The organism is Agrobacterium sp. SOY23 (assembly GCF_027212525.1).
Classification (GTDB): Bacteria; Pseudomonadota; Alphaproteobacteria; order Rhizobiales; family Rhizobiaceae; genus Agrobacterium; species Agrobacterium tumefaciens_I.
Genome location: NZ_JAPWDT010000003.1, coordinates 57,539 through 114,002, shown reverse-complemented (window position 1 = coordinate 114,002; position 56,464 = coordinate 57,539). Strand labels below are relative to the sequence as shown.

General features: G+C 60.5%; 54 protein-coding genes and 1 tRNA gene (2 of these 55 cut by a window edge). 29 read left to right on the top strand and 26 right to left on the bottom strand.

Going from position 1 to position 56,464, the window contains the following annotated elements; all coding sequences use genetic code 11:
* On the bottom strand, positions 1–766 hold the 5' portion of the coding sequence (locus tag O3S81_RS09430) for an acyl-CoA dehydrogenase family protein (protein WP_269342631.1). The gene continues 362 nt to the left of window position 1, outside the view; 766 of the gene's 1,128 nt are visible here — the first part of the coding sequence; the start codon lies at positions 764–766; its stop codon lies off the left edge, out of view.
* Between the two features lie 12 nt (positions 767–778).
* Positions 779–1,894, bottom strand: coding sequence for an acetyl-CoA C-acyltransferase (locus O3S81_RS09425; protein ID WP_269343495.1), 1,116 nt, complete (start codon positions 1,892–1,894; stop codon positions 779–781).
* A gap of 232 nt (positions 1,895–2,126) precedes the next feature.
* Between O3S81_RS09425 and O3S81_RS09420 the strand changes: the two genes are divergently transcribed.
* The 8 genes from O3S81_RS09420 to panB all read left to right on the top strand — a co-directional run bounded on the left by O3S81_RS09420 (position 2,127) and on the right by panB (position 11,003).
* A complete protein-coding gene (locus O3S81_RS09420; protein WP_035221263.1) occupies positions 2,127–2,600 on the top strand; it encodes an Lrp/AsnC family transcriptional regulator in 474 nt (157 codons plus the stop codon).
* Between the two features lie 80 nt (positions 2,601–2,680).
* Entirely contained in the window at positions 2,681–3,853 is a 1,173-nt protein-coding gene (locus tag O3S81_RS09415; protein ID WP_269342629.1) for an isovaleryl-CoA dehydrogenase, read from the top strand.
* An 8-nt stretch (positions 3,854–3,861) separates the two neighbouring features.
* Positions 3,862–5,463 carry a carboxyl transferase domain-containing protein gene (locus O3S81_RS09410; protein ID WP_269342627.1) on the top strand — a complete coding sequence of 534 codons (1,602 nt, stop codon included), beginning with the start codon at positions 3,862–3,864 and terminating at the stop codon, positions 5,461–5,463.
* Between the two features lie 7 nt (positions 5,464–5,470).
* Positions 5,471–7,468, top strand: a complete 1,998-nt coding sequence (locus tag O3S81_RS09405; RefSeq protein WP_269342626.1) for an acetyl/propionyl/methylcrotonyl-CoA carboxylase subunit alpha — start codon at positions 5,471–5,473, stop codon at positions 7,466–7,468.
* A gap of 1 nt (position 7,469) precedes the next feature.
* A complete protein-coding gene (locus tag O3S81_RS09400) occupies positions 7,470–8,396 on the top strand; it encodes a hydroxymethylglutaryl-CoA lyase (RefSeq protein WP_269342624.1) in 927 nt (308 codons plus the stop codon).
* Positions 8,386–9,156, top strand: a complete 771-nt coding sequence (locus tag O3S81_RS09395) for an enoyl-CoA hydratase-related protein (protein WP_269342623.1) — start codon at positions 8,386–8,388, stop codon at positions 9,154–9,156. Before O3S81_RS09400 ends, O3S81_RS09395 begins: the two co-directional genes overlap by 11 nt.
* Before the next feature lie 132 nt (positions 9,157–9,288).
* Positions 9,289–10,167 (top strand): pantoate--beta-alanine ligase, encoded by an 879-nt coding sequence (panC, locus tag O3S81_RS09390; RefSeq protein WP_269342622.1) that lies wholly within the window; start codon positions 9,289–9,291, stop codon positions 10,165–10,167.
* On the top strand, positions 10,164–11,003 hold the full coding sequence (gene panB, locus O3S81_RS09385; RefSeq protein ID WP_269342621.1) for a 3-methyl-2-oxobutanoate hydroxymethyltransferase: 840 nt from the start codon (positions 10,164–10,166) through the stop codon (positions 11,001–11,003). The genes panC and panB overlap by 4 nt, the downstream gene beginning before the upstream one ends.
* Positions 11,004–11,196: 193 nt before the next feature.
* Here panB and rhaI read toward each other — a convergent pair whose 3' ends face one another.
* Both rhaI and O3S81_RS09375 read right to left on the bottom strand, forming a co-directional pair.
* A complete protein-coding gene (gene rhaI, locus O3S81_RS09380; protein ID WP_269342619.1) occupies positions 11,197–12,489 on the bottom strand; it encodes an L-rhamnose catabolism isomerase in 1,293 nt (430 codons plus the stop codon).
* Positions 12,490–12,539: 50 nt separating this feature from the next.
* Positions 12,540–14,636, bottom strand: a complete 2,097-nt coding sequence (locus O3S81_RS09375) for a bifunctional rhamnulose-1-phosphate aldolase/short-chain dehydrogenase (RefSeq protein WP_269342618.1) — start codon at positions 14,634–14,636, stop codon at positions 12,540–12,542.
* 200 nt (positions 14,637–14,836) lie between these two features.
* Between O3S81_RS09375 and O3S81_RS09370 the strand changes: the two genes are divergently transcribed.
* The 7 genes from O3S81_RS09370 to O3S81_RS09340 all read left to right on the top strand — a co-directional run bounded on the left by O3S81_RS09370 (position 14,837) and on the right by O3S81_RS09340 (position 22,201).
* Positions 14,837–15,667, top strand: a complete 831-nt coding sequence (locus O3S81_RS09370) for a DeoR/GlpR family DNA-binding transcription regulator (RefSeq protein WP_269342617.1) — start codon at positions 14,837–14,839, stop codon at positions 15,665–15,667.
* A gap of 48 nt (positions 15,668–15,715) precedes the next feature.
* Positions 15,716–16,726: a rhamnose ABC transporter substrate-binding protein gene (rhaS, locus tag O3S81_RS09365; protein ID WP_269342616.1), complete on the top strand. Its 1,011-nt coding sequence runs from the start codon at positions 15,716–15,718 to the stop codon at positions 16,724–16,726.
* A 210-nt stretch (positions 16,727–16,936) separates the two neighbouring features.
* Positions 16,937–18,472: a sugar ABC transporter ATP-binding protein gene (locus O3S81_RS09360; RefSeq protein ID WP_269342614.1), complete on the top strand. Its 1,536-nt coding sequence runs from the start codon at positions 16,937–16,939 to the stop codon at positions 18,470–18,472.
* A gap of 14 nt (positions 18,473–18,486) precedes the next feature.
* Positions 18,487–19,488 carry an ABC transporter permease gene (locus tag O3S81_RS09355; protein WP_269342612.1) on the top strand — a complete coding sequence of 334 codons (1,002 nt, stop codon included), beginning with the start codon at positions 18,487–18,489 and terminating at the stop codon, positions 19,486–19,488.
* Positions 19,485–20,495: an ABC transporter permease gene (locus tag O3S81_RS09350; protein ID WP_269342610.1), complete on the top strand. Its 1,011-nt coding sequence runs from the start codon at positions 19,485–19,487 to the stop codon at positions 20,493–20,495. Before O3S81_RS09355 ends, O3S81_RS09350 begins: the two co-directional genes overlap by 4 nt.
* A 3-nt stretch (positions 20,496–20,498) precedes the next feature.
* Positions 20,499–20,822: an L-rhamnose mutarotase gene (gene rhaM, locus O3S81_RS09345; protein WP_269342608.1), complete on the top strand. Its 324-nt coding sequence runs from the start codon at positions 20,499–20,501 to the stop codon at positions 20,820–20,822.
* Complete coding sequence (locus O3S81_RS09340) at positions 20,819–22,201, top strand: FGGY-family carbohydrate kinase (protein WP_269342606.1); 1,383 nt, start codon at positions 20,819–20,821, stop codon at positions 22,199–22,201. The genes rhaM and O3S81_RS09340 overlap by 4 nt, the downstream gene beginning before the upstream one ends.
* Positions 22,202–22,254: 53 nt before the next feature.
* Here O3S81_RS09340 and O3S81_RS09335 read toward each other — a convergent pair whose 3' ends face one another.
* The 4 genes from O3S81_RS09335 to O3S81_RS09320 form a co-directional block, all read right to left on the bottom strand.
* Complete coding sequence (locus O3S81_RS09335) at positions 22,255–23,091, bottom strand: alpha/beta fold hydrolase (protein ID WP_269342604.1); 837 nt, start codon at positions 23,089–23,091, stop codon at positions 22,255–22,257.
* Between the two features lie 323 nt (positions 23,092–23,414).
* Positions 23,415–24,110, bottom strand: coding sequence for an FkbM family methyltransferase (locus O3S81_RS09330; RefSeq protein ID WP_269342602.1), 696 nt, complete (start codon positions 24,108–24,110; stop codon positions 23,415–23,417).
* Between the two features lie 161 nt (positions 24,111–24,271).
* Positions 24,272–26,194: a putative bifunctional diguanylate cyclase/phosphodiesterase gene (locus O3S81_RS09325; protein WP_269342600.1), complete on the bottom strand. Its 1,923-nt coding sequence runs from the start codon at positions 26,192–26,194 to the stop codon at positions 24,272–24,274.
* A gap of 21 nt (positions 26,195–26,215) precedes the next feature.
* On the bottom strand, positions 26,216–26,722 hold the full coding sequence (locus O3S81_RS09320; RefSeq protein WP_269342599.1) for a molybdopterin-dependent oxidoreductase: 507 nt from the start codon (positions 26,720–26,722) through the stop codon (positions 26,216–26,218).
* 609 nt (positions 26,723–27,331) lie between these two features.
* Here O3S81_RS09320 and O3S81_RS09315 point away from each other — a divergent pair.
* Both O3S81_RS09315 and O3S81_RS09310 read left to right on the top strand, forming a co-directional pair.
* The gene (locus O3S81_RS09315) at positions 27,332–28,768 is read left to right on the top strand and encodes an NAD-dependent succinate-semialdehyde dehydrogenase (RefSeq protein ID WP_269343493.1); all 1,437 of its coding nucleotides are present in this window, start codon (positions 27,332–27,334) and stop codon (positions 28,766–28,768) included.
* Between the two features lie 252 nt (positions 28,769–29,020).
* Complete coding sequence (locus O3S81_RS09310; RefSeq protein ID WP_269342598.1) at positions 29,021–30,118, top strand: DNA alkylation repair protein; 1,098 nt, start codon at positions 29,021–29,023, stop codon at positions 30,116–30,118.
* A 24-nt stretch (positions 30,119–30,142) separates the two neighbouring features.
* On the opposite strand, the gene O3S81_RS09305 is transcribed toward O3S81_RS09310, so the two are convergent.
* The 5 genes from O3S81_RS09305 to O3S81_RS09285 form a co-directional block, all read right to left on the bottom strand.
* Positions 30,143–31,168, bottom strand: a complete 1,026-nt coding sequence (locus O3S81_RS09305) for a sulfate/molybdate ABC transporter ATP-binding protein (protein ID WP_269342597.1) — start codon at positions 31,166–31,168, stop codon at positions 30,143–30,145.
* 5 nt (positions 31,169–31,173) lie between these two features.
* On the bottom strand, positions 31,174–32,061 hold the full coding sequence (gene cysW, locus O3S81_RS09300; protein ID WP_269342596.1) for a sulfate ABC transporter permease subunit CysW: 888 nt from the start codon (positions 32,059–32,061) through the stop codon (positions 31,174–31,176).
* Positions 32,062–32,064: 3 nt separating this feature from the next.
* Positions 32,065–32,904 carry a sulfate ABC transporter permease subunit CysT gene (gene cysT, locus O3S81_RS09295; RefSeq protein ID WP_269342594.1) on the bottom strand — a complete coding sequence of 280 codons (840 nt, stop codon included), beginning with the start codon at positions 32,902–32,904 and terminating at the stop codon, positions 32,065–32,067.
* A gap of 57 nt (positions 32,905–32,961) precedes the next feature.
* Positions 32,962–33,948, bottom strand: coding sequence for a thiosulfate ABC transporter substrate-binding protein CysP (cysP, locus tag O3S81_RS09290; RefSeq protein ID WP_269342592.1), 987 nt, complete (start codon positions 33,946–33,948; stop codon positions 32,962–32,964).
* Positions 33,949–34,117: 169 nt separating this feature from the next.
* Positions 34,118–35,209, bottom strand: coding sequence for an enoyl-CoA hydratase/isomerase family protein (locus tag O3S81_RS09285; protein ID WP_442864896.1), 1,092 nt, complete (start codon positions 35,207–35,209; stop codon positions 34,118–34,120).
* Positions 35,210–35,470: 261 nt separating this feature from the next.
* Between O3S81_RS09285 and O3S81_RS09280 the strand changes: the two genes are divergently transcribed.
* Entirely contained in the window at positions 35,471–35,728 is a 258-nt protein-coding gene (locus O3S81_RS09280; protein ID WP_269342588.1) for a DUF2934 domain-containing protein, read from the top strand.
* 70 nt (positions 35,729–35,798) lie between these two features.
* On the opposite strand, the gene O3S81_RS09275 is transcribed toward O3S81_RS09280, so the two are convergent.
* Positions 35,799–36,605 (bottom strand): SH3 domain-containing protein, encoded by an 807-nt coding sequence (locus O3S81_RS09275; protein WP_269342587.1) that lies wholly within the window; start codon positions 36,603–36,605, stop codon positions 35,799–35,801.
* A gap of 257 nt (positions 36,606–36,862) precedes the next feature.
* Between O3S81_RS09275 and ubiG the strand changes: the two genes are divergently transcribed.
* The 3 genes from ubiG to O3S81_RS09260 all read left to right on the top strand — a co-directional run bounded on the left by ubiG (position 36,863) and on the right by O3S81_RS09260 (position 38,835).
* Positions 36,863–37,609, top strand: a complete 747-nt coding sequence (gene ubiG, locus O3S81_RS09270; RefSeq protein WP_269342585.1) for a bifunctional 2-polyprenyl-6-hydroxyphenol methylase/3-demethylubiquinol 3-O-methyltransferase UbiG — start codon at positions 36,863–36,865, stop codon at positions 37,607–37,609.
* Between the two features lie 112 nt (positions 37,610–37,721).
* Positions 37,722–38,357, top strand: coding sequence for a TetR/AcrR family transcriptional regulator (locus O3S81_RS09265; RefSeq protein ID WP_269342583.1), 636 nt, complete (start codon positions 37,722–37,724; stop codon positions 38,355–38,357).
* A gap of 16 nt (positions 38,358–38,373) precedes the next feature.
* Positions 38,374–38,835, top strand: a complete 462-nt coding sequence (locus O3S81_RS09260; protein ID WP_269342581.1) for a hypothetical protein — start codon at positions 38,374–38,376, stop codon at positions 38,833–38,835.
* A gap of 3 nt (positions 38,836–38,838) precedes the next feature.
* Here O3S81_RS09260 and O3S81_RS09255 read toward each other — a convergent pair whose 3' ends face one another.
* The 4 genes from O3S81_RS09255 to O3S81_RS09240 are packed head-to-tail and all read right to left on the bottom strand — an operon-like array spanning position 38,839 to position 41,254.
* Entirely contained in the window at positions 38,839–39,267 is a 429-nt protein-coding gene (locus O3S81_RS09255; protein WP_269342579.1) for a DUF1178 family protein, read from the bottom strand.
* Positions 39,264–40,124 carry a carbon-nitrogen hydrolase family protein gene (locus O3S81_RS09250; RefSeq protein WP_269342578.1) on the bottom strand — a complete coding sequence of 287 codons (861 nt, stop codon included), beginning with the start codon at positions 40,122–40,124 and terminating at the stop codon, positions 39,264–39,266. Before O3S81_RS09250 ends, O3S81_RS09255 begins: the two co-directional genes overlap by 4 nt.
* 24 nt (positions 40,125–40,148) lie before the next feature.
* Positions 40,149–40,403, bottom strand: coding sequence for a glutaredoxin 3 (gene grxC / locus O3S81_RS09245; RefSeq protein ID WP_269342576.1), 255 nt, complete (start codon positions 40,401–40,403; stop codon positions 40,149–40,151).
* Between the two features lie 59 nt (positions 40,404–40,462).
* Complete coding sequence (locus O3S81_RS09240) at positions 40,463–41,254, bottom strand: ComF family protein (RefSeq protein WP_269342574.1); 792 nt, start codon at positions 41,252–41,254, stop codon at positions 40,463–40,465.
* Between the two features lie 143 nt (positions 41,255–41,397).
* On the opposite strand from O3S81_RS09240, the gene O3S81_RS09235 reads away from it, so the two are divergent.
* On the top strand, positions 41,398–42,279 hold the full coding sequence (locus O3S81_RS09235; RefSeq protein WP_269342572.1) for a methyltransferase domain-containing protein: 882 nt from the start codon (positions 41,398–41,400) through the stop codon (positions 42,277–42,279).
* An 18-nt stretch (positions 42,280–42,297) separates the two neighbouring features.
* On the opposite strand, the gene O3S81_RS09230 is transcribed toward O3S81_RS09235, so the two are convergent.
* The 6 genes from O3S81_RS09230 to O3S81_RS09205 form a co-directional block, all read right to left on the bottom strand.
* Positions 42,298–42,468, bottom strand: coding sequence for a Flp family type IVb pilin (locus O3S81_RS09230; protein WP_269342570.1), 171 nt, complete (start codon positions 42,466–42,468; stop codon positions 42,298–42,300).
* A 115-nt stretch (positions 42,469–42,583) separates the two neighbouring features.
* Positions 42,584–42,898, bottom strand: coding sequence for a hypothetical protein (locus O3S81_RS09225; protein ID WP_269342568.1), 315 nt, complete (start codon positions 42,896–42,898; stop codon positions 42,584–42,586).
* Between the two features lie 172 nt (positions 42,899–43,070).
* Positions 43,071–43,484, bottom strand: coding sequence for an 8-oxo-dGTP diphosphatase MutT (gene mutT / locus O3S81_RS09220; protein ID WP_269342567.1), 414 nt, complete (start codon positions 43,482–43,484; stop codon positions 43,071–43,073).
* Positions 43,481–44,257 carry a GNAT family N-acetyltransferase gene (locus O3S81_RS09215; RefSeq protein WP_269342565.1) on the bottom strand — a complete coding sequence of 259 codons (777 nt, stop codon included), beginning with the start codon at positions 44,255–44,257 and terminating at the stop codon, positions 43,481–43,483. Before O3S81_RS09215 ends, mutT begins: the two co-directional genes overlap by 4 nt.
* Positions 44,258–44,275: 18 nt before the next feature.
* Positions 44,276–45,517 (bottom strand): bifunctional glutamate N-acetyltransferase/amino-acid acetyltransferase ArgJ, encoded by a 1,242-nt coding sequence (argJ, locus tag O3S81_RS09210; protein WP_269342563.1) that lies wholly within the window; start codon positions 45,515–45,517, stop codon positions 44,276–44,278.
* A gap of 88 nt (positions 45,518–45,605) precedes the next feature.
* Positions 45,606–46,469: a peptidylprolyl isomerase gene (locus O3S81_RS09205; protein ID WP_269342561.1), complete on the bottom strand. Its 864-nt coding sequence runs from the start codon at positions 46,467–46,469 to the stop codon at positions 45,606–45,608.
* Positions 46,470–46,711: 242 nt separating this feature from the next.
* On the opposite strand from O3S81_RS09205, the gene secA reads away from it, so the two are divergent.
* The 5 genes from secA (at position 46,712) to O3S81_RS09180 (ending at position 54,493) form a co-directional block, all read left to right on the top strand.
* Positions 46,712–49,429: a preprotein translocase subunit SecA gene (gene secA / locus O3S81_RS09200; protein WP_269342559.1), complete on the top strand. Its 2,718-nt coding sequence runs from the start codon at positions 46,712–46,714 to the stop codon at positions 49,427–49,429.
* A 134-nt stretch (positions 49,430–49,563) separates the two neighbouring features.
* On the top strand, positions 49,564–50,457 hold the full coding sequence (locus O3S81_RS09195; protein ID WP_269342557.1) for a DMT family transporter: 894 nt from the start codon (positions 49,564–49,566) through the stop codon (positions 50,455–50,457).
* Between the two features lie 81 nt (positions 50,458–50,538).
* On the top strand, positions 50,539–51,741 hold the full coding sequence (gene mdoC, locus O3S81_RS09190; protein ID WP_269342555.1) for a glucans biosynthesis protein MdoC: 1,203 nt from the start codon (positions 50,539–50,541) through the stop codon (positions 51,739–51,741).
* 57 nt (positions 51,742–51,798) lie between these two features.
* A complete protein-coding gene (uppV, locus tag O3S81_RS09185; RefSeq protein WP_269342554.1) occupies positions 51,799–53,214 on the top strand; it encodes a Wzx-type polysaccharide biosynthesis protein UppV in 1,416 nt (471 codons plus the stop codon).
* A 7-nt stretch (positions 53,215–53,221) separates the two neighbouring features.
* Complete coding sequence (locus O3S81_RS09180; RefSeq protein ID WP_269342552.1) at positions 53,222–54,493, top strand: GNAT family N-acetyltransferase; 1,272 nt, start codon at positions 53,222–53,224, stop codon at positions 54,491–54,493.
* A gap of 52 nt (positions 54,494–54,545) precedes the next feature.
* Here the strand turns inward: O3S81_RS09180 and uppQ are convergent, their stop codons facing one another.
* Positions 54,546–55,178: a polysaccharide biosynthesis GNAT family N-acetyltransferase UppQ gene (gene uppQ, locus O3S81_RS09175; protein WP_269342550.1), complete on the bottom strand. Its 633-nt coding sequence runs from the start codon at positions 55,176–55,178 to the stop codon at positions 54,546–54,548.
* Positions 55,179–55,473: 295 nt separating this feature from the next.
* Between uppQ and O3S81_RS09170 the strand changes: the two genes are divergently transcribed.
* Both O3S81_RS09170 and O3S81_RS09165 read left to right on the top strand, forming a co-directional pair.
* Positions 55,474–55,558 (top strand) — tRNA-Leu (locus tag O3S81_RS09170).
* Between the two features lie 264 nt (positions 55,559–55,822).
* Complete coding sequence (locus O3S81_RS09165) at positions 55,823–56,338, top strand: disulfide bond formation protein B (protein ID WP_269342548.1); 516 nt, start codon at positions 55,823–55,825, stop codon at positions 56,336–56,338.
* Between the two features lie 30 nt (positions 56,339–56,368).
* Here the strand turns inward: O3S81_RS09165 and O3S81_RS09160 are convergent, their stop codons facing one another.
* A protein-coding gene (locus tag O3S81_RS09160; RefSeq protein ID WP_003585610.1) for an HNH endonuclease crosses the window boundary here: on the bottom strand, positions 56,369–56,464 show its end. The gene runs 462 nt beyond the window's last position; only the last 96 of its 558 coding nucleotides appear in the window; its start codon lies off the right edge, out of view; the stop codon is at positions 56,369–56,371.

Sequence of the window (56,464 nt, the reverse complement as noted above, 5' to 3'; positions counted from 1 at the left end):
AAGCGGCCTGTGCCATGCCGACGGCCTGCGCGGCGATGCCGATGCGGCCACCTTCCAGATTGGCAAGCGCGATACGATAACCCTGCCCCTCTTCGCCAAGCCGCAGTTCGGCTGGAACGGCCATGTCGGTAAAGGCGATCTGGCAGGTATCGGACGAATGCAGACCAAGTTTTTCCTCGACCCTTATGACCTCGTAACCGGGCGTATCCGTCGGCACGATGAAAGCGCTAATGCCCTTCTTGCCCGCCGCTGCATCGGTAACGGCGAAAACGATGACGACATCACCGTTCTTGCCTGAAGTGATGAACTGCTTCGCGCCGTCGAGAATATAGCGGTCGCCATCCCGCCGCGCCCGGGTCTTGAGATTGGAAGCATCGGAACCGGCCTGCGGTTCTGTCAGCGCAAAACCGCCGATCCATTCGCCGGAGGCCAGTTTCGGCAGGAAGCGTTGCTTCTGGTCTTCGGTGCCGAATTTCAGGATCGGCACGCAGCCGACCGAATTATGCACGCTCATGATGGTGGAACAGGCGCCGTCACCGGCGGCGATTTCCTCCAGCGCCAGGGCATAAGCAACGGCACCGGTTTCCGACCCGCCATAGTCCTCGGAAACCAGCATGCCGAGGAAACCGAGTTCGCCCATTTCCTTCAATTCGTCTTTCGGGAACCGGCTTTCCCGGTCACGCGCAGCAGCGCCGGGGGCGAGCCTTTCCCGGGCGAAATCACGGGCCATGTCCCTGATCTGCTGCTGGGCTTCGTTCAGGATCATCGCCGCCTCCCCTTAATGCCGCTCGATGCCGAGCGCGGTTGCTTCGCCGCCGCCGATGCAGACGGCGGCCACGCCGCGTTTCAGCCCATGACGTTGCAGGGCGGCCAGCAATGTGACGACGATCCTTGCGCCGGAAGCGCCGATCGGATGGCCAAGCGCGCAGGCGCCGCCATGCACATTCACCTTCTCATGCGGCAGATCGAGATCGCGCATCGCCGCCATGGCCACCACGGCAAAGGCCTCGTTGATTTCGAACAGATCGACATCCTTCGCCGCCCAGCCGGTCTTATCGAACAGCTTCTTCATCGCGCCGATGGGAGCCGTTGGATATCCGGCGGGTGCATCCGCATGGGAGGCCTGACCGATAATGGTTGCCAGTGGTGAAAGGCCGCGCTTTTCCGCTTCGGAGCGGCGCATGAGAACGAGAGCGGCCGCACCATCGGAAATGGAACTGGAATTGGCCGCCGTCACCGTTCCGCCATCGCGAAAGGCGGGCTTCAGCTGCGGTATTTTTTCAGGCTTCGCCTTGCCCGGCTGCTCGTCTACGGAAATATCGCCGACGGGCGTGATTTCCGCGTCGAAGGCACCTTCTGTTATGGCGCGCCGCGCCCGTTCCAGTGAGGCGAGTGCAAAATCATCCTGCATGGCACGGGTAAATTGGTAGGCTTCAGCACAATCCTCCGCGAACGTGCCCATCAGCCGGCCCTTTTCATAGGCGTCTTCGAGGCCGTCGAGAAACATGTGATCGGTGAGCTTGCCGTGGCCGAGACGATAGCCGTTGCGGGCGCGGTCCAGCAGATAGGGCGCGTTGCTCATGCTTTCCATGCCGCCCGCAAGCACGATGGAAGAGCTTCCCGCTGCAATCTGGTCGTGCGCCAGCATGATCGCCTTCATGCCCGAGCCGCACATCTTGTTGACGGTTGTCGCGCCGATCGAATTGGGAATGCCGGCGGCAATGGCCGCCTGCCTGGCCGGAGCTTGCCCCTGTCCGGCCGTGAGCACACAGCCCATCAGCACATCCTCGATGTCGGAAAACGGAACCTCGGCCCTTTCGACGGCTGCACGGATCGCCGCCGCCCCGAGATCGGGCGCGGCCACCGATTTGAATTCGCCCTGGAACCCACCCATAGCAGTACGGGCAGCCCCGACGATCACGACAGGGTCATGCACAGCCAAATTCACCTCCCTTTAGTCGCCCTCCCGCTTGAGAAAACGACCATCGCCGCGATCTCCTCCAGACCGCGACTGATGTGAACGCTATCACTATCTCGAATTCATTTCAAAGCTATTTTGATTGACAGTTTTTTGATTGGCGATATCTTTGATCCAACAAATAGTCATATCATAGAGCAAATGATCCATGATTGAGCTCGACAGTTTCGACCGGAAGATTCTGCATGTGCTCGGCGATGACGGGCGGGTGAGCTGGCGCGATCTCGCGGCCCGCATCGGCCTTTCCTTCACGCCGACGCTGCGGCGTGTGCGCAAGCTGGAAGAGGAAGGCATCATTCGCGGTTATACCGCCGTGTTCGATGAGAACCGGCTGCTCGGCAATATGGGCGTCTTCATCTCCGTCACGCTGGAACGGCAGATCAAGGAAGCGCTGACGACCTTCGAGCACCATGTCGCCTCCATTCCCGAAGTGGTGGGCGGTTACCAGACGAGCGGCAGTTCCGATTACCTGATCCACGCCATGGTTCGGGATCTGCCGCATTATCAGGAGCTTCTGGATTTTCTGACCACGGTTCCCGGCGTGTCGCGCATCCAGTCCAATTTTGCCATCAAGACATTCGTGCGCCGTTCCGCCGCCTTCACCGGAGGTGACGCGCCATAATCATGGGTTGCCGGCGCGGAGGAGGCGCCGGCTGCTGACAAAAGGGACGGTAGCTGTTGCCGTCCGGAGGAGGAGACGCGATGAGTTTGAACCTCGCCGCCATTTTCGATGCCGATCTCGGTCCGGAAATCGCAGCATTGCGCGACAGCGCAAGAGCATTCGCCGACGATAAAATTGCCCCGCTGGCCGCCGAAATCGACCGCGATGACCGGTTCCCACGAAAGCTCTGGCCGGAAATGGGCCAGCTCGGCCTGCATGGCATCACCGTATCGGAGGAATTCGGCGGTGCCGACATGGGTTATCTCGCCCATTGCGTGGCGATGGAGGAGATGAGCCGGGCTTCCGCTTCCATCGGCCTTTCCTATGGCGCTCATTCCAATCTCTGCATCAACCAGATTTATCGCTGGGGAACGCAAGAACAGAAAAGCAGATATCTGCCAAAGCTCATTTCGGGCGAACATGTCGGCTCGCTCGCCATGAGCGAGACGGAAGCCGGGTCGGATGTCGTGTCGATGCGGCTGAAAGCGGAACGCAGGGGCGACCGCTATGTGCTGAACGGCGCGAAAATGTGGATCACCAATGGCCACGAGGCCGATACGCTGGTGGTCTATGCCAAGACGGATCCCTCTGTCGGCCCACGCGGTATCACCGCCTTTCTGATCGAAAAGGGCTTCAAGGGGTTTCGCCCGGCCCAGAAACTCGACAAGCTCGGCATGCGCGGCTCGCCCACCTCGGAACTGGTGTTCGAGGATTGCGAGGTGCCGGAGGAAAACATTCTCGGACGTCTCAATGATGGCGTGACGGTGCTGATGAGCGGGCTGGATTACGAGCGTGCCGTACTGGCCGCCGGCCCTGTTGGCATCATGCAGGCGGCAATCGATCTGGTTTTGCCCTATGCCCGCGAACGCAAGCAGTTCGGCAAGCCAATCGGCGAATTCCAGCTGGTGCAGGGCAAGCTTGCCGATATCTATTCGGCCATGAATGCGTCGCGCGCCTATGTCTATGCCGTGGCGCGGGCCTGCGACAATGGCCGTATCACGAGACAGGACGCGGCGGGCGCGATTTTGTTTGCCGCCGAGCGGGCGACACAGGTGGCGCTGGATGCGATCCAGCTTCTTGGCGGCTCCGGCTACGTCAATGAAAGCCCGGCCGGACGGCTGCTGCGCGACGCCAAGCTTTATGAAATCGGCGCAGGCACCAGCGAAATCCGCCGGATGCTGATCGGCCGCGAACTCGTCAAGGGCAACGGGTGAGGAATGCGATGAAGCTTACATCCAGTCTGAACCGCGATCCAACCTTTGCCGCCAATGTGGAATTCATGTCGGATCTGGTGGATGACCTGCGGCAGCACGTCGAAAAAATCTCCAGAGGCGGCGGCGAAAAGGCCCGCGAACGGCATCTTTCCCGCGGCAAATTGCTGGCGCGCGACCGCATCGAAGCACTTCTCGATTCCGGCAGTCCATTCCTCGAATTTTCGCAATTTGCAGCTTACGACGTCTATGACGAACCCGTTCCTGCCGCCGGCATCGTCACCGGCATCGGTCGGGTCTCGGGCCGCGAGTGCGTGATCGTCGCCAATGATGCGACGGTGAAGGGCGGAACCTATTATCCGCTGACGGTGAAGAAGCATCTGCGTGCGCAGGAGATCGCCACGGAGAACCGCCTGCCCTGCATTTACCTCGTGGATTCCGGCGGCGCGAACCTGCCCAATCAGGACGAAGTCTTTCCCGACCGGGATCATTTCGGCCGTATCTTCTATAATCAGGCCAATATGTCCGCCGCCGGCATTGCCCAGATCGCCGTGGTGATGGGCAGTTGCACCGCGGGCGGGGCCTATGTGCCGGCCATGAGCGATCAGTCCGTCATCGTCAAAAATCAGGGCACGATCTTTCTCGGTGGCCCACCGCTGGTGAAGGCAGCGACCGGCGAGGTGGTGAGCGCGGAGGATCTCGGCGGCGCGGATGTGCATTCCCGCCAATCCGGCGTTACCGATCATTATGCCCGCGACGACCGCCACGCGCTGGCGCTGACCCGGCGGATCGTCTCCACCCTCAACCGCCGCAAACAGGTGCAGCTGGATATCCGCGAACCGGCAGAACCGCTTTACCCGCCCGACGAGCTTTACGGCATCGTTCCCGCCGATACGCGAAAACCCTTCGAGGTGCGGGAAATCATCGCGCGTCTGGTCGACGGTTCGGAATTCGATGAGTTCAAGGCACTTTACGGCACAACGCTGGTCTGTGGTTTCGCCCATATTCACGGCTATCCCGTCGGCATCATCGCCAATAATGGCATTCTCTTTTCGGAATCGGCGCTGAAGGGCGCGCATTTCATCGAACTCTGCTGCCAGCGCGGCATTCCGCTGGTATTCCTGCAGAACATCACTGGCTTCATGGTCGGCAAGGCCTATGAGGCGGGTGGCATCGCCAAGGATGGTGCCAAGCTCGTCACTGCCGTCGCATCGGCAAAAGTGCCGAAATTCACCGTCATCATCGGCGGCTCTTTCGGGGCCGGCAATTACGGCATGTGCGGCCGCGCCTACTCACCGCGCTTCCTGTGGATGTGGCCGAATGCCCGCATTTCCGTCATGGGCGGCGAACAGGCCGCCTCGGTTCTTGCGCAGATCCGCCGCGACGGCATCGAGGCTGATGGCCGCCACTGGTCGAAGGAAGGCGAAGAGGCGTTCAAGCAGCCGATCCGGGAAAAATACGAACGGGAAGGCCATCCCTATTATGCCAGCGCGAGACTCTGGGATGACGGCATCATCGATCCGAAAGATACCCGTCTGGTGCTCGGCCTTGGTCTTTCCGCCGCGCTTAACGCACCGATAGAACCCACCCGTTTTGGCATATTCAGGATGTGAGGCGACGATGTTCTCGAAAATACTGATCGCCAACAGGGGCGAAATCGCCTGCCGCATCATCCGCACCGCCGCCAAGATGGGCATCCGCACAGTGGCGGTCTATTCGGATGCCGACCGAAACGCCATGCATGTGGCGCTGGCCGATGAGGCCATCGGCATCGGCCCCGCGCCGGCGCGGGCCTCCTATCTCGATGCGGAAAAAATCATCGCGGCGGCAAAAACAACCGGCGCGGAGGCGATCCATCCGGGTTACGGCTTTCTCTCCGAGAACGCCGCTTTCGCCGAAGCCTGTGCCGCCGCAGGGTTCGTTTTCATCGGCCCGCCGCCACAAGCAATCCGCGCCATGGGCGGAAAGAGCGAGGCGAAGGCGCTGATGGCGAAGGCTGGCGTTCCCGTCGTGCCGGGTTATCACGGCGATGAGCAGGCGGAGAAACGGCTGGCAAGCGAGGCCGACAAGATCGGTTATCCGGTGCTGCTCAAGGCGTCTGCCGGCGGCGGCGGCAAGGGCATGCGTGTCGTCCGGCAGAAGAGCGGCTTTGCGGCGGAGCTTGTCGGTGCCAAACGCGAAGCGCTGGCCGCCTTCGGCAATGACCGCATGCTGATCGAAAAATATCTGGAGCGGCCACGCCATGTGGAAGTGCAGGTCTTTGCCGATGGCCATGGCACCTGTGTTTCGCTTTTCGAGCGCGACTGCTCGATCCAGCGCCGGCACCAGAAGGTGATAGAGGAGGCCCCCGCCCCCGGCCTGCCGGACGGGCTTCGGCAGCGCATGTATGAGGCAGCGGTCGCCGCCGCCCGCGCCATCGATTATCGCGGCGCGGGAACGGTGGAATTCCTGCTCGACCCGTCCGGCGATTTCTATTTCATGGAAATGAATACCAGGCTTCAGGTCGAACATCCGGTGACGGAATATATTACCGGCCTCGATCTGGTCGAATGGCAGATCCGTGTCGCCAATGGCGAAGCGCTGCCGGAAGACTGGGCCGACCTCCGCATCAATGGCCACGCCATCGAGGCCCGCATCTATGCCGAAGACCCGGCACATGATTTCCTGCCGTCTATCGGCACGGTCAGCCATCTCGTCTTTCCGGATGAAAGCCCTCATATCAGGATAGACAGCGGCATTCGTGCCGGCGACGCCATCACCGTGCATTACGATCCGATGATCGCCAAGCTGATCGTCTGGGACACGGACCGCCCCTCCGCCGTGCGACGGCTGCGGCTCGCGCTGGAAAAACTGGCGATCTGCGGCGTGACCAGCAATGCCGCCTTCCTGACGCGGCTTGCCGGGCTCGATGCCTTTGCCGCCGCCGATCTCGATACCGGCTTCATAACCCGCAACGAGGCAGCGCTTTTTGCCTCCGCCGCCACGGATGAGAACCGGATCGCCATGGCCGCGCTCGGCCTGCTGCTGTCGCGGCGGAAAACCGGCAATATCCATTCCCGACCACCGGCCGATCCCCATAGCCCATGGAACACCACCAACGCCTTTCGCCTCAACGCACCGGCGCGGGAGAACCTGCATTTTATATTCGATCACCAGCCGCACGAGGTCCGGGTCTCGCATGAGGCGGACGGTTTTTCACTGGAGATCGGCGCGCGGACCATCCGCGCCTGTGGCAAGCTCTCGGACGACGGTGAATTACAGGCGACCGTGGGCGACGGGAAAAGGCAGGGCCATTTCTTTGCCGAAGGTAACAGCCACGCGCTTTTTCTGGGTGGCGAGCACTATCGCATCAGCCAGCCGGACCCCGTCGATATTGCGGATTCCTCCACTCATACCGGTGGTCTGGAAGCGCCCATGCCCGGCGTCATCCGCGCATTGCTGAGCGAGAACGGAGCGGCGGTTGAAGCCGGCGCGGCGCTGGTGGTGATGGAGGCGATGAAAATGGAGCACACGATCCGCGCGCCGGCGAAAGGCATCGTCACTGCCATCAATTGCGCCGAAGGCGATATGGTCGCGGCTGGCGCGGTGCTGGTGGATTTCGAGCCGGAGGGCGCATGAGATGAACTGGCCCCACAGCGTGAAGATCGTCGAGGTGGGCGCGCGTGACGGCCTGCAGAACGAAAGCGCCGAGATTTCCACCGCCATCAGGATCGAGCTGATCGAGCGGCTGGCCACGGCGGGGTTGCCGGCGGTCGAGGCGGGCGCCTTCGTGTCGCCGAAAAAGGTTCCGCAAATGGCGGATTCGGCGGCGGTGTTTCGGGGTCTCCAACGACAACCCGGCACTGCCTATCCGGCACTCGTTCCCAATATGAAAGGTTTCGAAGCCGCCCTTGAGGCTGGCGTGACGGAAATCGCCGTTTTCGTCTCCGCATCCGAAGGCTTCAGCCGACATAATATCGGCTGCTCGCGCGCCGAAAGCCTTGAACGCCTGCGTGATGTCGCGGAGGCAGCAGCTGGCAGAAACATCCTTATGCGCGGTTACGTCTCCTGCATCGCAGGCTGCCCCTATGACGGCGCGGTGGCACCCGACGAGGTGGCCGCGATGGCTGAGGCGCTTGTCGCCATGGGCTGTTACGAAATTTCCCTCGGCGATACGATCGGCGTCGGCACGGCCGGCCTGATCCGCAAGGTCATCGAACGGGTGTCTGCCCGCACCCCGCGCGAAAAAATCGCCATGCATTTTCATGACACCTATGGGCAGGGCGTCGCCAATGTGCTGGCCTCGCTTGAGGAAGGCATAATCGTCTTTGACAGTTCCGTGGCCGGGCTCGGCGGCTGCCCCTTCGCGCCGGGCGCTAGCGGCAATGTCGCGACCGAAGATGCCGTTTATCTCCTGCAGGGGCTTGGCATCGAAACCGGTGTCGACCTGATGGCAGTGGCGAAGACCGGGGACTGGATCAGCCGGCATCTGGGCAGGCCGAATGCGGCGCGCGCCGGCAAGGCCCTGCTTGCCGCAAAGAGGGAGGGAAATGCGCATGGCGAATGAGTTGTTGAGCGAGACACACCAGGATGTTCTGTGGCTGACGCTCAACCGGCCAGAGGTGCACAACGCCCTGAATGCCGCAATGACGGATGCGTTGACCGCCGCAATCCGGAAAGCATCCGGCGACGGCGGCCTGCGCGCCGTGGTGATAACCGCGGCAGGCGACCGCAGCTTCTGCTCCGGGGCCGACCTGAAGGAGAGCGCGGGCGGCATGTTCCTTTCACGGGACGGAACGAACCCCATCGCCGACGTGATGCGCGCCATCGAGGGCTGTGACAAGCCCGTCATTGCCCGCATCAATGGCCGGGTTCTGGCCGGCGGGCTCGGCCTTGTCGCCGCCTGCGACCTTGCCTATGCCGCCGATCATGCGGAATTCGGCCTGCCGGAAGTGCGGGTCGGGCTTTTCCCGGCCATGGTGGCGGCGCAGCTTCTGGCGAAAATACCCATGAACCGGCTTCAGGAAATGGCCTATCTCGGCCTGCCGATCACCGCTGTCGAAGCCCACCGCCTTGGTCTCATCAATCGCGTCGTGCCATCGGCTGAACTCGACGGCGTGGTCGAGGCGGTTCTCGCCCTCCTGCGGCAGAATGCGCCGGGCGCCATCGCAGCCGGAAAGACGGCCCTGCAGACGATGCGCCGCATGCCATCCCGCGAGCGGCTCGCTTTTGCCGAAGGCGTCATTGCAACGATCAGCGGCAGCGACGAGGCGCAGGAGGGGCGGCTCGCCTTTGCCGAAAAAAGGAAACCGCTCTGGGTGAAATGACTACCGCGCTTTTCGAACGCCGCCATCGGCTCAATCGATATAAATCCGATGCGTCCGTTGACCCCGTTCAGCAAATCGCGTTCTATCCAGCACCTTTCGCCGGACGGCGATCGGGGAGCCGGAGGAGACCCTATGCGCCTTGTTAAAACCGTCGCCGAATTGCGGGATGCGATTGCCGCCTTTCGCCGCGAGGACAAGACGATCGGCTTCGTACCGACCATGGGTTTTCTCCATATCGGCCACCTCACACTGGTTGCCAAAGCCAAGGCGGAAAACGACGTCACGGTGGTCTCGATCTTCGTCAACCCGCTGCAATTCGGGGCGAATGAAGATCTGGCCCGTTATCCGCGCAACCTCGCCCGCGACAGCGCGCTTTTAGAGGAAGCGGGCGTCGATATTCTCTTCGCGCCCGAAGTCTCGGAAATGTATCCACGCCCGATGTCGACGGTTGTGGATGTGCCCGAACTGGGCAGCCAGCTGGAAGGCGCGGTGCGACCGGGGCACTTTGCCGGTGTCACAACGGTCGTGACCAAGCTTTTTAATCTCGTCCAGCCGGATGCCGCCTATTTTGGCGAAAAGGACTATCAGCAGGTGACGCTGATCCGCCGCATGGTCGAAGACCTTGCCCAGCCGGTGCGGGTCGTGCCCGTCGCCACGGTGCGGGAGGCGGATGGGCTCGCCTGTTCTTCGCGCAATGTCTATCTGAGCCCCGAGGAACGCGCCGCCGCCGTCATCGTGCCGCGCGCACTCGAAGAGGCGGAACGGCTTTATAATGAGGGCCTCGACAACCCGGCAGCCTTCGAAGCGGCAATAGAAAAATTCATCGCCGCCGAGCCGCTGGCATCGCCGGAAGTGGTCGCGGTGCGCGATCCCGATACGCTCGCCCCCCTCGCTTCATTGCAGGCGGGCGCCGTGCTTGTGGCGCTGTTCGTGCGGGTCGGCAGCACGAGGCTTCTCGACAACCGCGTCATCAGGCGCGACAGGATCGGTCAACGGGAGGCTGCCCCATGAGCGCCCATGGAAAACACAAGCGGCTGACGACGGCCTCCATCCGCCAGATGAAAGGCGAGGCGCGCATCGTCTGCCTCACCGCCTATACGACGCCGATCGCCCGGCTGCTCGATCCGCATTGCGACCTGCTGCTGGTGGGCGATTCCGTGGGCATGGTGCTTTACGGCATGGAGACGACGGTCGGCGTCACACTGGACATGATGATCGCCCATGGCCGGGCCGTCATGCGCGGCGTCGAACATGCCTGCGTCATTGTCGATCTTCCCTTCGGAACCTACCAGGAATCCAAGGAACAGGCCTTCCGCAACGCGGTGCGGCTGATGCAGGAGACTGGCTGCGATGGCGTGAAGCTGGAGGGTGGCGAAGAAATGGCCGAGACCATCGCCTTTCTCGTCGCGCGTGGCATTCCCGTCTTCGGCCATGTCGGGCTGATGCCCCAGCTCGTCCACACCGCCGGCGGCTTCCGCTCGCTCGGCCATTCGGATGCGGAAACGCAGAAAATCTGGCGCGACGCGATTGCGGTCGATCAGGCCGGCGCCTTCGCCATCGTCGTGGAAGGCACAGTCGAGCCGCTTGCGCGCGAACTGACCGAAAAACTCGCAGCCCCCACCATCGGCATCGGCGCATCGCCGGCCTGTGACGGGCAGGTGCTGGTTTCCGACGATATGCTCGGGCTGTTTTCCGATTTCAAACCGAAATTCGTGAAGCGTTACGCCGATCTCGGCACGGCGGCTTCAGAAGCCGCAGCGGCTTATGCCGATGAGGTGCGCTCCGGCGCGTTTCCGGGGCCGGAGCATACGTTTCAGGTGCGCCGGCGGTCGCCTTCGGGGGAGTGAAGAAGCAGGGCTGAAGAGTTGCTGAAGTGACAAGGAATATCTGAGACATTTCTGTCGTCATGCCGGACCTGATCCGGCATCCAGCCACGGCGCGTCTGCGCCGTGAGAAGCAAGTCTTTCGTGATCAAAGACTTGATCGCGCCGGATCCCGGCATAAGGCCAGGATGACGGATGCGGGAATGTCATCCTACCCCTAAACGATACCCCCGCTACCGCCAACCGAAGCCGGACGTTCCGCCGCCACCCGCTTGCGATAACCGCTCGCCCGGTAAGTCGCGACCGGATCGATCGCGCCGCCGGCCAGTTGCCGGGCCTGCGCAAGGATCGGCTCGACATCGGTACGGTAGGCCCGCTTCAGCGTATCGGAAGCCATCAGCGCATCATTGTCCTGCTGGTAGCCATCGAGAGCCGCGCGATCCACCAGCAAGGCCTGCGCATAGGCGCGGCGGATTTCATTGGCGCTGGAGATCAGGCTTTCGATCGGATCGGTCACATTGTGCGACTGGTCGATCATATGGGCCGGATGGAAACCCTTCACGCCGCGATGTTCGGCATCCACCAGCTCGTTGAAAACCAGGAACAGGCGGTAAGGCTCGATCGAGCCGGCATCCAGATCGTCATCGCCATATTTGCTGTCGTTGAAATGGAAGCCGCCAAGCTTGCCGAACTGGATGAGCCGGGCGACGATCATCTCGATATTGGTGTTCGGCGCATGGTGGCCGAGATCGACGAGGCAGAAGGCCTTTTCGCCCAGCGTATTGGCGATCAGGTAATTGGTGCCCCAATCCTGCACGACGGTGGAATAAAAGGCCGGCTCATACATCTTGTGTTCGGAAAAGATGCGCCAGTCATCCGGCAGCGCCTTGTAGATATCGGCCATGCCGGCGAGATAACGCTCGAAACTTCTGGTGAAGTTGCTCTGGCCGGGGAAGTTCGAACCATCGCCCACCCACACCGTCAGCGCCTTGGAGCCGATGGCGTTACCGATTTCGATACATTCGATGTTGTGCTCAACCGCCTGCCTGCGCGTGGCGGCGTCCGTGTGGCTGAGCGAACCATATTTGTAGGAATTGCTCTGGCCCGGCGCATCCGAAAAGGTGTTGGAGTTCATGGCGTCGAAGCCGAGACCCAGCGCATCGGCATGGGCTTTCAATCGCTTCGGGTCTTCCTTGTCCCACGGAATATGCAGGGAGACGTTGGGCGTTGCCCGCGTCAGCTGGTTGATGACGGCGCAATCGTCCAGCTTGTCGAAAATGCCGCGTGGCTCCCCCGTGCCCGGAAAGCGGGCAAAGCGCGTGCCGCCCGTGCCGACGCCCCACGAAGGCACGGCGACGAAAAATTCCGCCACCTTGGCGGTGATCGCGTCAATATCGATCTTGCGACGGGCGAGCTGGTTGCCCAACGCCTGATAATCGTCCTTCTGTGCGCCGGCGCGCTTTTCGTTTTCGTCCGTGATTACATCGGCGGCGATTTTCGTCTCGGTCATCTCTTCCTCCCCGGTCATCCCGGCGGTGCCCCGCCTGTCACCGTCCCCTATTATCGCGTAAAACTCTGCGCATTACCGGCATCGACATTGATGATGTTACCGGTGGACTTGGCGGAAGCGTCGGACGCCAGGAAGTAGATCGCTTCGGCGATATCTTCCGGAAACACATTGAGCTTCAGCATCGAGCGCTTGCGGTAATGTTCCTCAAGATCAGTCACCTCGATCTTGGAGGAGGCCGCGCGCTGTTCACGCCACTCGCCGCTCCAGATTTTCGAGCCGCGCAGCACGGCGTCGGGATTGACGGTGTTGACGCGAATGCCGGCTTCCGCCCCTTCGAGCGCAAGGCAACGGGCGAGATGAATTTCCGCAGCCTTGGCCGTGCAATAGGCCGATGCATTGGGCGAAGAAGCAAGGCCGTTCTTGGAAGCGACGAAGACGACGTTGCCACCGAGATTCTGCCGCCGCAGCAGCCGGAACGCTTCTCGCGAGACGAGGAAATAACCGGTGGCGAGAATGTCGATATTCTTGTTCCACATGGCAAGCGTCGTATCTTCCACCGGAGCGGAAGAAGCGATGCCGGCATTGGAAACGAGAATATCCACGCCGCCGAATTCCACGCTCGCTTCCGCGAAAGCGGAAATGACCGCATCTTCCTGCGTCACGTCAAGCTTGACGGTGCGCACCGCGTCAGTGCTGTAGCGCTTGGCAAAATCGCCCCTGGCAGCCTCCAGCGCGGCTTCGTCAATATCGGCCAGAACCACGCAGGCGCCCTCGCCCGCCAACCGTTCCGCCGTTGCCCGGCCGATGCCACCTGCGCCGCCGGTGACGAAGGCCACCCGGCCGGCAAGGCTTTTTGGCTTCGGCATGCGCTGCAGCTTTGCTTCTTCCAGCAGCCAATATTCGATATCGAAGGCTTCCTGCTCCGGCAGGCCCTGATAGTCCGACACGGTGGATGCACCGCGCATGACGTTGATCGCGTTCACGTAGAATTCGCCGGCGATGCGGGCGGTGGCCTTGTCCTTGGCAAAGGACAACATGCCGACACCGGGGATCAGGAAGATCACCGGGTTCGGATCGCGCATTTTTGGCGAGTTATCGTGGCGGCAGGCCTCGTAATAGCGGCTGTAGTCGGCGCGGTAAGCCTCAAGCGCTTTGTCCAGACCAGCCGTCAGCGCGTCCACATCGGGTTTCGCGGTATCGAGATCGAGGATCAGCGGACGGATTTTTGTGCGCAGGAAATGGTCGGGGCAGGATGTGCCGAGGTTCCCAAGCGGCTTCAGGTCCTTCGAATTGACGAATTCCAGAACTGCATCCTGATCGTCGAAATGACCGAGCTTGCGCTCCTCGCGGCCGATGCGGCCACGGATTTCCGGCATCAGCCGGGCGGCAATGGCGCGGCGTTCGGCCACCGGCAGGCTTTTGGCCACCGCACCACCGAAAATTACCTTGCCTTCGGTCTTCGCCGCAAACCATTCGATCGCCCTGTTGATGATGGCAAGCGTCAGTTCGTAGCAGGCCTTGGCGTCATTATCCCAGGTGAAGAGACCGTGGCTTTCCAGCACGACGCCCTTGGCCTTGGGGTTGGCCTTGACGAAAGCCTCCAGATCGAGCCCCAGCTGGAAACCGGGACGACGCCAGGGCAGCCAGCCGATCTCATCGCCGAAAATCTGCTGCGTCAGCTCCTTCGAGTTCTTCGAAGCGGCAATCGCGATGATCGCGTCCGGATGCATGTGATCGACATGATCATAAGGCACGAAACCATGCAGCGGCGTATCGATGGAGGCGGCGCGCGGGTTGAGATTGAAGGTGCAGTGCGGCAGGAAACCAACCATGCGGTCTTCATCCTCGACACCCTTGTAGATGCCCTTCAACGCTTCCAGCTTGTCGAGATAAAGCGTGGCGAAACCGTCCAGCTTGATGGTACCGACATCGCCGCCGGACCCCTTCACCCACATGACGCGGACCTTCTCGCCGGTCAGCGGATCGGCCTCCAGCACCTTTGTGGAGGTGTTGCCGCCACCGTAATTGGTGATGCGCTTATCGGCGCCCAGCAGATTGGAACGGTAAAGCAGCTTGCCAGGCTCATCGAGCGTTTTGGCGTAAGCATCGTCCCAACGGCTTTCGAGAAGGCGGGATTTACCCGTCATGTCTTCCTCCCACATCTATGTGCATTCGCGGAGCCGACACCGGCCCGCCTCCTTTGATGGCAGGTATCGCGCATCCAAAAGCACAATGTCAATCAAAAACGATCATAAATTTTCATGTTGCAGCGCGATATTGATTAATTTGATCGTTCTTGATTGACAACGTAAAGAGATTGCGAATAAATCACGGTCAGGAGGACCCCATGCACGAACGCGAACGCCATCGCATCATCTTGAGCGCCACACAGGAAAAAGCTGTCGTGACGGTGCAAGATATTGCCGAACTGACGGATGCGTCGGAAGCGACGATCCGCAGGGATATCGCGTCCTTGCACGTTCAGGGAAAGTTGCGGCGTGTGCGTGGCGGGGCGGAGGCGGTGCATCCGCCGCAGCTCGGCAATCTCGCCGCACGCCCCTTCCGCGTGTCCGAATCAGTCAACATCGACAAGAAACGCGCAATTGCGCGCAAGGCGGTTGATCTCTGCAATGATGGTGACGCGATCATCCTGAATGGCGGCACGACGACATTTCAGATGGTGCATTACATGGCGGCGCGCCGCCTGCAGGTGATGACCAATTCCTTCGCCATTGCCGAGCATCTCGTCAAACATTCCAAATGCAACGTCAATGTGCCGGGCGGCGCGATCTATCGCGATCAGAGCCTCATCCTCTCGCCCTTCGAGAACGACGCAATCCGCAATTTTTATGCGCGACGGATCTTTCTCGGCGCGCAGGGCGTGGGCGCGCTCGGCATCATGGAATCCGACGCGCTGGTGATCCAGAGCGAGCAGAAGCTGATGCGGCAGGCCGAGGAGCTGATCGTCATGGTCGATTCCTCGAAATTCAGGAAACGATCCAGCCTCATTCTCTGCCCGCTCGAAAACGTCTCGACCATCATCACCGATGACGGGATTTCGGATGAGGCGGCGAAAATGGTCGAAAATGCCGGTGTCGAATTGCTGATCGCCGGTGCGGTGGGGGATGGCAAGATCGCCGGCCCGCCGGATGAGGAGGATTCCTCTTCGGTTGCCTGAGGAGCGCCGAAGGGAAGAACAGGTTTCAAAACGGGAGGAAAAAGGGTCATGAAACTTACACGCAGAACATTGACGAGCGCTCTTGCGCTCAGCGCTGCTCTTTCTGTCGCAGGACTTGGCAGCGTTGCCCAGGCCGCCGACGTCAAGATCGCACTGGTGGTCAAATCGCTCGGCAACGGCTTTTTCGAAGCCGCCAACAAGGGTGCCGAAGAGGCCGCGAAGGACCTTGGCGGCGTGAAGATCATCTATACGGGTCCGACCAGCACCACGGCGGAAGGCCAGATCGAAGTCATCAATTCGCTGATCGCACAGGGCGTCGATGCCATCGCCATTTCCGCCAACGACCCCGACGCGGTCGTTCCGGCGCTCAAGAAGGCCACCCAGCGCGGCATCAAAGTCATTTCCTGGGATTCCGGCGTGGCGCCTGAAGGCCGTATTCTCCAGCTCAATCCGTCCTCCAACGCGCTGATCGGCAAGATGTGCCTGCAGCTCGCCGCAGCCCATCTGGAAGGCGGCAAGGGCGACTTCGCCATCCTTTCCGCCACCACCACCTCCACGAACCAGAATGTCTGGATCGGCGAGATGAAGAAGCAGCTGAAGGATTTCCCCGGCCTCAACCTCGTGACCACCGTTTATGGTGACGACCTGGCCGACAAGAGCTACCGCGAAGCGCAGGGACTGCTCTCCTCTCAGCCGAACGTGAAGGTCATCGTCGCTCCGACGACGGTCGGCGTTCTCGCCGCTTCGCAGGCCGTGAAGGATGCGGGCAAGATCGGCCAGGTCTTCGTGACCGGCCTTGGCCTGCCGTCCGAAATGGCCGGCGCCATCAAGTCGGGCGCCACCAAGGAATTCGCCATCTGGAACCCGATCGACCTCGGTTATTCCGCCACCCAGATCGCCTATCGCCTCGTGAAGGGCGAAACCGATGGCAAGCCGGGCTCGGAAATCGAAGCCGGCCGCATGGGCAAGATCAAGGTTGGCGAAAACAGCGAAGCGGCCATGGCCGATCCGTTCATCTACGACGCGAAGAATATCGATCAGTTCTCGAAGATTTTCTGATCTGAGAAGTGACGGCAGTGCGTGGAGGGCACCCCCCTCTGCCCTGCCGGACATCTCCCCCTCAAAGGGGGAGATCGATATGCGGCACTCGCTCGTTCCATAGGGCGAGGTGCTATCCGCTTGCCGATCTCCCCCCTTGAGGGGGAGATGCCCGGCAGGACAGAGGGGGGTGCCCCTCGCCGTTTCAATCAAATAGACCGGTAAGACGGAATGATGCGTGCTGAAACCCAGACCATAAACATGACAGAGGCTTCCAGCCCCACGCCCATTCTGGAAATGCGCGGCATCAGCCAGATATTCCCCGGCGTCAAGGCGCTGGATGGCGTCGATATCGCGCTTTATCCCGGCAAGGTCACCGCGCTGATCGGCGAGAACGGCGCGGGCAAATCCACGCTGGTCAAGATCCTCACCGGCATCTACCGCCCGAACGAGGGCGAAATCATGCTGGATGGCAAGGCCGTCCACTTCCACAGCGCACAGGACGCCATCGATGCCGGCGTCACCGCCATTCATCAGGAAACCGTGCTGTTCGACGAGCTCTCGGTCGGCGAAAACATCTTCCTCGGCCATGCCCCCAAAGGCCGTTTCGGCCTGATCGACTGGAAGACCATCAATACGCGCGCCAGAATTCTGCTGGAACAACTGGAAAGCACCATCGATCCTACCATCCGGCTGAAAGACCTGTCGATCGCCCAGCGCCATCTGGTCGCCATCGCCCGGGCACTATCGGTCGAGGCCCGCATCGTCATCATGGACGAGCCGACCGCCGCTCTCTCCCGCAAGGAGATCGACGATCTCTTCCGCATCGTCGAAAACCTGAAGCGGCAGGGCAAGGCGATCCTCTTCATCAGCCACAAGTTTGATGAAGTCTATGAAATAGCCGAGAATTATGCCGTCTTCCGTGACGGGAAAATGGTCGGCGCCGGCACGCTTGCCACCACCCCGCAGGATGAAATCGTGCGGCTTATGGTTGGCCGCGACGTGACGAATGCCTTCCCGAAGCAGGCCGTCACCCTTGGTCCGACGGTACTTTCAGTCCACAACTATTCGCACCAGACGGAATTCCGCGACATCTCCCTTGAGCTGCGCAAGGGCGAAATTCTCGGCCTTTACGGGCTGATCGGCGCCGGACGCTCCGAACTCTGCCAGTCGCTGTTCGGCATCACCCGGCCGGCGTCCGGGCAGGTGACGCTGGACGGCCAGCCGCTCACCATCCGTTCGCCGGAAGATGCGATCCGCGCCGGCATCGTCTACGTGCCGGAGGAGCGCGGCCGCCACGGGCTGGCGCTGGATATGCCGATCTATCAGAACATGTCGTTGCCCTCCCTCACCCGCACATCGCGCAAGGGGTTTCTGACCGCAGCCAATGAATTCGCACTGGCGCGCAAATATGCCGCGCGGCTCGATCTGCGCGCGGCTGCGCTTTCGGTGCCGGTCGGCACGCTTTCGGGCGGCAACCAGCAGAAAGTGGTGATCGGCAAGTGGCTTGCCACGAAACCGAAGGTCATCATTCTCGACGAGCCCACCAAGGGTATCGATATCGGCTCCAAGGCTGCCGTGCATGGCTTCATCAGCGAGCTTGCGGCCGAAGGCCTATCGATCATCATGATTTCATCCGAACTTCCCGAAATCCTCGGCATGTCCGACCGCGCCATCGTCATGCGCGAAGGTCTGATGGCGGGCCAGTTCGAACGTGCCGATTTTTCTCCGGAAAAGCTGGTGCGCGCCGCCACCGGCAATGCCTGAGAGGGGCCACGAACATGCAACGTCTACTCAAAAATCGCGAATGGCTGCTGGCGGGCATCATCCTCATCATGATCGCCGGCTTTGCGCTGCGCGCGCCCGGCTTCGGCCGGCCCGGCAATCTCGTCAATATCTTCAATGACACGTCCATCCTCATCATTCTGGCGCTTGGCCAGATGGCGGTCATTCTCACCAAATCCATCGACCTTTCAGTCGCCGCCAATCTCGCTTTTACCGGCATGGCGGTGGCGATGACCAATGCCGCCTTTCCGGGCGTGCCCCTGCCGCTGCTCATCGTCATGGCGGTCGGCATCGGTGCGTTTCTGGGTTCGCTCAACGGCGTGCTGGTCTGGTGGCTCGGCATTCCGCCCATTGTCGTGACGCTCGGCACGCTCACCATCTATCGCGGCATGGCTTTCGTGCTGTCGGGCGGCGGCTGGGTGAATGCACATCAGTTTTCGCCGACCTTCCTTAATGTGCCGCGCACGATGATCCTCGGCATGCCGGTTCTGTCCTGGGTCGCCATTCTCATCATCGCCGGGGCCTGGCTGGTGCTTACCCGCAGTTCCTTCGGCCGCTCCGCTTACGCTTCCGGCGGCAATCCCAGTGCTGCCGTCTATGCGGGCATCGATGTCGGCCGCACCCGCTTCTTCGCCTTCGTGCTGTCGGGCGCTTTGGCCGGTCTCGCCAGCTATCTCTGGGTGTCGCGTTACGCCGTCGCCTATGTGGATATCGCCGCCGGTTTCGAGCTGGACAGCGTCGCGGCCAATGTGATCGGCGGCATCTCGATTGCCGGCGGCATCGGCTCCGTGGCTGGTGCGGTACTCGGCGCGCTGTTCCTCGGCGTCATCAAGAACGCGCTGCCCGTCATCGGCATCTCGCCCTTCGCGCAGATGGCGATTTCCGGCGTGGTCATCGTGCTCGCCGTCGTCTTCAACGCCCGCGCCGAGGCCAGAAAAGGCCGCATCATCCTGCGTGACCGCGCCGCGGCAGATCATGGCAAGGAAGCATCTGCATGAGCACGAATTCCCAACCCTCACAGGCATCGCGCATCATTCCCGACAAACTCGGCACACCGCTCAGCCGTATCATGGCCAGCTGGGAAGTGTTGCTGCTTGGCGTCGCGATCCTCATCTTCATCGCCAATTCGCTCGCCTCGCCCTATTTCCTTAACGCCTGGAACCTCTCCGACGCGACCTTCAACTTCACCGAAAAGGCGATCATCGCCTTTGCCATGGCGCTGCTGATCATCGCCGGCGAAATCGACCTGTCGGTCGCCGCCATCATTGCACTGGCCTCCACCGCCATGGGTGCGGCGGCGCAGATGGGGATCGGCACGCCCGGCCTCGTCGCCATCGGCATCGGCACCGGGCTTTTCTGCGGCGCCTTCAACGGCTTTCTGGTCGCGGTGCTGAAACTGCCCTCCATCGTCGTCACCATCGGCACGATGAGCCTGTTTCGCGGTATTTCCTACATGGTGCTGGGGGATCAGGCCTATGGAAAATATCCGTCGGATTTCGCCTATTTCGGTCAAGGCTATGTGTTCTGGGTGATCTCCTTCGAATTCGTGCTGTTCATCGCCATGGCCGTCCTCTTCGCCATTCTGCTGCATGCCACCAATTTCGGCCGGCAGGTCTATGTCATCGGCACCAATCCCTTCGCCGCACGCTTTTCCGGCATTCCCGTCGAGCGCGTGAAGTTCATCCTCTTCCTGCTCACCGGCCTGATGAGCGGCATCGCCGCCGTCTGCCTCACCTCGCGGCTGGGCTCCACGCGCCCGTCAATCGCGCAAGGCTGGGAACTTGAGGTGGTGACCATGGTGGTGCTGGGTGGCGTCTCCATTCTCGGCGGCTCCGGCACCATCGCGGGCGTCGTCATCGCCGCCTTCGTCATGGGCCTCGTCACTTTCGGGCTGGGGCTTCTGAACGTGCCCGGCATCGTCATGTCGATCTTCGTCGGCCTGCTGCTGATCATTACCATTGCCATCCCCATCGTCGTTCGTCGCCTTCGTGCCATGAGAGGCTGAGCCATGCCGGAACTTGAAAAACACGCCTTCAAGATGAAGCTCTTCGCCGGCAAAGAGGCCGAATATAAAAAACGCCACGACGAGATATGGCCGGAGCTGATAGCACTGCTGCACGAGGCGGGTGTGAGCGATTACTCCATCCATCTTGACCCGGAAACCAACATTCTTTTCGGCGTGCTGACCCGGCCAAAAGTCCACGGCATGGCGGCTTTACCCGAACATCCCGTGATGAAAAAATGGTGGGCGCATATGGCTGATATCATGGAGAGCAATCCCGACAACTCGCCCGTCGCAAAAGACCTGGTAACGGTGTTCCATCTGCCATGAGCGACAGCATCAAACCGGGCCGCGTCGCGGTCATCGATATCGGCAAGACCAATGCCAAGGTGGTCGTCATCGATACTGGCAACGGCGAGGAAATCGCCGGCGAGAAGCGGACGAACCCCGTTCTTCGCGATGGCCCCTACCCGCATTACGATGTGGAGATGCTCTGGAACTTCATTCTTGACGCACTTGCACGGTTTGGTCACGAGCCGGGTTTCGACGCGATTTCCATCACCACTCATGGCGCTTCAGCAGCACTTCTCGATGCAAACGGCGACCTCGCCATGCCGGTGCTCGATTACGAGCATATCTACCCCGAACCGGTTCAAGAGGCCTATCGCGGCCTCAGGCCCGATTTCGCCGAAACAGGTTCACCGCAGCTCCCCGCGGGACTGAACCTCGGGGCGCAGATCCACTTTCAGAAAACCATGTTTCCAGACGATTTCGCCAGGGTGCGCAGCATCGTCACCTATCCGCAATATTGGGCGGGACGGCTGACCGGGGTGCAGGCAACCGAAACGACCTCGCTCGGGTGTCATACCGACCTGTGGAACCCGCGCCGGAAAAGCTTCTCTTCGCTGGTCGGGCGTCTCGGCATCGAGCGTCTGATGGCGCCGGTCCGTTCCGCTTTCGATGTGCTGGGAACGATCCGCCCATCGCTGGCGCAGGAAACCGGGCTGTCACCGGATATGCCGGTCTATTGCGGCATCCATGATTCCAATGCGTCGCTCCTGCCGCACCTCCTTCGCCGCGATGGAGATTTTTCCGTCGTCTCCACCGGCACCTGGGTGGTGAATTTCGCCATTGGCGGCAAGGCGGATGCGCTGGATCCCGCCCGCGATACGCTTTTGAATGTCGATGCGCTTGGACGACCCGTTCCCTCCTCCCGCTTCATGGGCGGCAGGGAATATGAGATGCTGGCGCAGCAATTCGGACCAGCAACAAGCGACGAAATCGAAGTCGCGCTCGGCGGGGTTATCGAAAAAGGCATGATGCTACTGCCGAGCGTGGTCAGCGGCTCAGGCCCCTTTCCGGGAAACGAGGCGCGCTGGATCGCCGATAACGACGCAACAGGGGTGGAGCGACATGCGGCTGCCTCGCTTTATCTCGCCCTGATGACGGAATTCTGTCTTTCGCTCGTTGAGCGGAGAGGGCCGGTTGTCGTCGAGGGTCCCTTCGCTGGAAACACGCTGTATTTGAAGGCACTCGCCGCTTTCGCCGCAACCGACGTCATTGCCATGGAAGGTTCGACGGGAACCAGTGCGGGCGCGGCACTCCTCACCGGCATCAAGCCGGTTGCCGGTCGCGAGCGTCATTTCACGGCTGGGGATATGGCGGCGCTGACTTCCTATCGCACCAACTGGCGGGGTCATCTGACCTGATCCGCATAAAAATGCGGCCGAACAATCGGCCGCATTTCGGCTCTGCAGAAGGTTCAGCCCTTGATGAAGGCCAGCAGATCGGCGTTCAGCGCATCGGCATTGACGGTGAGCATGCCGTGCGAGAAGCCGGGATAGGTCTTCAGCGTGCCGTTTTTCAGCAGCTTGACCGACTTATGAGCCGAGTCGGCGATTGGAACGATCTGGTCGTCTTCACCGTGCAGAACCAGCGTCGGAACGCTGATGGCCTTCAGGTCTTCGGTCTGGTCGGTTTCGGAGAAAGCCTTGATGCCATCGTAATGGGCCTTTGCGCCGCCCATCATGCCCTGCCGCCACCAGTTCTGGATAACGCCTTCATGCACGGTCGCACCATCGCGGTTGAAGCCATAGAACGGGCCGGCCGGCACATCGCGGAAGAACTGCGCGCGGTTTGCGGCGAGCGCTGAGCGGAAGCCGTCAAAAACCTCCATCGGCAGGCCTTCCGGATTGGCTTCGGTCTTGAGCATCAGCGGCGGCACGGCGGAAACGAGAACGGCCTTGGCAACGCGGCCAGCGGGTTCGCCATGCTTGGCGACGTAACGGGCGACTTCGCCACCGCCGGTGGAATGGCCGATATGGACTGCATTCTTCAGATCGAGCGCCTCGACAACGGCGAAGGCATCGGCGGCGTAGTGGTCCATATCGTGACCATCGGCAACCTGGGCGGAACGGCCGTGACCACGGCGGTCATGGGCGACAACGCGAAAACCCTTGGAAACGAAGAACAGCATCTGCGCATCCCAGTCATCGGAGGAGAGCGGCCAGCCATGGTGGAACATGATCGGCTGGGCATCCTTCGGGCCCCAGTCCTTGTAGAAGATTTCGGTTCCGTCTGTCGTCTTAACAAAGCCCATGATCGTTTCTCCTTTGGTTGCGGTGGCATCTTCCAGCGCAGCCTCTGTTGTGCGCCGGTTTGATGGAGGGATAATGACGCAGCAAAACAGCCCCAACAATTACAATAATAATTCGGAATGAATTGCGTTTTTAGCAATAATGATGGAGCCGCCCGCTGCCTGCCGGATTCCGGTATCGGCGCTAAACGGCACCAAGCCGCAAAGGTTGCGACAGATGGCGCAAACGGGTCATAAAAAAATTGCAGGCAGAGCGCTCCGCGCCCTGCCCTCAGTTTAAAGCAAACTCTCCAACACCGTCTCTCGGGGCGGCGTGGCCAGAGCTTTCAATCCACCTCGGGATCGTATTCCCTCGGGCTGTCATCCTTCGAGAACAGCACGCAAGGACCGCGTGAACCGCGCGGATCATAAGCGTAGCCCTTGGCCGTCAGCGCCTGCATGATATCGCGAACGCCTGCAAGGCCATAAAGGTGATCGTGCAGCTCGACGAATATACGTTCCACTCCGGAAAGATCGGCCCTGCCGAGCAGATCGCGCTCGGCGCCTTCAATATCCATCACGAGCGCCGTGATGCCCTTGCTGGCAACGAATTCATCGATATTGGCGGAGGAGATTTCGATACGCTGCTCATAGGGGCCCTGATTTTCGTCCATGGACGACATCCAGAGATCCTTGCGGACGTAGAAAGGATAGGAACGCGGTTGGTCGGCGGTGAGAAGCCCCTGTGAAAACACGACATTGCCGCGGCAATTGGCCTTGATGACCCGCTCCGCCAGCGCCGCCGTCGCAGGGTTGGCCTCGAAAGCCCAGACGGAAACATCCTCTATGCCGGCGATGATGGAAGTGATGATGCCGATGCCGGAGCCCAGCTCCAGAACACGGTCACCCGGCTTGATGGCTTTCAGGACGCTGCGGGCCTCTTTGGCCTCATAGCTGCCGTCGGTCAGCGCCTGCCAGATGACGGGCGATACCTCATCGGAAGAAAGAGGCAGGGCAACTCCATGCACGTCCAGTATTTCCATGTCTCAAGCCTTTTCGCAAAACCCGGTCGCTTCGTCCGAATGATCCATATCGACCGGGAATGCTCTACAACATCGGCGCCGTGACCGATATCGGTTTTAGCAGGCAATGATATATCGGTTAAGAATTCGCCACGCTCCCAATGCCGCAAAACGGGCCTGTTTCAGACGGAGCTCCAGGCCACCAGCTCCTTGGCCGGCAAAGGCCTGCTGATCAAATATCCCTGCACCTGATCGCATCCGAGACGCCGGACACATTCATATTGCTCTTCCGTCTCGATACCTTCCGCAATCGTCGTCATTCGCAGGCTGCGACCAACGCCGACGACGAATTCCACGATGGCCAACGCATCGCGGTCGCTGGTGATATCGCGCAGGAAGGACCGGTCGATCTTGATCTTGTCGAAAGGCACGCCGCGCAGATTGGCAAGCGAGGAATAACCGGTGCCGAAATCATCCATGGCGATCTGGATGCCGACGGCCTTCAGCCGGGACAGCGTGTTGATCGTCTGGTCGCTCTTGTTGAGCAGGATCGATTCAGTGATTTCAAGCTCGAGCCGGCTCGGCTCCAACCCGCTTTTCTCAAGCGCGCCCATCACGTTCTGGATGAGACTGGTGCTGTGGAACTGAACCGGCGAGAGATTGACCGCCACCTTCATGTCCTCGTCCCAGCCCATCGCCTCGCGGCAGGCCGTCTCCATCACCCATTTTCCGAGCGAATGGATGAGGCCCGTTCTTTCCGCCACGGGAATGAACACGCTGGGCGGCACATCGCCCCTGACCGGATGTTTCCAGCGCAGCAGCGCTTCGAAACCGCAGAGTTTGCGGGTCTGCGTCGCCACCTGCGGCTGGTAATAGACTTCCATCTCGTCATTCTGCAGTGCCGTCTGCAGATCGGCCTCGAAGGATTTCTTCTCGGTCAGCTGCTTCTGCATGCGGACCTTGAAGACGCTTGCCCGGCCCGGGCCAATGGCCTTCGCCTCGTAAAGAGCCAGATCCGCACGCTTGAACAATTCATCGGCATCGACGGCGCCATGCGAGATGGCGATGCCGATGCAGGTGCCGATTTTGACCTCCTGCTCACCCAGCTGATAGGTGCGGCTGATCTGATCGATGAGCTTGGTGGAAAGGCGGCGGGCGGCATCCTCGTTCAGATCGTCGGAGACGACGGCAAATTCGTCGCCGCCCAGACGGCAGACCATGTCATAATCGCCGCCGATGGCCGAAAGGCGCTGCGCCACGGCCTGAAGCAGCGCATCACCCGCATCGTGGCCGAGCGTGTCGTTCACGTCCTTGAACCCGTCGAGATCAAGCAGGAGGATGGCCGTCGTTCCGGTGCCGCCGAAGGAGCGGCGCAACCTCTCGATCAATTCCTGCCGGAACAGCGCACGGTTCGGCAGCCCCGTCAGCGCATCGTGATAGGCATCATGCTCAAGCCGGACGTTCTTCGCCTGCAATTCGAGCGTCGCGGCGCGCAGATCGTCCGTCAGGCCGCGCATGCTTTTCTGCGCCCGGTTCAGGAGATCGTTCTGGCGAAGCAGCAATATGACAAGGGCTATACCGCACAGGATCAGGCCGCCGGCCAGCGCGGTATAAACGATATGCAGCTTGCGCACATCCTCATGGGCCGTGTCGATCAGATTGACGTCATAAGCGACGGAGGAAGAGGCAAGCGTCGTCATCGGCGCATCGAGCGCGCTCATCGCCGAGAGCAGATCCGGAACTTCGGCGGGATCAAGGGTGTTCACCTCCTGCTCCAGCCGCTCCAGAATGGCATCGAGGCGGGTTACAAGATCCCGCCACTGCTGTTTCTCATTGATGAAGGCCCCGAGGTTGCCCTGCTTCAGAAGCTCAAGCCGGCTCAGCATGATGTCCAGACGCAGCTGCAACTCGTCCCGGTCTATCTTGCCGGGATTGAGCGCGAAGACGGCCAGCTTGTTCTGCAGGCGCAGATATTCCGCCACCGTCTGGCTGACGGCCCAGGAATCATTGTAGCGGGCGAATTTCTGCAGAGCGGTCTGCCGCTCGGCAATCACGAAAGCGATATAGCCCGTTGCCAGGACAAAGCAACAGATGATCACCGCCACAAGTTTTCGCAAACGGCACCTTTATTCCACGTTCAGTTTGGCAACTTGCCATGCGGACCGCGAATAATAGGTCTGCTTCTGCAGCTCCGGGTCGCTGTCATAGGGATAGATGACGAACAACGGGCCTTTTTCGCGAACTGTCATGTAATTGCCATCCAGCTTGATCGCGAGGATAACGTTAAATTTCTTAAAATCTTCAATCGGTATCGTGCTGACATAATCGTTGAGGGCGACGGCCGTGACGCTTGTGCCCTTTGCCCCGACGACATCCATCAGTTTCGCCAGCGACACGCCCTCGAAACGAACGCGGCCATCGTGCCATGGCGTCGTCGTCTCCACCGTCTCCATGCCGAGCGCTTCCAGCATGTCGCGGTCAAACTGCGCCGCACCCTCAGCATTCGTGTTGGTGATGTTTCCGGATATGGTTAATATCGGCTTGCCTTGCGGTTTGGCGATCTCTGCGGCCCCGGCACAGGAAAGCCACACGAGCGACAGGAACGCACTGAGAAGTACCCGGGCGAAACTCATACTTTTTCTCCATCGATAACGTTCAGGTCGAGGGTTTTCGCCAACCTCTGAAGGTCAAGGGAACCGACACTCGCAATATATATCAGGAACCAATATTATATCCTCACTGAGATTTTATCCGTATTTTCTCTAGGTTTTGAGTAAACCCTTTTGATAATTTTTCCGTCCCATTGTAGTTTTTTAGGCTTGGCGCCCTGTTATGAGGCAAACGACAGGCGCTAAAAACTTCTGTCGACAATCCGTCCGGTGCGACAAAGGCCGAATTGTGGCGAGACCTGTTCCGCCCTCGGACAGAACCGCCTGATTCGCGCGCAAGGCGACTGGCCGATCGTTACCTCTTCGGATGCAGAACCGGAATGACAAAGACAGGTTCCCCGCCGCAGAAAAATCATGGCGATTGCCGGGACGCATGGTTGAAACATACCGCCTGGAACTTAATATAAAGGCTGTCATTTCCGTTTCCGGCCATCTCGGATGCCGGAAATATCCAGACACCCGTTCCGCGCAGCGCAAGCCGCGACGCCGGATACGTCCGGTCAGGACAATTCTGTTCACGTCTCCGGGCCGGACGGCACCCGCCGTATCGGCCGCATCATGAAGGTAGCCCCTATGCACACCTATCCCGACATCAAACTTCTCATTGATGGCGAATGGCGAGACGCCGTTTCCGGCAAGACGATCGCCGTATCCGATCCGGCAACCGACGAGATCATCGGCGCGATCGCCCATGCCGAGAAGGAAGACCTCGATCTGGCGCTTGCCGCCGCCGAACGCGGTTTCAAGCTGTGGCGCGACACCTCGCCCTTCGAGCGTTCCAAGATCATGCGCAAGGCTGCCGACATCCTGCGCGAGCGCAAGGACAAGATCGCCTACATCATGACCCGCGAGCAGGGTAAGCCGCTGGCGCAATCCGGTACCGAAATCATGGGCGCCGCCGATACCATCGACTGGTTCGCGGAAGAAGCGCGCCGCACCTATGGCCAGGTCATCCCCGCGCGCGCCACCGGCGTTTCGCAGCTTGCCATCAAGGTGCCGGTCGGCCCCGTTGCGGCGTTCACGCCCTGGAACTTCCCGCTCAACCAGATCGTCCGCAAGCTTTCCGCAGCGCTCGCCACCGGCTGCTCCATCATCGTCAAGGCGCCGGAGGAAACACCGGCATCACCGGCGGAACTCATCCGCGCCTTCGTGGATGCGGGCGTGCCGGCAGGCGTCATCGGCCTCGTTTACGGTGTCCCGTCAGAGATTTCGGAATATCTGATCCCGCACCCGGTCATCCGCAAGATTTCCTTCACCGGCTCCACACCCATTGGCAAACATCTGGCGGCTTTGGCCGGCAAGCACATGAAGCGCGCCACGATGGAACTGGGCGGCCATGCGCCTGTCATGATCTTCGACGATGCCGATATCGAAAAGGCGATCGAGGTGACGTCGCTTGCCAAGTTCCGCAATGCCGGCCAGGTCTGCGTCGCCCCCACCCGCTTCCTCGTGCAGGACGGCGTGGCGGATCGCTTCCTCGAAGGTTTCGTAGAAGCAACCAAAGCCATCAAGGTCGGTAACGGTCTCGAAGAGGGCGTTATCATGGGCCCGCTTGCCAATGAACGCCGCATTCCCGCGCTGGAAGGCCTCATCAACGACGCGGTTTCCCATGGCGCGGAACTGAAAACCGGCGGCCGCCGCATCGGCAACAAGGGCAATTTCTTCGAGCCGACGGTTCTCGCCAATGTGCCGGTGACCGCCAAGATCATGAATGACGAGCCCTTCGGTCCGGTCGCGATCATCAACCGCTTCTCGAGCTTCAATGACGCCATCACCGAAGCCAACCGCCTGCCCTTCGGCCTTGCATCCTATGCCTTCACCGGCTCGGTCAAGACCGCGCATGCGCTCGGCCAACAGGTCGAGGCCGGCATGCTGACCATCAACCATAACGGCCTTGCGCTTCCCGAAGTCCCCTTCGGCGGCATCAAGGATTCCGGTTATGGCACGGAAGGCGGCTCGGAAGCGGTTCAGGCCTATCTGGAGACCAAATTCGTCAGCCAGATGAGCTAAATGCTATCGAAATTTCTTCTCCCCGCCGGGGAGAAGATGCCCGAAGGGCAGATGAGGGGGGGGCAAGCTCTCCGTATATCTCTAACGTCGCCCCCTCATCCCGCTGCCGCGACCTTCTCCCCCTCGGGGGAGAAGATGAAAGTCGCACCCGCTCGATCCATCCTTACCTCTGAAAATTGCTCAGCCTTATCTTGCCTCCAACCCCATTATCGCCTAAAAGAACAAAGAGTGAACTTTGGGGGGGGGGATTACATGAGCGACACGGCGGCACCGGCACTGAAGGAAATCTTCAACCGCGAAAAACTGCAGCATATCGCCGATCAGACCAAGGCCGTTCATCCGCCCTTTGACGTTTCCGCCTTCATGGCGCACGCCACGACAAATCTCGAGGCGCTGGGCATCATGCAACGCATGCGGCAGGTGGCGACGAGCTTGCATGCCACGCTGCCCGGCGACTATGCCCGCAACATCGAAATCCTGACCGCCGCAGCGCCCGGCATCGGCAACGGTTTTGCCTCCATTTCACTGCCGGAATATGTGGCCCTTTACGGTCTCGATGATTTCGATCTTTCCATGCAGGCCTTGTCCTATTTCACCAGTTTCGGTTCCTCGGAATTCGCCATTCGCCATTTCCTGCAAAAGGACTTGAGCGCCACGCTCGCCGTGATGGAGACATGGTCACGGCATGAAAACGAGCATGTGCGGCGACTGGCGAGCGAAGGCTGCCGGCCCCGCCTGCCCTGGTCGTTCCAGCTGAAACCGCTGATTGACGATCCCTCCCCGGTCACCGCGATCCTCGACACCATGAAAGCCGATGATGCACTTTATGTGCGCAAATCCGTCGCCAATCACCTGAACGACATCACCAAAGACAATCCCGCCTTTGTGCTGGCGCTGATAGAGACATGGCCGAAGGACAACCCGCATACGCGCTGGATCACACGGCAGGCCTTGCGCACCCTCATCAAGAAGGGTGATGCCGCAGCGCTTGCCCATCTCGGCGCCCATGAGGAAGCGCAGATTGCGCTTGCGGCGTTTCAGGTATCACCCGAGACGGTCGCACTCGGTAATCCGGTGCGGATTTCCGCCTCTTTCGCCTCAACGGCGAAGAGCCCGCAGAAGTTGGTGATCGACTACGCCGTGCATTACGTGAAGAAGAGCGGCGATGCCTCCGCCAAGGTCTTCAAATGGAAAGAAGTCGAGCTTCAGCCCGGCGAAACCTGCGCGCTGTCGATCAGCCGCGCCATGCGCGATTTCACCACCCGCAAGCACTATGCCGGTATTCACAGGGTCGACCTGATGATCAACGGCAGGCTGGCGGCGGAAAGCGCCTTCGAGCTTCTGATCTGAAGCCGGTCAGCGTCCCGCCCTATCTCACGCCGTCGGAAAAATCTTCGCCCGGCGGATGATGACCGAGCCGCGATCTCCGGCGGCTACGTCGTTTTCCGGCGGTACGTCGAATTCCAGGCGGTCGCCGCCATCGGTGCTGGCGATCACCCGGCGCTCGCCGGCGCGGTCGAGAACACGCTCCACCGAGGCCGGAATGCCCTCATGCAGATCCTCCCATTCGAGATCGCCTGGGCGGGCATAGATATCGACGGCGCCATCGCCCTGGGCATAGGAGAAGGGCAGCTCATTATCGCCGACATAGACCTTACCGCCGCGCGCCACGCCGGACACCCGGTTGGCATCGCCGAGAAAACGCATGACGAAAGAACTGTTGGGCTGTCGGCACACCTCTTTCGGCGTGCCCTGCTGCACGATTTCGCCCTGATTGAGAATGACCACGCGGTCGGCCAGATCGAGCGCTTCTTCCTGGTCATGGGTCACGAAAATCGTGGTGATGCCAAGCGAATCGTGAATTTCCCGCAGCCAGCGGCGCAGGTCGCGACGCACATTGGCATCCAGCGCCCCGAAAGGTTCGTCCAGCAGCAGCACCTTGGGATCGACCGAAAGCGCACGCGCCAGCGCCACGCGCTGCCGCTGCCCGCCGGAAATCTGCGCCGGAAAACGGTCGCCGAGGCCATCGAGCTTCACCAGCCGCAGCAGTTCCTCGACGCGGGCGTCAATCGCCGCCCTGTCGCGCTTCACCTTGGACACCTTCATGCCGAAGGCAATGTTTTCACGCAGCGTCATATGCGGGAACAGCGCATAATGCTGGAACACGAAACCGACGCCGCGGTCTCGCACCGGAATATTGGTGGCGTCCTCGTCCCCGAAAAAGATGCGGCCGCCATCGCTATATTCGAGACCGGCGACCATGCGCAGAATCGTCGTCTTGCCGGAGCCGGAAGGACCGAGCAACGCCAGAAGCTCGCCGCTTTCGATATCCAGCGAAACATCGCGCACGGCGCGGAAGGTATCGAAGGTCTTCACCACATTTTCGAGGCGGATTTTCATGGGGATCAGGTCTCCGTGGCGATGGCGGCATCGCCGTTGGTCTTTTTGGCACCGCGCCCGGCGCCGCGCCGTTCCAGCGCCACCTTGGCGATGATAGTGACCACGGCAAGCAAAGCGAGGATGGAGGCCGACGCAAAGGCGCCTGCCGTCTGGTAGTCATGATAAAGCAGCTCGATATGCAGCGGCAGCGTATTGGTCTGGCCACGAATATTGCCCGATACGACCGATACCGCGCCGAATTCGCCCATCACGCGGGCATTGCACAGCACGACACCGTAAAGCAGCGCCCATTTGATATTCGGCAGCGTCACCGAAAAGAAGGTGCGCCAACCGGATGCGCCAAGCGACGTCGCAGCCTCCTCGAGATCACGGCCCTGCGCCTGCATCAGCGGGATGAGTTCACGCGCCACGAAAGGTGCGGTCACGAACATCGAGGCGATGACGATGCCGGGCAGAGCAAAAAGAATCTTGATGTCATGCGCATCGAGGAACGGCCCGAACAACCCCTGCAGACCATACACGAAGAGATAGGCGACACCGGCGACGATCGGGGAAATCGAGAAGGGTATCTCGATCAGCACCAGCAGGAAACGCCGGCCGGGAAAATCGAACTTGGTGATGGCCCAGGCCGCAGCAACTCCGAAGGCCGTATTGACCGGCACGGCGATCAGCGCCGTCAGCACCGTCAGCATGATGGCGTGGCGGGTGTCGGGATGGGTAATGGTGGCCGAGTAGGCCTTCCAGCCCTGCGAAAAGGCTTCGACACCGATGATGATGAGCGGCGCCACGACCAGCAGCGCACCGATGATGAGCACGAAGGCGATCAGGCTGCGGCGAACGAGAGGCGCGTCGCCGACGCGCGGCGGCTTGCGGTGTCGGGAAACGGTGCTCATGCCTCAGCTCCTCACCGTATAACGCAACGCCCGCGCCTGAAGATAGTTGGTGACCGCCAGCATCACGAAGGCGGTGATGAGCAGCACGGAGGCAATGGCGGCGGCGGCCTGATAATCATATTCCTCCAGCCGGATGAAGATCAGCAGGGCGGTGATTTCCGTCGAGAACGGCTGGTTGCCGGCAATGAAGATGATTGCCCCGAATTCGCCAAGGCTGCGGGCGAAGGAAAGCGAAAGACCGGCCAAAAGCGCCGGTGTCAACAGCGGCAGGATGACCTTGCGGAAAATTTCGAGATCGGAGCCGCCGAGCGACTGCGCCGCTTCTTCCAGCGCCGGATCGAGATCTTCCAGAACCGGCTGCACGGTGCGCACGATAAAGGGCAGGCTGGTAAAGGCCATCGCCACCATGATGCCGAGCGGCGTATAGGCCACCTTGATGCCGAATTGCGAAAGCACCGAGCCGAACCAGCCATTGCCCGCAAACAGCGTCGTCAGCGCAATGCCGGCAACGGCAGTGGGCAGTGCAAAAGGCAGATCGACAATGGCATCAACGATACGCCAACCGGGAAAGCGGTAACGCGTCAAAACCCAGGCAAGCGCCAGCCCGAAAATCACGTTGAACAGCGTGGCAGCCAGTGCGCAAAGCACGGTGACGCGGTAGCTGGCAACCGCGCGCGGCGAAGAGATGATCGACCAATATTCGGAAGGACCAAGGCTCGCCGCCTTGAACACCAGGGCCGAAAGCGGCAGCAGCACGATGATGGCGACGTAAGTGAGGGTAACGCCAAGGGACAATTTCAGCCCCGGCAGAACATTCCGCTTCAAACCCCGCCCCCATTTCATCAAAAAGCGACCCGGCAGTTTCCCGCCGGGCCTTTTACCTGTCGTATATCGTCGTGATTAACGGCTGCCGTAAAGCGTATCAAGCGTCGCGCCGGATGCAAAATGCTCTTTCTGGATTTTGTCCCAGCCGCCGAAAACATCATCGACGTTGACGAGACGAATGGCCGGGAACTTGTCCTTGAACTCGCCGACGACCTTTTCATCATGAACGCGGTGACCGAATTCGGCGGCGATGCGCTGGCCTTCTTCGGTATAGAGGAAATCGAGATAGCTCTTCGCCAGATCGCGCGAACCGCGCTTGTCGACGACCTTGTCCACCACGGCTACCGGGAATTCGGCGAGCAGGCTGACGGAGGGCACGACGCCTTCCACCTTTTCGGCGCCATATTGCTTGGCAATGCCGCGGGTCTCGGCTTCGAAGGTGATCAGCACGTCGCCGATTTCGCGCTCAACGAAGGTGGTGGTGGCGGCGCGGCCTCCGGTGTCGAAGACCGGTGTGTTATCGAAGATTTTCTTGACGAATTCCTGAACCTTCTTCTCGTCGCCGTTGAACTTCTCCTTGGCGTAAGCGGTGGCGGCGAGATAGGTGTAACGGGCGTTACCCGAGGTCTTCGGATTGGGGAAAACCACCTTCACGTCATCGCGGGCAAGATCGTCCCAGTCCTTGATACCCTTGGGGTTGCCAGCGCGCACCAGGAAGGACGGGAAGGAATAGAACGGCGAAGCGTCGTTCGGGAAATCCTTTTTCCAGTCGGCGGAAACGAAACCCTGCTTCACCAGAAAATCAACGTCGGTGACCTGATTGAAGGTGACCACATCAGCTTCCAGTCCCTCGACAATGGCGCGCGCCTGCTTGGAAGTGCCGGCATGCGACTGATCGACCGTGACACCCGGATGCTGCTTGATGAACGCCTCGTTCTCGGCCGCAAAAACTTCGCGGGCAACATCATAGGACGCGTTGAGAATGGTGGTCGGAGACTGCGCCTGCGCCGCACCTGCAAAAAGAGCGGCAATGGCAGTACCGATAATGAGAAGACGTTTCATGAATACCCCCGGCAATTCGAATGGTGCTCAACATAGCGGGCGGCGGCTATAGCGACGAGAAACAGCCGTGCTTTGCGGAGGCACGGATTGGAAATTTCGCCCAAAGAATTTGAGTTCAAAAGGCGATGATTTCATATGGCGCAGGAAGCCGGATTTCTTTTGCGCCGGGCTAAAGACGATGCTCGGGAAACAGATTGCCGGAATGCGCGGCAAGATAAGGTGCAAGGTCCTCCTCACGCACCTCTTCCAGCTGCGCCGGTCGCCAGCGGGGATTGCGGTCCTTGTCGACCAGAGCCGCACGCACGCCTTCGTAAAAATCGTGCTGCCGCAATATCTCCGTGCCGGCGGCGAATTCTCGCTCCAGGCACTCGATCAGGCTCGCGCTTTCCCGGCCGAGGCGCAGCAACTTCAGGGTCAGTTTCAGACTGGTGGGAGAGCGTTTGCGCAGGACTTCGAGGGTCTCGCGTGAAAAAGCATCATCACGCGCCGAAAGCGCGGCGAAGATTTCCTCGACCGTGTCGAAGCGGAATGTCGCATCAATGATATCCCGGTTTGCGGCCAACACACCTTCGCCCGCATCAATGGCAGAGGAGGTTATCGCCGCCTCGACACCTTCGATATCAGCAGCCTGCGACAGAGCCCGCACCAGCGCATCGAGACGTTCGGAGGGTATGCAATAATCGGCAAAGCCGGCATAGACGGCATCGGCGGCGGTGACCGTGTTGCCGGTCAGCCCCAGCCAGGTGCCGCATTCGCCGGGCGCTCTCGGCAGAAGCCATGAACCGCCGACATCGGGAAAATAACCGATACCCGTTTCCGGCATGGCGAGCCTTGTCCGCTCGGTAACGATGCGGTGGCTGCCATGGGCGGAAATGCCAACACCGCCGCCCATGACGATGCCGTCCATCAAGGCCACATAGGGCTTGCCGAAACGGGCGATGCGATAGTTGAGCGGAAATTCCTCCCGCCAGAAATCCAGCACCTGCGGGTCACCGGCCTTGCCGAGATCATGGATGATACGGACATCGCCGCCGGCGCAAAGCCCTCTTTCGCCTTCTCCCCTCAACACCACGCAGGGAATGGCCGGATCGTCCTCGAAACGCTGAAGTGCCTGAAACAGGGCGCGTACCATCGGCAGCGTGAGGCTGTTGATGGCCTTCGGTCGGTTGAGGCTGATGATGCCGGCCGCTCCTCCTGTCTCGACGATGACCTCAGTTTCCACTTCCCTTGCCAGTTCCAAGACCGCCTCCTCCGCTGCCATGCATCCGCCCATCTTGGCGGCCTTGGCGCAATCACGCAACGTTGATCTTGTGTTGCGGGAACGTCTTTCGCCAAAACGGCTTTGAAGGGGAGAAAATGCCGGAAATCCTCTTTCGCAATGCAGCATGTTTGCTTGACGCCCGGAAGATCATGGCATGTAATGGGCTCTGGAAATGCCGGCATTGATTCCTGTCGAGCGTGTGCCGGACCAAGCGGAATGTCGCCTTCTCAAAGGCGCTGTAAACAGCAACGGGAGACGAGCATGCAGGTTTCGGAACACGAATGGATCAGCAAACGGGCATATACACTCTGGGAAAAGGAAGGCCACCCCCATGGGCGCGACGCGCAGCATTGGGAACAGGCCAGGCATGAATTTTCGCTGCTGAAGACATCAGAAGCGACGAAACCCGCCACGCGCAAGAAGGCTGCTCCCAAGGCCGCTGATGCTGACGCCGCCGCACCCGACGCGGAAGTCCCGGCGAAACCCAAGACCCGCACCCGCAAGGCCGCCGCGAAATAAAAGGCTCGCAAACCTGAGCTGAAGCCGCGAATGAAAAAAGCCCGACGAAATCTCGCCGGGCTTTGCCTGTTTAGCGGGGGTCGCAACCCGGATCACCGATCCGGCAGCCGTCCCGAAGATTTTCCGAAGCCGGCGCGCGACGTGGGTCATCCCATTGCCGACGCTCTGGAGGAAGCCGACCACCTTCAGTCTGATTCTGCTGACGATCACGATTGCGGTCGCGGTTTTCATCTTCCCAACGGCGGCGGTCGTCATCGCGACGCGGCCTGTCCTGATTTCGGTCACCCTGGTTCCAGTCGCCGTAACGACGTTCCCAGCGCCCGTCATTCGGGCCACCCTGACGCGGGTCGCGCCATTCATCACGGCGCCCGTCACGCCAGTCGTCCCGGCGACCATCACGCCATTCGTCGCGCGGACGCGGGCGATCCCAGCCGGCACTCGGGGGTGGTGCGTTCCAGTAACCGCCGGACGGCGGCGGACGACGCCAGCGGTCACGCTCGCGGTAAAAGTCGCGGTCGCGATAATAACGGTCCCAATAACGACCGGCTTCAAAGGTGATCACGGGAACGCCGAGATCGCGATAGTAACGCGGCTCGACGTAGACCCGGTTTTGCCGGAATGTCGTCTGGATGTAACGACCGGCGACCCAACCGCGACCATTGACAAAAGAGACGTCGCACCACGGCGTATCGGACAGGCAGCCGTGCACCGTCAACGGTGCACCAACCGGGATCACGACAACAGCCGGATAGGCGGTGCTCGGGCCGGAGCGCATATTCACATTCGCGGTGGCGAAACCGCGTGTCGCAGCTTCGGCAAGTGCCGGCGCAGCGAGCATCGCCACCAGCGCAATTGCGCCAAATAGTTTTTTCTTCACTTCTTTCTCCTCAAGCAAAGGCCCGCTTTGCCCTTGTCGGCATCCATCGTATTCGATGGACGAGCATGCATTCCGCATACTGCCACGATCGGAAAATACGCGTTCCTCCATGAACGCAGCATGAAACAAATGAGGTGCCGTATCAGTTCCACCTGCGGCAATGAGCCCCCGACAATTTGCCGCCGGAATGGTCCGCCGGTCTTGACTTCGGGGGGCAATCATCCGACTTCAATGCAACAGCAATATGGAGCAGAACCATGCGCGAAACCGCACAGACGACCGTCGACCAGAGCGAGGTGGATCGCTTCTCCGCGATGGCTGCGGAATGGTGGAGCCCGACCGGCAAGTTCCGCCCGCTGCACAAGTTCAACCCGGTGCGCCTTGAATATATCCGCAACCGCATCTGCGAGAATTTCGGCCGTGACTCGAAAGCACACCGCCCGCTGGAGGGATTGCGCGTGCTGGATATCGGCTGCGGCGGCGGCCTTCTGTCCGAACCCGTCGCCCGCATGGGCGCCACCGTGGTGGGCGCCGATCCCTCGGAGAAAAACATCGGCATCGCCTCCACCCATGCGCGGGAAAGCGGGGTCAGCGTCGATTACCGCGCCGTGACCGCCGAACAGTTGCAGGAAGCCGGCGAGACCTTCGACGTCATCCTCAACATGGAGGTGGTGGAGCATGTGGCCAATGTCGATTTCTTCGTCACCACCTGCGCGAAAATGGTGCGCCCCGGCGGGCTGATGTTCGCCGCCACCATCAACCGCACCCTGAAGGCACGGGCACTGGCAATCTTCGCCGCCGAAAACGTGCTGCGTTGGCTGCCGCGCGGCACCCATCAATATGAAAAGCTGGTCCGCCCGGAAGAGCTCGAGCGGCCGCTGGTGGCCAGCGGCATGGATATCATCCACCGCACCGGCGTCTTCTACAACGTGCTGCAGGATCGCTGGAATCTCTCGCCAGACATGGATGTCAATTACATGATGCTGGCGAAACGCGCGCCGTAACAATCCTCGTATATTCTTCTGACCTGTTCTTGCGGATGATCCTTGTCGAGCAATTATTGACCGTAAGTCAAAAATTGACTATAAGTCAATTCCACCATAACGGGTCGGCAAAATGAGCGGCACTTCGAGAAAACAGCGCGAATTCGTCAGGCGGGAACAGGATATTCTCGACACTGCGCTGCGATTGTTTGATCAGGAGAATTGGCAGGCGGTCAGCATTGAAACGATCGCGAACACCTTGGGCATCGCAAAGGGCACGATCTACAACCACTTCGACAGTAAAGACGAGATATATGCCCGTCTGGCGCTCACTTTTTTCCAGATGGAAAACGCCAAGCTGCAACATTTGCGTCACCGAAACGCGGACCCCGTTGCTCAAGTGAAGGACATCCTCCGGATATTTTGGGAACGTGTCGACGCGCCGCCGCAAATGCAGCGTCTCGTCCAATATGTCTGGCGCAAGGACTTTCTGGAACGCCTCCGTCCCGAGACCCACGCTTTGCTGCAGGAGACGGACCATGTCGTAAACCAGACCATTGCCGCTATTGCGGCCGAGGGCGTCAAGGCCGGTATGTTCCTTGATAAACCCCTGCCGCTATTGCTTTTTCCAGCACAGGCCACGCTTGCGGGCGCCCTGCAGCTCGCCTTTAATGGATATATTCCAGACAACGACAAAAACGCGGCGCTGGAAGCGTTAACCGACGCAGTCCTAGCCGGACTGACCTGCAGTCAAACAACAACGGATTGAGCGGCAGAGGGATTTCATGACTTTGGCGATAAACCGTAACCGATTTTTGATGGCAGGTTCCGTCGCCGGACTGGCGCTGAATGGCATGAACATGCTCAAAAATGCGATCGTTCCAGCTTTTGGTAACCGTTGGGCTGCTGCATTGGAACATCTGGGAATTGATCTACCAGGCCAGATGCAAAACCCGGTTTCGCTCATCCTGTTTCTGGCGATCAGTACCGTCTACGGTTTTTTTGCAGCATGGCTTTACGCCGCGGCAGTGCCGCGCTTTGGAGAGGGCCTGCCAACCGCCCTTCGCATCGGCGTGGCATTGTGGATGATCGGTTATCTCGCACCGATGGCAGGCTATGCGTTGCTGGGATTGTTTCCAATCTCCCTTGTCCTGTTCAGCGCACCGTTCAGTCTTGTCGAATTCTCACTATGTGCCATCCTTGTCAGCATGATCTACCGTGATCATCCACAACCAACGAGATTCTAAAACTCAATTGACATCATCAGGCAGCGTCGGCAGCGGCGCGATCTCGATACCCTCGTCCAGCAAGGCCTTGGCTTCCTGCGCCGAGGCATTGCCGATGATGCCGCGTTCATCCGCCTCGCCATAATGGATCTTGCGGGCTTCCTCGGGAAACTTGTCGCCGACATCTTCCGCGTTGGCGCGAATATTGGCGACGGCGTCGCGGATTTTCGCAAGCGCTTCTTTTCTGGCGGCATCCATGGCCAGCGTCTGGCGTTCGTCTTTCTTGCGGGCGGTGGAGACCGAAGGCGCCATCAGGAGCTTGGAGACCTGCAGGGAATTGCAGACCGGGCAGGACAGGAAACCGCGCTGCAACTGATTGTCGAAATCGTCGCTCCCGGAAAACCAGCCTTCAAACTCATGGCCCTTTTCACAGGCCAGCGCATAACGGATCACGCCGCCTCACCTCCGGCAGGTTTCAGGGGAATAACGGTGTCCAGCCCAAACTCGCGGGCATTGCGGAGATTGGGGATTTTGCCGCGCGCAGTCGCCACCAGTGCGGTATCGATGTCGGCGAAGATGATCTCTTCCCCGGCACCGCCGGCAATCGCCAGAACCCTGCCCCATGGGTCGATAATGATGGAATGGCCGTAGGTCTCGCGCCCGTCCTCATGCACGCCGGCCTGAGCGGCGGCGATGACGAAAGCACCGTTTTCAATGGCGCGGGCGCGCAGCAGAATTTCCCAATGGGCTTCCCCGGTCTGGCGGGTGAAGGCGGCGGGAACCGTCAGGATTTCGGCACCGGCGAGTGCTTCCGCCCGGAAAAGCTGCGGGAAACGCACATCGTAACAAATCGCGAAGCCGAACTTCGCCAGCGGAATTTCCGCAACGCGGGCCGCGGCACCCGGTTCATAAGCGGCGCTTTCACGCCAGCTCTCGCCATTGTCGAGATCAACGTCGAACATGTGAATCTTGTCATAGCTGCAGATGCGCGAGCCGTCCGGTGCAAAGAAAAATCCGCGATTGGCGATCTTGCCATCCGGCCGGGCAATTGCAGTCGAGCCCACATGCACATGAATGCCGAGTTCGCGCGCCAGCCGCGCGGCGGTCGCAACGATGATATCGCCATCATCGTCACGCAACTGGGCACGAAGCGCCTGCCTGTCCTTCTGGATCGCGCCTGTCATTTCCGGGGTCTGAACGTAGACAGCCCCTTTGGCCGCGGCGGCACGCACCAGCCGTTCCATATCGGCGGCGTTCTTCGCCGGATCGACACCGGAGCGCATCTGAATGGCCGCAGCCTTGAAACTCATCACGTCCTCCATAAATCGGGCCGATCAGGCAGCCAGCATCGCATCCAGTTTGCCGGCGCGTTCGAGCGCGTGCAGATCATCACAACCGCCCACATGCTGGCCATTGATGAAGATCTGCGGGAAGGTCGTCCCGCCGGATTTTTCCATCATTTCCTGCCGGTATTCCGGCGTGGTGGTGGCGTTATATTCGGCATAATCCACGCCCTTGCTGTCCAGCAGTGCCTTGGCGCGTGCGCAATAACCACAAAAATCCCGCGTATAGATCGTCACCGGTACCATGTTTTCAAAACCTCGCAAACGTGCGGTAAAACGCACGATAAAGTCATGTCATTCAGGTTTCATATAGGGCCGGAAATGGCCATTGCAAAGGTCAAAACTGTCACATCCACGGCACCCGCCTTGCGCAGGGCGCGGCTTGCCGCGCCGACCGTTGCGCCGGTGGTATAGACATCATCCACCAGCACCACGCGCTTGCCGTAAACATCGGCCTCGCGGCCGGGTGTCAGGGAGAACGCGCCCCGCACATTGTCCCGCCGGGCGAGCGCCGAAAGCCCCACCTGCCGTTCGGTCGGCTTCACGCGCAGCAGCGTGCCGGCGAGCAGCGGCTTGCCGGCGGCCCTGGAAAGATGCCGCGCCAGCTCGGCGGACTGGTTGAAGCAGCGGCGCAGGAAACGGTTGCGATGCAGGGGAACCGGCACGATGCAATCGCATGCTGCGACCGTTCCGTCACTTGCCCGCAGCATCCACAGCGCCATCAGCCGGGCAAGATCGGTCCGGTCCTGATATTTCAGCCGGTGCACCAGCTTGCGGGCGGTGCCCTCGTGGCTGGCGACGGCGCGCAGGCGGTCAAACGGCGGTGGTTCGGCAATGGCCTGCGCGCTCACGACACCTTCCCCGTGATCCCGTGCGAAGGGAATGCCCAGAACCTCGCAAAAAGGGCGATCGATAAAGGCCACATCCCGCCAGCAATCGGGACACAAAGCCCCCTCGCCGCCGGTCAGGCGATTGCAGCCCGCGCAGGTCGGCGGGTAAACCAGCCGGAAGATCGGGCGCAGCATGTCACGCGCCGCCGCCGGTACGACGGCAGACTTCGACAGCAACCCCGAAAACAGATCGTCACCAGCACCCATGAGGTTGACTTTAGCGTCGAACGGGTGCCTTTGCGAGGGCGATACCTTCCGGCCCGATGCCGGAAAAACAATGCCCGAAGCGGCATGACAGCAACGATACGGCCCGCCCATTCCGAAGGCACAGAGGCCGAGCAGGCAAGACGATGGATATTCTCTTTGACGAGGCCCTGATCGAACAAAACCGGCGCCGGGCATGGAACCGGCGCGATGACAAGGCCCTGTTTCTTCTCGACATGGCAGCCGAAGAACTGGCCGACCGGCTCGCCATCGTCGAGCGCAAATTCGAGACGGCCATCGAACTGCACGGCGGAACGGGCGTTACCGCCCGGCGGCTGGCGGAGACCGGCAAGGTGGATGCCATCCACCGTATCGAAACCGACCGCGGTTTTGCAACGGATGAGAACATTCCCGAAGCGGCCTCCATGGAGCATCTGCCGCTTGAGGAAGCCTCCGCCAATCTCATCGTTTCGCCGCTTGCCCTGCACCTGACCAATGACACGCCCGGTGCGCTGATCCAGATACGGCGGGCATTGAAGCCGGACGGCCTGTTTCTCGGTGCCATTCCCGGCAACGGCACCCTGCAGGAGCTGCGTGACGTGCTGCTGACCGCAGAGGCGGAGTTGACCGGCGGTGCAAGCCCGCGCGTCATTCCCTTTGCCGATGTGCGCGATGTCGGCGCGCTTTTGCAGCGTGCAGGTTTTGCACTTCCCGTTACCGATGCGGAAACTTACACGGTGCGTTACGACTCGATTTTTCCGCTGATGCGCGACCTGCGCGCCATGGGCATGGCCAATCCGCTGGCAAGCCGCAGCCGCAAACCGCTCAACCGCGCCTTTTTCCTGCGGGCGGCAGAGCTTTACGCCGAGCGTTATTCCGATCCGGACGGGCGAATAAGGGCGACATTTTCCATCATTTATGTGTCGGGCTGGGCGCCGCATGAGAGCCAGCAGAAACCGCTGAAGCCCGGCTCGGCCAAGGTGCGCCTTGCCGACGCCTTGAAGACCACCGAGGTGAAACTGTCCTGATCTTCAGAGCCCGTGGCTTCAGAAGTCGGCGAGAGTATCGGCGATGAACTGAAAGGCGGTGTTGATATTGCCGCTGATCGCGCTTGCGCCGCCGATAATGGCGGCGGAAATCAGGCCGATGATCAGGCCATATTCAATGGCGGTCGCACCGTCTTCATTGTTGCAAAATCTGATAAAGGAATGCAGCACGATAATATGTCCAATCCGCCATCCGTTGCGTTCCGGCAGCCGGCATCGGCTTGTTAAAACCAGTTCCATCCTAAGTGGCCAATGTGAGAAATCCGTTACCCGCGATGGTAAACGATCAGCAACCGCTCTCGTTGCTGTAACCCGTGACCACGCAGGGCATCTCCGGCATCGGCTGGGTGATGCTGCGGCGGATGGAATAGGTCTTGCCGACATCGGTCTTCTTGATGGAGCCGGTGCTGATCATGTCGTAATTGTCTGGAAACTGCGCCACGCGTGTGGAGGATTTCCCGGCAAGCATGGGGGTGATGATCAGGGAGAGCGCGATGACCGCCGTGCCGAACAGCAGCGCCACATTGAGCGCGCCGGTGCGACGGGATTTGTTGGAATACAAATGACGACCTTCCACCGTCTTCCAGAAATCCTCGTTCATGACCAACCTCGTATCGCGCAGTTTACCGCTTCTTTAGCTTAACAATCTGCCAGAGGGTGCTGAACGATCTCTTAACGAAGCCCCGTTTTGGCACGGCAAAGCAGTGGAAGAAGGGCGTTTTCACGAAGCTGTGACGGGGACAGGCGGGATGGCCCGAAGGGCCCTCCCGATTTTACAGCAAATCCTGAAGGAAGGGGATGAGCGGCTCATCGGCCGGCGGCATGGGATAATCGCGCAGCGCCTGGGGTTTGACCCATTTCAGCGCCTGCCCTTCCCGGCCATGGGCGATGCCCTCATAACGGCGGCACACATAAAGCGGCATCAGGAGATGGAAGGTTTCATAGGTGTGGCTGGCAAATGTCAGCGGCGCGAGGCAGGCGACCTTGGTTTTGACGCCCAGTTCCTCGTCCAGTTCACGGACAAGGGTTTCCTCGGGCGTCTCGCCATGCTCCACCTTGCCGCCGGGAAACTCCCACAGCCCCGCAAGCGACTTGCCTTCCGGCCGCTGTGCCAGAAGAATACGGCCATCCTGATCGAGAAGCGCGCAGGCGGCGACCAGCAGAATTTTTTTGCCCGCCTCGCTCATTTTTCAGCACCCTTGCGCCAGTAGCGGTAACGATAGGCTTCGGTGAAACCGAATTTCTCATAAAGCGCGATCGCCGGCACATTGGTGGAAACGACCTGCAACCAGGCGGTTTTTGCGCCGCTGATCCTCGCCCAGCGCAACGCCGACGAGAGAATCTGCGTAGCAAGACCCTTCTTGCGCTGTGACTTTTCGACATCGAGCGAAATGATGCCGGCAAGATCATTATCCTGCACGCAGATCACGGTGGCGAGCGGGCTGCCCTCCACTTCCTCATTGATGAAGAGGCCAAGCGTCGGCTTGATGGAACTGACGATTTCCGCGATTGCCGGGCGCAGCGCCGGATCGCCATCGCTGACCTTGATGCTCGCTTCGACAAAACGACCGATATCATGGCTTGGCAGGCTGACCAGCGTTTCCGGCAGTTCCATGCTGGAGAGATCGGCCGTCATGACCTTGACCTCTTCGAACACGGACCAGCCATCCTCGACCAGGAAATCCATAAGCTGTGGCGGCATCAGCGTCGTTTCACGCACCACCAGCGGCCGGCCGAAATCCTCGAAACGCTTGCGCGCCTTTTCCAGCCGCACCGCGCTGTTGCCGTAATCGGAGGGATCGAGCGGCACCACGCAGTTGATGCGCTTGGAGGGATGCGAACCCGTGAGGCGGATCTGCCAGCTGCCGTCATAGATCACTGATGAGGCAGGCCATGCCCGGAAGCTGACGGCTTCCAGACGGCGAACCAGCGGCAGATTGACGGCACTTTTTTCCTGCATTCTCTTCGGCTCCAACGGTCAGCTCCGGTAGTCGCCGTTGATCGCAACATATTCCTTGGTCAGATCGCAGGTCCAGACCGTGGCCGTGCCATTGCCGAGACCAATATCGACCTTCACCGGAATGTCTTCCAGACGCATCACCGCGCTGGTCTCCGCTTCGGAATAGTCCGGGTCGCGCTCACCATTCACGGCCACGCGCACGCCGCCGAACCAGATGGCGAGACGGTCGCGGTCGGCCATTTCACCGGATTTGCCGACGGCCATGACGACGCGACCCCAATTGGCGTCTTCGCCGGCAACGGCAGTCTTCACCAGCGGCGAATTGGCGATGGAAAGGGCGATCTTCTTGGCGGCGGTATCATTTTCCGCACCGGTGACGGTGACTTCCACCATCTTGCGCGCGCCTTCGCCGTCACGGACCACCTGCAAGGCAAGGTCTTTCAAAAGATCGTTCAGCGCAGCGCGGAAGGAGGAAAGGCGCTCGTCGTCGGCGCTCGTCACCTTCACCTGGCCGTCTTCAGCGGCAGCACCGGTCGCAAACAGCATCAGTGTATCGGACGTGGAAGTGTCACTATCGACCGTCACGGAATTGAAGGTCGGGCCGACACCGGCCGAAAGCAGGGACTGCAGGGCGGCAGGCGCAATATCGGCGTCCGTCACCACGAAGGAGAGCATCGTCGCCATGTCGGGTGCGATCATGCCCGCACCCTTGGAAATACCGTTGATCGTGACGACCACGCCGCCGATCTCGGCGGTGCGGGTCGCGACCTTCGGATAGGTGTCGGTCGTCATGATCGCCTTGGCGGCTTCCTGCCAGAAATCGGCTTCCGCCCGAACGTTCATATCGCCGAGAACACCGGCAAACTTGCTGGCATCCAGCGGCTCACCGATCACGCCGGTCGATGCCAGGAAGACCTCGCCTTCGAAGCAGCCGACAGCAGCGGCGGCGGATTTCGCCGTCAGCTCGGTCGCGGCCTTGCCCTTGAGGCCGGTAAAGGCGTTCGCGTTGCCGGAATTGACCACCACCGCACGCGCCGCGCCGCCGCCGAGATTGGCGCGGCAGAAATCGACCGGGGCAGACGGGCATTTCGACTTGGTGAAGACGCCAGCGACACTCGCCGGCTTGTCGAACACCATCAGGAGAACATCCGTGCGGTTCTTGTACTTGATGCCGGCGGCGGCCGTCGCCATGCGCACACCGCGCAGCGCGGGCATGTCGGGATAGGATTTCGGAGCGAGCGGGGAAACGGCAACGGACATGGGAAGCGCCTGAAATTCTGGAAAGGGAGGGTCTGGGAATGCCTGAGATGAAACGGGGCGGCCCATAGCCGCCCCGTAACCTGAATTTTTACTGCTGCGGCTGAGCCTGCTGTTCCTTCGTGGCTTCGTCGTAGCCCTTCTTCAGCGTCTCATCCATGATTTCGATCTTCTGGTCAGCCTTTGCCTTCTCGATGAGGGCAACGTATTTGTCACGCATGACAAGCTGACGAACCTGCGGTTCGACCTGCTCGAAAGCCGGCGGCGGAGCGATACGCTTGTCTTCCAGCTTGATGACGTGGAAGCCGAACTGGGTCTTCACCGGGGTCTTGGTGTAGGCGCCCTTTTCGAGGCCGAAAGCGGCTTCTTCGAATTCCGGCACCATGCGGCCCTTGCCGAACCAGCCGAGATCGCCGCCATCATCCTTGTTGGAATCGGTCGACTTTTCCTTGGCGAGTGCGGCGAAATCCTTGCCCGAATCAAGCTGCTTGATGATGTCCTTGGCTTCGTCCTCGCTGGCGACGAGGATATGCGCGGCCTTGATTTCTTCTTCCTGCGGCAGGGCTGCGACTTCCTTGTCGTAGCGGGCCTTCACCTCGTCATTGGTGACGGCATCGACCACATGCTTGCGGAAATAGGCGTTGTGCAGCTCACGGTCCTTGATGAATTCCATGCGCTTCTTGAAATCTTCGGTCTTTTCCAGGCCTTCGGCGCCGGCGTTCTTCACCAGAAGCTTGACGTCGATCGCGCCGGAAAGGGCAGCGACCTTCTTCTGCTCGTCGGGAAGCTGCGCGAGCTGCGGGTCGAGATTGCTCATGGCGAGGTCGAGTTCGGACTGGTGGATTTCCAGATCGCCGACCTTGGCGACAACCTTGTCTTCCTGCGCGAAAGCCGGAAGCTGGAGGCCGAGCGTGGCCACAATCACCGCAGCCGCAATTTTATTATAGCGCAACATTTTGAACCTTTCGGGGGCAATGCCGGCTCCAGACATGGTTTCCGGCTCTGAAAAAACTTCCAAACACCGGATTGTGGCCATTCTGTAACGGGCAGAACCGTTGACATCATTTGCCCCCCCTCTTATCTGTCACGCAACCTCGCGTCCAGATACGTTGAAGGGCGAAGTCCGTCATTTGTGCTGAAAACAGCGTGACGGAGAAAAGCGCCCGGCATAACGGAATTTCAGAAAGGGCCAGTAAGATGGTCAGTCTCGGCGGAATAGCCCGCAAGTTGTTCGGTTCGGCAAATGATCGCCGCGTCCGCTCCTATAAAAGCAAGATCGCAGCCATCAATGCGCTGGAAGAGGCCACCAAGGCGCTCTCCGACGAGGCGCTGGCGGCCAAGACCGCCGAGTTCCGCCAGCAGCTGGCAGATGGCAAGTCGCTGGACGACATTCTGATCCCGGCTTTCGCCGTCGCCCGCGAAGCCTCGCGCCGCGTGCTGCACATGCGCCCCTTCGACGTACAGCTGACCGGCGCGATGATTCTACATGGCGGCGCCATCGCCGAAATGAAGACCGGTGAAGGCAAGACGCTGGTGGCGACCCTTGCGGTCTACCTCAATGCGCTCGCCGGCAAGGGCGTGCATGTCGTCACCGTCAACGACTATCTCGCCAAGCGCGACGCCGCCACGATGAGCAGGCTCTACGGCTTCCTCGGTCTCTCGACCGGCGTTATCGTCCACGGTCTCGACGACGACCAGCGCCGCGAGGCCTATGCCTGCGACATCACCTACGCAACGAACAACGAACTCGGCTTCGATTATCTGCGCGACAACATGAAATACGACCGCGCCCAGATGGTGCAGCGCGGCCATAACTACGCGATCGTCGACGAAGTCGACTCGATCCTGGTCGATGAGGCGCGCACGCCGCTCATCATTTCCGGCCCGCTGGACGACCGTTCCGACCTTTACAACACCATCGACGCCTTCATTCCGCTGCTGACGCCGGAAGATTACGAAATCGATGAAAAGCAGCGCTCGGCCAACTTCTCCGAAGACGGCACCGAAAAGCTCGAAAACCTGCTGCGGCAGGCGGGCCTTCTGAAGGGCGAATCGCTTTACGACGTCGAAAACGTCGCCATCGTCCACCACATCAACAACGCGCTGAAGGCCCACAAGCTCTTCACCCGCGACAAGGACTACATCGTCCGCAACGACGAAATCGTCATCATCGACGAGTTCACCGGCCGCATGATGCCGGGTCGCCGTTATTCGGAAGGCCAGCACCAGGCTCTCGAAGCCAAGGAAAAGGTGCAGATCCAGCCGGAAAACCAGACGCTGTCCTCCGTCACCTTCCAGAACTATTTCCGCATGTATGAAAAGCTGGCCGGCATGACCGGTACGGCGGCGACGGAAGCGGAAGAATTCGGCAACATCTACGGCCTCGACGTCATCGAGGTGCCGACCAACCTGCCGATCCAGCGTATCGACGAGGACGACGAGGTTTACCGCACCGGCGAGGAGAAGTTCCAGGCGATCATCACCGAGATCAAGGCGGCGCATGAGCGCGGCCAGCCGGTTCTCGTCGGCACGACCTCGATCGAAAAATCGGAATTGCTGGCCAATCTGCTGCGCCAGACCGGCTTCACCGATTTCCAGGTTCTGAACGCCCGTTACCACGAGCAGGAAGCCTATATCGTTTCGCAGGCCGGGGTTCCCGGCGCCGTCACCATCGCCACCAACATGGCCGGCCGCGGCACCGACATCCAGCTCGGCGGCAACATCGACATGCGTCTGGAGCGTGAGTTGGAAGGCATGGAGCCGGGTCCTGAGCTTGACGCAAGGGAGCAGGCCATCCGCGCCGAAATCAAGGTGCTGAAGGAAAAGGCGCTTGCCGCCGGCGGTCTTTACGTCATCGCCACCGAACGCCACGAAAGCCGCCGTATCGACAACCAGCTGCGCGGCCGTTCCGGCCGTCAGGGCGACCCCGGCCGTTCGAAATTCTACCTCTCGCTTCAGGATGACCTGATGCGCATCTTCGGCTCCGAGCGCATGGACTCGATGCTGCAGAAGCTCGGCCTGAAGGAAGGCGAAGCCATCGTCCATCCGTGGATCAACAAGGCTCTGGAACGCGCCCAGAAGAAGGTCGAAGCCCGCAACTTCGAGACCCGCAAGAACCTTCTGAAATATGACGACGTGCTGAACGACCAGCGCAAGGTGATCTTCGAGCAGCGCCTCGAGCTGATGGAAGCCGACAATATCGGCGAGACCGCAGCCGATATGCGTAACGAAGTGATCGAAACCCTCGTCACCAAGCATATTCCCGAAAATGCCTATGCCGAACAGTGGGACATTGCGGGCCTGAAGGCCGGCATCGCCCAGTTCCTGAACCTCGACCTGCCGGTGGAGGAATGGGCCAAGGAAGAAGGCATCGCCGAGGACGACATTCTTCAGCGCGTCACCGAGGCGGCCGACAAATATGCCGCCGAACGCGCGGAACGTTTCGGCCCCGAGATCATGACCTATGTCGAACGCTCTGTCATTCTCCAGACGATCGACCATCTGTGGCGCGAACATATCGTCAACCTCGATCACCTTCGTTCCGTCGTCGGTTTCCGCGGTTACGCCCAGCGCGATCCGCTGCAGGAATACAAGGCCGAAGCCTTCGAACTCTTCCAGGCGCTGCTCGCCAATCTGCGCGAGGCCGTCACCGCCCAGCTGATGCGTGTGGAACTGGTGCAGCAGGAACCGCAGCAGCCGGAACTGCCGGAAATGACCGCGCATCACCTCGACCCCAACACGGGTGAGGACGAGATGGCACAGGGCATGCAGGCCGCGCCCGTCGCTTTCGTGCCGGCCGAGGAACGCGACCCGAACGACCCCGCCACCTGGGGCCGTATCGGCCGCAATGAAATGTGCCCATGCGGCTCCGGCAAGAAATACAAGCACTGCCACGGCGTCTACGAACAGGCCTGAGCTGTTCCGGACAGATAAAATGGATCGCCCGCACCTTTGGTTGCGGGCGATTTTCTTTGCACCCCTTGATCGCTGTTGACGGATATCGGCAATTTCCAATAAGGGAGCCTGATCGTCTTCCGGAAAATGCTTTCATGGCCCCTCGCGATCTTGCCGCTTATCTCTTTCTCGCGCTTGCGTGGGGAATGTCCTTCCTGCTGCTTTTGCATGTCGTCGAGGCCTTTGGCTGGATCGGCGCGGTCACGCTTCGCTCGCTCGTCACCGCCGTCACTCTTTTCCTCATCGCACGGGCAGTGCGGCGGAAGCTTGCATTTTCCGCAAGCTGGAAGGCCTTTACAGTCGTCGGGGCGACGACGGTCGCGGGGCAGCTGATCGGTCTTTCCTATGCGACACCGCTGATCGGCACCGCCATGGCCGCCATTCTGGTGGCCACCATCCCGCTTTTTTCCATGCTCATCTCGCAGGTCTGGGGGCTTGAACACCTTACGAGACAGGGCTTTGCCGGCCTCGCCATCGGCTTCGGTGGCATCGTCCTGCTTGTCGGCTTTCCGGCCGTTCCCGTCACGACCGGTTTCATCATCGGCTGCGCCGCCGCCGTCGCCGCCTGCATCTGCGCCGCCTATGGCAGCAATTATGCCAGCCGCCATCTCAAGGGCGTAGGATCCTGGGAAATCACCATCGGCTCCTTCCTGACGGGCGGCCTGATGACGTTTCCGCTGCTTCTGGTCGTGCCCGTTCCCGCAACGCCCCGCCTCATCGATTATGGTTATCTTCTGATCCAGGCGGTGGTGATGAGCGGGCTGACCTACATCACCTATTTCCGCCTCGTTTCCGTCATCGGTGCAACGAGGACGATCAGCGTCGAATTCGCCGTGACCGTGGTGGCGGTGCTCGTCGGCGCGCTGGTGCTGGATGAGCCGCTTTCGCTTCCCCAGCTCTTCGGCGCCGGCATCATCATTTTCGGCTGCGCACTGGTTCTCGACCTTCTGCCCAAGAAAAAGGCCCCGCCCACCCCTTCCGGGGCGTGAAGGTTTTATTAGCGTTTTCCACCAATAGTCGTGTCGGTCGTCATGAAGCACGCGGGATCGCGTTTTCGGCGCGGGGGGAAAATGCAACCGGGTAAGTCAGCCTACGAGCATTACTGGGATCCGCTGAGAGCTCTCCTCATGCTGCTTGGTATCCCCTATCACGCCTCCCTGCTCTACAGCCACGTGCTGCCCTGGGATATCAAGGATTTCGAAACCAGCACGTTTCTGAGCATGCTCGGCGCCGCACTCGCCACCTTCCGCATGCCGGCGTTTTTTCTGGTGGCCGGATATTTCTCCACCATGGTCATCGGCAGGAAAGGCAAGATGCGCTGGCTGAGGCAGCGCTTCCTGCGCCTCGGCGTGCCCTTCATCGTGGCCCTGCTCCTGCTCGGGCCATTGCAGCTTTTCCTGCTGCAACTGGCCAGCGTCGCCAAAGGCGATATTCCCGCCAACCGGCTGTTTGAGAGCCTGCCCGATTTGCTGCGTCCGAGCGAACAGTGGATCATGCATCTATGGTTCCTGCCAGCCCTCATCGCCTATTCGGTCCTGCTTGCCGGTCTGTTGTTTCTCGCGGAACGCCGGCCATTGGCCTATGTGAGCAATTGGTTCGACAGCCTGCGGCAGCGGCATGCGACGCTGTTTTTCATCGCGCTCTGCGCCCTGCCGGTTTTGTGGGAGCTGATGACGTATGGTTCCGGCCTGCTTGCCGCCAAAAGCGGAAGCCGCCTCTTTCTTCTCTATGAACGTGCCTCCGACCCCTATGCGCGCTACCTGCCGTATTTCCTTATCGGTGCCTTGCTGCACCGGGATCGCGCTCTCTTTCACCGTTTTCGCCAGGCGGGTCTTCCCACGGCCATCGTGGCGGCGGCGGCCATCGCAACGGCAGTGGCGCTGCGGCTGCAACATCCCTTTTCGAACTCCGCCCTGCTGGTGCTGGTTTCGGCGATTGCCGCAGTGGCGGCGAGCCGCCTGCTGATCGACCTCGCCTGCCGCTATTTCGACAGGCCGAGCCGGTTTGCCAGGCGGATGACGGATGCCTCCTTCACCATCTATCTGTTTCATCACCCGTTGATTTATCTCCTCGGCACGCTCTTTATCCTGATCGCGCTACCGCCGGTCCTGGAATTCGCCGTCATCGTCGCGGCCACCACGGCAACGGCCTATTTGCTGCACCAGATGATACGCCTGAGCCCGCGCGCCCTTTTCCTGTTCAACGGCATCCGTAAACCGCCGGCGGCAAGCGATGTCGGGACACAGCTCCCCACCTCCCAAACCCTTCGTTAAGGATAAGGCGCTTACAATCCGGCTGCCTATTCAACTGGAAATGATGGCGTGTGGATCATGGCTATCCTCAACACGGCGGAAAAAGCCTTACCCGCAGGCCTGCGCGCGAAGCTTTCGCCGCTGGGAACGAAAATCGCCGTCCTTCTGTCCGGAAGGGATGAAGTTTCCCGCGCGCAGCGCATGGCGCTCGTCACCTTCGCAGTGCGCATCATCAGCGCCGGCATCGCCTTCATTTCCCAGATCATTCTCGCCCGGCTGATGGGCGAATTCGAATATGGCCTTTTCGCCTTTGTCTGGGTTCTGGTGATCCTGTTCGGCAACCTCTCCTGCCTCGGTTTCCATACCACCGTCATCCGTTTTTTACCCGGCTACCGTCTGGAGGACGCCCATGACAAGATCATGGGGCTCACCTCGACCGCACGCATCTTCGCCATGCTGTCGGCCAGCGCGCTTGCGGTTTTCGGCTTCGTTTTCTTATATTTCTTCGGCGAGCATATCGCCTCCTATTACCTTATTCCCGTTTCGCTGGCGCTCTTCACCCTGCCTATGGTGGCGCTTGGCGACGTGCTGAACGGCACCGCGCGCGCCAATGGCTGGGCGGTCACCGCGCTCAGCCCTACCTATATCGTCCGTCCGGTGCTGATCCTGCTGTTCATGCTGGCGGCAATCGCTCTCGGTGCGGAAAAAACCGCAACGACAGCCATGCTCACCGCCCTTCTTGCCACCTATGTCACCACGCTTTTCCATTTCGCCTTCATGAACCGCCGGCTTAACCGGAATTTCCGCAACTCGGCCCGCAGGGTTCATTTCCGCCACTGGATAAGGTTCGCCTTCCCGATGTTCCTGATCGACGGCATCGGCTTCCTGATGACCAATTCCGATGTGGTGATCGTTGGCCTTTACCTGCCGCCCGATCAGGTCGGCATCTATTTTGCCGCGGCAAAGACCATCGTATTGATGCAATTCGTGTTTTTCTCCGTGCAGGCGGCAGCCGCGCCGCGCCTTGCCGCCCTGATGTCGGCCAATGACCGGCAGGGGCTTGCCGGTTTCGCCAGCCAGGCCGCGCGCTGGGCGTTCTGGCCGTCGCTCGCCGTCGGCAGCGTGGTGCTTCTGGCCGGTCCGTTCCTGCTGTCGCTGTTCGGCCCCGGCTTCGTCCAGGGGTATGAGCTGATGTTCTTCCTTTTTGCGGGCTTCCTCGCAAAAGCGGTGATCGGCCCGGGAGAGACGCTGCTGAATATGGCCGGCAAACAAAAATTGTGCGTTGCGCTCTATATTATCATCTTCGGTTGCAACATTGCACTCAACATGGCGCTCATTCCGGTCTATGGTCTGGCAGGGGCCGCGGCAGCGGTGGCGATAGCCATGTGCATAGAAGCTGTGCTATTGCATATTGCCATTCGCCGTACACTCGGGATCGTCCTTTTTGCCTTCAACGATCCCCGGGCGGGTCAAGACACTGGGAAGGCGGTGTAACATAAGCATGTCCAGCGACCCAAAGAATCCGGATTTTCAGGACCCGCGCATCGCTGCGCTGATGGCGTCCGCGGAGCGTGACCGGCCGGTGGCCGACAGCAGCCGGCGCGTGGGGCGCGACGGCCGGGAATTCTGTATCTATCCGGGACAGCTCGGTTACGACATGCAGGAAGAGCTCGACTTCCTGTCCAACCGCGTCATGGAGGCGAACGTCTTCTTCACCGGGCGGCTTCTCGCACCCGCCATGCCGCGCATCGATGACAAGTCCGTGCGTTTCGCGCTCATCCGCGACGAGAACGGCGCCAGAAGCCGCATGCGCTTTCTGATGCCCTTTACCGTGGAAAAGCCGGGCTTTTCCATCGGCCCTTCCATCGTTCGCGTCTGGGCCAATCCATTCGGACCGCTCGGCACGCCGCTGGTCGACACCGAGGGGGCGGCCGAAACCCTCGATAATCTTTTTGACGCGCTTTCCGACCGGGACATGCGCCTGCCGAATGTTCTGGTACTGCCGGATGTGCGACTGGAGGGACCCTTCGCCCGCATGTTCAGGGCCATCGCGCTCAGCCGCAACCTGCCGGTGACAACGACGGGCCATTATCATCGACCGATGCTGGAAAGTCTCCTCGATGGCAGGGCCTATCTACGAAATGCCCTTGCCCCGCACCACTTGCGCGAAATGAGCAGGCAATGGCGCCAGCTCGAAAAACTTGGCCCCCTCTCCTACACCGTGACCCGGCAGCCACAGGACGTGCGCTACCGCATGGAAGAGTTTCTGGCGCTGGAGGCGAGTGGCTGGAAAGGCCGCAAACGCACCGCGCTGGTCAATGACCGATATCGCGCCGCCTTCGCCCGCGAGGCGATCACCAATCTTGCAGAAGCGGATGCGGTGCGTATCCACACCATCGATCTCAATGGCAGCGCCATCGCATCCATGGTTGTCTTCATCACGGCCGGCGAGGCCTATACGTGGAAGACCGCCTTCGACGAAAACTATTCGCAATATTCGCCCGGCAAGCTGCTGGTGCAGAAACTGACCGACTGGCACCTGGATGACGCCAATATTCTGCGCAGCGACAGTTGCGCCGTGCCAGATCATCCGATCATGAGCCGCTTCTGGCAGGAACGGCAGGAAATGGGCACGCTGGTCGTCGGCCTGACTCAAAACAGCGACCGCGACGTGCGGCAGGTTTCCACGCAGGTGGACATGTACCGCAACACCCGCAACCTCGCCCGCAGCCTGCGGCAGAAAATCCTGTCCTTCGGACGCAAGGGCAATTGATCCGAAGGACGCCGGGCGCCCTTCGGATTGACCCGGCAAGTGAAGCCCCTTTTCAGCGCGACGCCGTCCGGATCATCTTGCACAATTGCGTCAAGGCCGCATCGTATCCGCCACCCAGAATGTCGATGCAGCGGCGGGCGAGCTTGATCTGCTCGGTCCGCGACATGTCGTTATAGGCCTGCAAGGCGTTGCGCACAGCGCCGGGCGACACCGTGCCCGAGCCGCCGGGATTGGAAGGACTGCCACCCGGATTTCCGGGTGTGCCGGTTGAGCCCGAGCCGCCGATGCCAACCCCGACACCGAGGCCAAGTCCGCCCGATCCACCGACATTCGCCCCGACATTGGCATTGATGCCATCAGAGCCGCCAACGGAAGCGTTCACACCCGCATTGACGCCGCTGGAACCGCCGACGGATGCATTGACATCCGCATTGACCCCGTTGCTGCCGCCAACCGAAGCGTTGACATCCGCCCCCAGGCCGCCGCTCCTGCCGCCGACATCGGCGCTGGCATTGACACCACCGCTGCCACCAACGGAGGCATCAACCCCGAGCCCGCCGCTGCCATTGTCACCCACACTGGCATTGACCCCATTTTCGCCGCCAAGGCCGATATCCAGCGCATGGGCATAGACCGGCAAGATCAGGCAGGCAGACAATAATAAATTGCGAGAAAGCGCCCTCATAATTTCCTCCCTATGAGTTTGGCCATTCCCGCCCCGCGTGGAAATTCCACCCTGACATCATAATTCAATTAGTAATTGCGTATATTCTAATTTATTAGAGGTCCCTAATATTACCCTAATGCCGCGACCGTGGGCGTAGTGAACCGGCACAGTCACCGCCCGCGACATTTTGATTGGCAGCACGTCAAAGACGGAAAACCGCGCGCGCAAACACGCGCAATTCAGAAGGATAAGTCAGCTTTGGGGTTGCACGCATGGTCTTGCCCATGATAGACGCCGTGGCATTACCACCGTTGCCCCAATGGCGGAATTGGTAGACGCGCCGCACTCAAAATGCGGTTCCGAAAGGAGTGCTGGTTCGATCCCGGCTTGGGGTACCATTTCCGAACAGAACTGACTTCCTTATTTTGTCCAGCGCATTCCCGTGGCCACTTCAATGGCCCTGCGCCACCGGCAAGCTCACGAAACTTTGCTTACACATCCCCCGAACATTGCCGGGCTTTCATTTGCCAGATGCGGCGGACTGGATTAGACGAATCCCGTTACACCCCGTGAAGACCGGCGACTTAATTTCGCCATCACGCCCGCCTTTTTGAAAGCCCGTCCGGGATATCTGCTTCTTCGTGAAGTTTGAGGAAAACAACATGGCCAATGCGACCACCGCCGACAATAGCCGCACGCTCGCCGCTCTCGGCGTCACGGCGGGAATGATCTTCACCGTCGGCTCCGCCCTCGGTTTCCAGCATATTGGCGGTTATACGCCCTGCGCACTGTGCCTCTTGCAGCGCGATCCCTATTATTACGCCATTCCGCTGGGCATTTTGGCCGTTGCGGCCAGCATCTTCAAGCTGCCGGTGCAGATCACCCGGCTGCTCCTCGCCCTCATCGGCGTGGCGATGCTGATCGGCGCTGGGCTTGGCGTCTATCACGCCGGCGTGGAATGGGGTTTCTGGGCAGGCCCGATCACCTGTGCGACCGGTGCTCCTTCCATCACCACCAATGCCGGCGACCTGTTGGGCAATCTGAACGCCATCAAGGCGCCCTCCTGCAACGACGCCGCCCTTCGGGTGCTCGGCCTTTCTTTTGCGGGCTGGAATGTCATCGCAAGCGTTGCACTTGCGGCAGTCGCCTTTTTTGGCGCGAGCCGTAAAAGCCGGTAAGCGGAAAAACCATGTTGCAGTCCTGAAGGATCAGGGCTGCAGCTCGGTATCCCAGTAAAGATAGTCCATCCAGCTTTCGTGCAGATAGTTGGGCGGGAACAGACGCCCGTTATTGTGCAAATCCTG

What these genes read in the sequence shown, in the direction of transcription:
- O3S81_RS09425 (WP_269343495.1), bottom strand. Translation starts at nt 1,894, where the DNA reads ATGGGTGGGTTCCAGGGCGAATTCAAATCGGTGGCCGCGCCCGATCTC.
- O3S81_RS09420 (WP_035221263.1), top strand. Translation starts at nt 2,127, where the DNA reads ATGATTGAGCTCGACAGTTTCGACCGGAAGATTCTGCATGTGCTCGGC.
- O3S81_RS09415 (WP_269342629.1), top strand. Translation starts at nt 2,681, where the DNA reads ATGAGTTTGAACCTCGCCGCCATTTTCGATGCCGATCTCGGTCCGGAA.
- O3S81_RS09410 (WP_269342627.1), top strand. Translation starts at nt 3,862, where the DNA reads ATGAAGCTTACATCCAGTCTGAACCGCGATCCAACCTTTGCCGCCAAT.
- O3S81_RS09405 (WP_269342626.1), top strand. Translation starts at nt 5,471, where the DNA reads ATGTTCTCGAAAATACTGATCGCCAACAGGGGCGAAATCGCCTGCCGC.
- O3S81_RS09400 (WP_269342624.1), top strand. Translation starts at nt 7,470, where the DNA reads ATGAACTGGCCCCACAGCGTGAAGATCGTCGAGGTGGGCGCGCGTGAC.
- O3S81_RS09395 (WP_269342623.1), top strand. Translation starts at nt 8,386, where the DNA reads ATGGCGAATGAGTTGTTGAGCGAGACACACCAGGATGTTCTGTGGCTG.
- panC (WP_269342622.1), top strand. Translation starts at nt 9,289, where the DNA reads ATGCGCCTTGTTAAAACCGTCGCCGAATTGCGGGATGCGATTGCCGCC.
- panB (WP_269342621.1), top strand. Translation starts at nt 10,164, where the DNA reads ATGAGCGCCCATGGAAAACACAAGCGGCTGACGACGGCCTCCATCCGC.
- rhaI (WP_269342619.1), bottom strand. Translation starts at nt 12,489, where the DNA reads ATGACCGAGACGAAAATCGCCGCCGATGTAATCACGGACGAAAACGAA.
- O3S81_RS09375 (WP_269342618.1), bottom strand. Translation starts at nt 14,636, where the DNA reads ATGACGGGTAAATCCCGCCTTCTCGAAAGCCGTTGGGACGATGCTTAC.
- O3S81_RS09370 (WP_269342617.1), top strand. Translation starts at nt 14,837, where the DNA reads ATGCACGAACGCGAACGCCATCGCATCATCTTGAGCGCCACACAGGAA.
- rhaS (WP_269342616.1), top strand. Translation starts at nt 15,716, where the DNA reads ATGAAACTTACACGCAGAACATTGACGAGCGCTCTTGCGCTCAGCGCT.
- O3S81_RS09360 (WP_269342614.1), top strand. Translation starts at nt 16,937, where the DNA reads ATGATGCGTGCTGAAACCCAGACCATAAACATGACAGAGGCTTCCAGC.
- O3S81_RS09355 (WP_269342612.1), top strand. Translation starts at nt 18,487, where the DNA reads ATGCAACGTCTACTCAAAAATCGCGAATGGCTGCTGGCGGGCATCATC.
- O3S81_RS09350 (WP_269342610.1), top strand. Translation starts at nt 19,485, where the DNA reads ATGAGCACGAATTCCCAACCCTCACAGGCATCGCGCATCATTCCCGAC.
- rhaM (WP_269342608.1), top strand. Translation starts at nt 20,499, where the DNA reads ATGCCGGAACTTGAAAAACACGCCTTCAAGATGAAGCTCTTCGCCGGC.
- O3S81_RS09340 (WP_269342606.1), top strand. Translation starts at nt 20,819, where the DNA reads ATGAGCGACAGCATCAAACCGGGCCGCGTCGCGGTCATCGATATCGGC.
- O3S81_RS09335 (WP_269342604.1), bottom strand. Translation starts at nt 23,091, where the DNA reads ATGGGCTTTGTTAAGACGACAGACGGAACCGAAATCTTCTACAAGGAC.
- O3S81_RS09330 (WP_269342602.1), bottom strand. Translation starts at nt 24,110, where the DNA reads ATGGAAATACTGGACGTGCATGGAGTTGCCCTGCCTCTTTCTTCCGAT.
- O3S81_RS09320 (WP_269342599.1), bottom strand. Translation starts at nt 26,722, where the DNA reads ATGAGTTTCGCCCGGGTACTTCTCAGTGCGTTCCTGTCGCTCGTGTGG.
- O3S81_RS09315 (WP_269343493.1), top strand. Translation starts at nt 27,332, where the DNA reads ATGCACACCTATCCCGACATCAAACTTCTCATTGATGGCGAATGGCGA.
- O3S81_RS09310 (WP_269342598.1), top strand. Translation starts at nt 29,021, where the DNA reads ATGAGCGACACGGCGGCACCGGCACTGAAGGAAATCTTCAACCGCGAA.
- O3S81_RS09305 (WP_269342597.1), bottom strand. Translation starts at nt 31,168, where the DNA reads ATGAAAATCCGCCTCGAAAATGTGGTGAAGACCTTCGATACCTTCCGC.
- cysW (WP_269342596.1), bottom strand. Translation starts at nt 32,061, where the DNA reads ATGAGCACCGTTTCCCGACACCGCAAGCCGCCGCGCGTCGGCGACGCG.
- cysT (WP_269342594.1), bottom strand. Translation starts at nt 32,904, where the DNA reads ATGAAATGGGGGCGGGGTTTGAAGCGGAATGTTCTGCCGGGGCTGAAA.
- cysP (WP_269342592.1), bottom strand. Translation starts at nt 33,948, where the DNA reads ATGAAACGTCTTCTCATTATCGGTACTGCCATTGCCGCTCTTTTTGCA.
- O3S81_RS09285 (WP_442864896.1), bottom strand. Translation starts at nt 35,209, where the DNA reads ATGGCAGCGGAGGAGGCGGTCTTGGAACTGGCAAGGGAAGTGGAAACT.
- O3S81_RS09280 (WP_269342588.1), top strand. Translation starts at nt 35,471, where the DNA reads ATGCAGGTTTCGGAACACGAATGGATCAGCAAACGGGCATATACACTC.
- ubiG (WP_269342585.1), top strand. Translation starts at nt 36,863, where the DNA reads ATGCGCGAAACCGCACAGACGACCGTCGACCAGAGCGAGGTGGATCGC.
- O3S81_RS09265 (WP_269342583.1), top strand. Translation starts at nt 37,722, where the DNA reads ATGAGCGGCACTTCGAGAAAACAGCGCGAATTCGTCAGGCGGGAACAG.
- O3S81_RS09260 (WP_269342581.1), top strand. Translation starts at nt 38,374, where the DNA reads ATGACTTTGGCGATAAACCGTAACCGATTTTTGATGGCAGGTTCCGTC.
- O3S81_RS09250 (WP_269342578.1), bottom strand. Translation starts at nt 40,124, where the DNA reads ATGAGTTTCAAGGCTGCGGCCATTCAGATGCGCTCCGGTGTCGATCCG.
- grxC (WP_269342576.1), bottom strand. Translation starts at nt 40,403, where the DNA reads ATGGTACCGGTGACGATCTATACGCGGGATTTTTGTGGTTATTGCGCA.
- O3S81_RS09240 (WP_269342574.1), bottom strand. Translation starts at nt 41,254, where the DNA reads ATGGGTGCTGGTGACGATCTGTTTTCGGGGTTGCTGTCGAAGTCTGCC.
- O3S81_RS09235 (WP_269342572.1), top strand. Translation starts at nt 41,398, where the DNA reads ATGGATATTCTCTTTGACGAGGCCCTGATCGAACAAAACCGGCGCCGG.
- O3S81_RS09225 (WP_269342568.1), bottom strand. Translation starts at nt 42,898, where the DNA reads ATGAACGAGGATTTCTGGAAGACGGTGGAAGGTCGTCATTTGTATTCC.
- mutT (WP_269342567.1), bottom strand. Translation starts at nt 43,484, where the DNA reads ATGAGCGAGGCGGGCAAAAAAATTCTGCTGGTCGCCGCCTGCGCGCTT.
- O3S81_RS09215 (WP_269342565.1), bottom strand. Translation starts at nt 44,257, where the DNA reads ATGCAGGAAAAAAGTGCCGTCAATCTGCCGCTGGTTCGCCGTCTGGAA.
- argJ (WP_269342563.1), bottom strand. Translation starts at nt 45,517, where the DNA reads ATGTCCGTTGCCGTTTCCCCGCTCGCTCCGAAATCCTATCCCGACATG.
- O3S81_RS09205 (WP_269342561.1), bottom strand. Translation starts at nt 46,469, where the DNA reads ATGTTGCGCTATAATAAAATTGCGGCTGCGGTGATTGTGGCCACGCTC.
- secA (WP_269342559.1), top strand. Translation starts at nt 46,712, where the DNA reads ATGGTCAGTCTCGGCGGAATAGCCCGCAAGTTGTTCGGTTCGGCAAAT.
- O3S81_RS09195 (WP_269342557.1), top strand. Translation starts at nt 49,564, where the DNA reads ATGGCCCCTCGCGATCTTGCCGCTTATCTCTTTCTCGCGCTTGCGTGG.
- mdoC (WP_269342555.1), top strand. Translation starts at nt 50,539, where the DNA reads ATGCAACCGGGTAAGTCAGCCTACGAGCATTACTGGGATCCGCTGAGA.
- uppV (WP_269342554.1), top strand. Translation starts at nt 51,799, where the DNA reads ATGGCTATCCTCAACACGGCGGAAAAAGCCTTACCCGCAGGCCTGCGC.
- O3S81_RS09180 (WP_269342552.1), top strand. Translation starts at nt 53,222, where the DNA reads ATGTCCAGCGACCCAAAGAATCCGGATTTTCAGGACCCGCGCATCGCT.
- uppQ (WP_269342550.1), bottom strand. Translation starts at nt 55,178, where the DNA reads ATGAGGGCGCTTTCTCGCAATTTATTATTGTCTGCCTGCCTGATCTTG.
- O3S81_RS09165 (WP_269342548.1), top strand. Translation starts at nt 55,823, where the DNA reads ATGGCCAATGCGACCACCGCCGACAATAGCCGCACGCTCGCCGCTCTC.